The 56,864-nt window shown below is 71.6% G+C and carries 50 protein-coding genes and 1 pseudogene (2 of these 51 cut by a window edge); 34 read left to right on the top strand and 17 right to left on the bottom strand.

What is annotated here, in order from left to right; all coding sequences use genetic code 11:
• Nucleotides 1–656: the 5' portion of an SRPBCC family protein gene (locus QSK30_RS01155; RefSeq protein WP_285498838.1), read on the bottom strand. Its footprint begins 292 nt before the window's first position; only the first 656 of its 948 coding nucleotides appear in the window; its start codon is at nt 654–656; the stop codon falls past the left edge of the window.
• A 203-nt stretch (nt 657–859) separates the two neighbouring features.
• Here QSK30_RS01155 and QSK30_RS01150 point away from each other — a divergent pair, with 203 nt between their 5' ends.
• Nucleotides 860–1,306 (top strand): nuclear transport factor 2 family protein, encoded by a 447-nt coding sequence (locus QSK30_RS01150; RefSeq protein WP_285498837.1) that lies wholly within the window; start codon nt 860–862, stop codon nt 1,304–1,306.
• Nucleotides 1,307–1,369: 63 nt separating this feature from the next.
• Here the strand turns inward: QSK30_RS01150 and QSK30_RS01145 are convergent, their stop codons facing one another.
• From QSK30_RS01145 to QSK30_RS01135, 3 genes are all read right to left on the bottom strand, one after another.
• Complete coding sequence (locus tag QSK30_RS01145; RefSeq protein WP_285498836.1) at nt 1,370–2,143, bottom strand: cyclase family protein; 774 nt, start codon at nt 2,141–2,143, stop codon at nt 1,370–1,372.
• 20 nt (nt 2,144–2,163) lie between these two features.
• Nucleotides 2,164–3,663, bottom strand: a complete 1,500-nt coding sequence (locus QSK30_RS01140; RefSeq protein ID WP_285498835.1) for an NF041680 family putative transposase — start codon at nt 3,661–3,663, stop codon at nt 2,164–2,166.
• 76 nt (nt 3,664–3,739) lie between these two features.
• Nucleotides 3,740–5,383, bottom strand: a complete 1,644-nt coding sequence (locus tag QSK30_RS01135) for an FAD-dependent oxidoreductase (RefSeq protein WP_285498834.1) — start codon at nt 5,381–5,383, stop codon at nt 3,740–3,742.
• A 120-nt stretch (nt 5,384–5,503) separates the two neighbouring features.
• Between QSK30_RS01135 and QSK30_RS01130 the strand changes: the two genes are divergently transcribed.
• From QSK30_RS01130 to QSK30_RS01110, 6 genes are all read left to right on the top strand, one after another.
• The gene (locus QSK30_RS01130; RefSeq protein ID WP_285498833.1) at nt 5,504–7,120 is read left to right on the top strand and encodes a class I adenylate-forming enzyme family protein; all 1,617 of its coding nucleotides are present in this window, start codon (nt 5,504–5,506) and stop codon (nt 7,118–7,120) included.
• A 31-nt stretch (nt 7,121–7,151) separates the two neighbouring features.
• Nucleotides 7,152–7,451 (top strand): antibiotic biosynthesis monooxygenase family protein, encoded by a 300-nt coding sequence (locus QSK30_RS01125; RefSeq protein WP_285498832.1) that lies wholly within the window; start codon nt 7,152–7,154, stop codon nt 7,449–7,451.
• 17 nt (nt 7,452–7,468) lie between these two features.
• Nucleotides 7,469–8,992 (top strand): acyl-CoA carboxylase subunit beta, encoded by a 1,524-nt coding sequence (locus QSK30_RS01120; RefSeq protein WP_285498867.1) that lies wholly within the window; start codon nt 7,469–7,471, stop codon nt 8,990–8,992.
• Nucleotides 8,989–9,162 carry an acyl-CoA carboxylase subunit epsilon gene (locus tag QSK30_RS36720; RefSeq protein ID WP_352231534.1) on the top strand — a complete coding sequence of 58 codons (174 nt, stop codon included), beginning with the start codon at nt 8,989–8,991 and terminating at the stop codon, nt 9,160–9,162. Before QSK30_RS01120 ends, QSK30_RS36720 begins: the two co-directional genes overlap by 4 nt.
• A 183-nt stretch (nt 9,163–9,345) precedes the next feature.
• A complete protein-coding gene (locus QSK30_RS01115) occupies nt 9,346–10,191 on the top strand; it encodes an alpha/beta hydrolase (RefSeq protein ID WP_285498831.1) in 846 nt (281 codons plus the stop codon).
• Nucleotides 10,192–10,398: 207 nt separating this feature from the next.
• Complete coding sequence (locus QSK30_RS01110; protein ID WP_285498830.1) at nt 10,399–12,288, top strand: helix-turn-helix domain-containing protein; 1,890 nt, start codon at nt 10,399–10,401, stop codon at nt 12,286–12,288.
• Nucleotides 12,289–12,301: 13 nt separating this feature from the next.
• Here QSK30_RS01110 and QSK30_RS01105 read toward each other — a convergent pair.
• Nucleotides 12,302–13,309, bottom strand: a pseudogene (locus tag QSK30_RS01105) (IS481 family transposase).
• Between the two features lie 127 nt (nt 13,310–13,436).
• Nucleotides 13,437–14,606, bottom strand: a complete 1,170-nt coding sequence (locus tag QSK30_RS01100; RefSeq protein ID WP_285498829.1) for an IS701 family transposase — start codon at nt 14,604–14,606, stop codon at nt 13,437–13,439.
• A gap of 459 nt (nt 14,607–15,065) precedes the next feature.
• On the opposite strand from QSK30_RS01100, the gene QSK30_RS01095 reads away from it, so the two are divergent.
• The 5 genes from QSK30_RS01095 to QSK30_RS01075 all read left to right on the top strand — a co-directional run bounded on the left by QSK30_RS01095 (nt 15,066) and on the right by QSK30_RS01075 (nt 20,914).
• Nucleotides 15,066–16,229, top strand: a complete 1,164-nt coding sequence (locus tag QSK30_RS01095) for a 3-deoxy-7-phosphoheptulonate synthase (RefSeq protein ID WP_285498828.1) — start codon at nt 15,066–15,068, stop codon at nt 16,227–16,229.
• Complete coding sequence (locus QSK30_RS01090) at nt 16,226–17,023, top strand: 2,3-dihydro-2,3-dihydroxybenzoate dehydrogenase (protein WP_285498866.1); 798 nt, start codon at nt 16,226–16,228, stop codon at nt 17,021–17,023. Before QSK30_RS01095 ends, QSK30_RS01090 begins: the two co-directional genes overlap by 4 nt.
• 94 nt (nt 17,024–17,117) lie before the next feature.
• Nucleotides 17,118–17,771, top strand: a complete 654-nt coding sequence (locus QSK30_RS01085) for an isochorismatase family protein (protein ID WP_285498827.1) — start codon at nt 17,118–17,120, stop codon at nt 17,769–17,771.
• A complete protein-coding gene (locus QSK30_RS01080) occupies nt 17,768–19,648 on the top strand; it encodes an anthranilate synthase family protein (protein WP_285498826.1) in 1,881 nt (626 codons plus the stop codon). Before QSK30_RS01085 ends, QSK30_RS01080 begins: the two co-directional genes overlap by 4 nt.
• A gap of 75 nt (nt 19,649–19,723) precedes the next feature.
• Nucleotides 19,724–20,914 carry a 3-hydroxybenzoate 6-monooxygenase gene (locus QSK30_RS01075; protein ID WP_285498825.1) on the top strand — a complete coding sequence of 397 codons (1,191 nt, stop codon included), beginning with the start codon at nt 19,724–19,726 and terminating at the stop codon, nt 20,912–20,914.
• A 71-nt stretch (nt 20,915–20,985) separates the two neighbouring features.
• Here the strand turns inward: QSK30_RS01075 and QSK30_RS01070 are convergent, their stop codons facing one another.
• Genes QSK30_RS01070 through QSK30_RS01060 form a run of 3 tightly spaced genes read right to left on the bottom strand, consistent with a single transcriptional unit; the run spans nt 20,986 to nt 24,427 of the window.
• A complete protein-coding gene (locus QSK30_RS01070; RefSeq protein WP_285498824.1) occupies nt 20,986–22,362 on the bottom strand; it encodes an aldehyde dehydrogenase family protein in 1,377 nt (458 codons plus the stop codon).
• Entirely contained in the window at nt 22,362–23,459 is a 1,098-nt protein-coding gene (locus QSK30_RS01065) for a phenazine antibiotic biosynthesis protein (protein WP_285498823.1), read from the bottom strand. The genes QSK30_RS01070 and QSK30_RS01065 overlap by 1 nt, the downstream gene beginning before the upstream one ends.
• Before the next feature lie 26 nt (nt 23,460–23,485).
• Complete coding sequence (locus QSK30_RS01060) at nt 23,486–24,427, bottom strand: oxidoreductase (RefSeq protein ID WP_285498822.1); 942 nt, start codon at nt 24,425–24,427, stop codon at nt 23,486–23,488.
• A gap of 201 nt (nt 24,428–24,628) precedes the next feature.
• Here QSK30_RS01060 and QSK30_RS01055 point away from each other — a divergent pair, with 201 nt between their 5' ends.
• Together QSK30_RS01055 and QSK30_RS01050 are read left to right on the top strand one after the other, a co-directional pair.
• Nucleotides 24,629–25,120, top strand: coding sequence for a cupin domain-containing protein (locus QSK30_RS01055; RefSeq protein ID WP_285498821.1), 492 nt, complete (start codon nt 24,629–24,631; stop codon nt 25,118–25,120).
• A 39-nt stretch (nt 25,121–25,159) separates the two neighbouring features.
• Entirely contained in the window at nt 25,160–26,824 is a 1,665-nt protein-coding gene (locus QSK30_RS01050; protein ID WP_285498820.1) for an FAD-binding oxidoreductase, read from the top strand.
• Nucleotides 26,825–26,868: 44 nt separating this feature from the next.
• Here QSK30_RS01050 and QSK30_RS01045 read toward each other — a convergent pair whose 3' ends face one another.
• The gene (locus QSK30_RS01045) at nt 26,869–28,407 is read right to left on the bottom strand and encodes an FAD-dependent monooxygenase (RefSeq protein ID WP_285498819.1); all 1,539 of its coding nucleotides are present in this window, start codon (nt 28,405–28,407) and stop codon (nt 26,869–26,871) included.
• A 58-nt stretch (nt 28,408–28,465) separates the two neighbouring features.
• Complete coding sequence (locus QSK30_RS01040) at nt 28,466–29,962, bottom strand: MFS transporter (RefSeq protein WP_285498818.1); 1,497 nt, start codon at nt 29,960–29,962, stop codon at nt 28,466–28,468.
• Nucleotides 29,963–30,102: 140 nt separating this feature from the next.
• On the opposite strand from QSK30_RS01040, the gene QSK30_RS01035 reads away from it, so the two are divergent.
• The 3 genes from QSK30_RS01035 (at nt 30,103) to QSK30_RS01025 (ending at nt 32,436) form a co-directional block, all read left to right on the top strand.
• Nucleotides 30,103–30,432, top strand: a complete 330-nt coding sequence (locus QSK30_RS01035; protein WP_285498817.1) for an ArsR/SmtB family transcription factor — start codon at nt 30,103–30,105, stop codon at nt 30,430–30,432.
• A gap of 96 nt (nt 30,433–30,528) precedes the next feature.
• Complete coding sequence (locus QSK30_RS01030) at nt 30,529–31,860, top strand: SNIPE associated domain-containing protein (protein ID WP_285498816.1); 1,332 nt, start codon at nt 30,529–30,531, stop codon at nt 31,858–31,860.
• A gap of 3 nt (nt 31,861–31,863) precedes the next feature.
• On the top strand, nt 31,864–32,436 hold the full coding sequence (locus QSK30_RS01025) for a DUF2510 domain-containing protein (protein WP_285498815.1): 573 nt from the start codon (nt 31,864–31,866) through the stop codon (nt 32,434–32,436).
• Between the two features lie 62 nt (nt 32,437–32,498).
• On the opposite strand, the gene QSK30_RS01020 is transcribed toward QSK30_RS01025, so the two are convergent.
• Nucleotides 32,499–32,996 (bottom strand): pyridoxamine 5'-phosphate oxidase family protein, encoded by a 498-nt coding sequence (locus QSK30_RS01020; protein WP_285498814.1) that lies wholly within the window; start codon nt 32,994–32,996, stop codon nt 32,499–32,501.
• A 70-nt stretch (nt 32,997–33,066) separates the two neighbouring features.
• Nucleotides 33,067–33,756, bottom strand: coding sequence for an RraA family protein (locus QSK30_RS01015; RefSeq protein WP_285498813.1), 690 nt, complete (start codon nt 33,754–33,756; stop codon nt 33,067–33,069).
• Between the two features lie 51 nt (nt 33,757–33,807).
• Here QSK30_RS01015 and QSK30_RS01010 point away from each other — a divergent pair, with 51 nt between their 5' ends.
• From QSK30_RS01010 to QSK30_RS00980, 7 genes are all read left to right on the top strand, one after another.
• Nucleotides 33,808–34,809: a GlxA family transcriptional regulator gene (locus QSK30_RS01010; protein WP_285498812.1), complete on the top strand. Its 1,002-nt coding sequence runs from the start codon at nt 33,808–33,810 to the stop codon at nt 34,807–34,809.
• Nucleotides 34,810–34,851: 42 nt separating this feature from the next.
• Nucleotides 34,852–35,136, top strand: coding sequence for a hypothetical protein (locus QSK30_RS01005; protein ID WP_285498811.1), 285 nt, complete (start codon nt 34,852–34,854; stop codon nt 35,134–35,136).
• Nucleotides 35,137–35,328: 192 nt separating this feature from the next.
• Nucleotides 35,329–36,018 carry a hypothetical protein gene (locus QSK30_RS01000; protein ID WP_285498810.1) on the top strand — a complete coding sequence of 230 codons (690 nt, stop codon included), beginning with the start codon at nt 35,329–35,331 and terminating at the stop codon, nt 36,016–36,018.
• 8 nt (nt 36,019–36,026) lie between these two features.
• Entirely contained in the window at nt 36,027–39,299 is a 3,273-nt protein-coding gene (locus QSK30_RS00995) for a helicase HerA domain-containing protein (RefSeq protein ID WP_285498809.1), read from the top strand.
• A 430-nt stretch (nt 39,300–39,729) separates the two neighbouring features.
• Complete coding sequence (locus tag QSK30_RS00990) at nt 39,730–40,581, top strand: ArsR/SmtB family transcription factor (protein WP_285498808.1); 852 nt, start codon at nt 39,730–39,732, stop codon at nt 40,579–40,581.
• A gap of 553 nt (nt 40,582–41,134) precedes the next feature.
• Nucleotides 41,135–42,151: a pyridoxal-phosphate dependent enzyme gene (locus tag QSK30_RS00985; protein ID WP_285498807.1), complete on the top strand. Its 1,017-nt coding sequence runs from the start codon at nt 41,135–41,137 to the stop codon at nt 42,149–42,151.
• A gap of 134 nt (nt 42,152–42,285) precedes the next feature.
• The gene (locus QSK30_RS00980; protein ID WP_285498806.1) at nt 42,286–44,244 is read left to right on the top strand and encodes an NACHT domain-containing protein; all 1,959 of its coding nucleotides are present in this window, start codon (nt 42,286–42,288) and stop codon (nt 44,242–44,244) included.
• An 80-nt stretch (nt 44,245–44,324) separates the two neighbouring features.
• On the opposite strand, the gene QSK30_RS00975 is transcribed toward QSK30_RS00980, so the two are convergent.
• Complete coding sequence (locus QSK30_RS00975; RefSeq protein ID WP_285498805.1) at nt 44,325–44,591, bottom strand: hypothetical protein; 267 nt, start codon at nt 44,589–44,591, stop codon at nt 44,325–44,327.
• Between the two features lie 161 nt (nt 44,592–44,752).
• Between QSK30_RS00975 and QSK30_RS00970 the strand changes: the two genes are divergently transcribed.
• The 5 genes from QSK30_RS00970 (at nt 44,753) to QSK30_RS00950 (ending at nt 49,061) form a co-directional block, all read left to right on the top strand.
• The gene (locus tag QSK30_RS00970; protein WP_285498804.1) at nt 44,753–45,880 is read left to right on the top strand and encodes a sensor histidine kinase; all 1,128 of its coding nucleotides are present in this window, start codon (nt 44,753–44,755) and stop codon (nt 45,878–45,880) included.
• Entirely contained in the window at nt 45,868–46,983 is a 1,116-nt protein-coding gene (locus QSK30_RS00965) for a hypothetical protein (protein ID WP_285498803.1), read from the top strand. Before QSK30_RS00970 ends, QSK30_RS00965 begins: the two co-directional genes overlap by 13 nt.
• Entirely contained in the window at nt 46,953–47,654 is a 702-nt protein-coding gene (locus tag QSK30_RS00960; RefSeq protein ID WP_285498802.1) for a response regulator transcription factor, read from the top strand. The genes QSK30_RS00965 and QSK30_RS00960 overlap by 31 nt, the downstream gene beginning before the upstream one ends.
• A gap of 169 nt (nt 47,655–47,823) precedes the next feature.
• Nucleotides 47,824–48,435, top strand: a complete 612-nt coding sequence (locus tag QSK30_RS00955; protein WP_285498801.1) for a hypothetical protein — start codon at nt 47,824–47,826, stop codon at nt 48,433–48,435.
• Nucleotides 48,436–48,737: 302 nt separating this feature from the next.
• On the top strand, nt 48,738–49,061 hold the full coding sequence (locus tag QSK30_RS00950) for a hypothetical protein (protein WP_285498800.1): 324 nt from the start codon (nt 48,738–48,740) through the stop codon (nt 49,059–49,061).
• On the opposite strand, the gene QSK30_RS00945 is transcribed toward QSK30_RS00950, so the two are convergent.
• On the bottom strand, nt 49,058–49,585 hold the full coding sequence (locus tag QSK30_RS00945) for an EF-hand domain-containing protein (RefSeq protein WP_285498799.1): 528 nt from the start codon (nt 49,583–49,585) through the stop codon (nt 49,058–49,060). The genes QSK30_RS00950 and QSK30_RS00945 overlap by 4 nt on opposite strands.
• A gap of 232 nt (nt 49,586–49,817) precedes the next feature.
• Between QSK30_RS00945 and modA the strand changes: the two genes are divergently transcribed.
• The 5 genes from modA to QSK30_RS00920 all read left to right on the top strand — a co-directional run bounded on the left by modA (nt 49,818) and on the right by QSK30_RS00920 (nt 55,250).
• Nucleotides 49,818–50,600, top strand: coding sequence for a molybdate ABC transporter substrate-binding protein (modA, locus tag QSK30_RS00940; RefSeq protein WP_285498798.1), 783 nt, complete (start codon nt 49,818–49,820; stop codon nt 50,598–50,600).
• Between the two features lie 1,103 nt (nt 50,601–51,703).
• The gene (modB, locus tag QSK30_RS00935) at nt 51,704–52,504 is read left to right on the top strand and encodes a molybdate ABC transporter permease subunit (RefSeq protein WP_285498797.1); all 801 of its coding nucleotides are present in this window, start codon (nt 51,704–51,706) and stop codon (nt 52,502–52,504) included.
• A gap of 1 nt (nt 52,505) precedes the next feature.
• The gene (locus QSK30_RS00930) at nt 52,506–53,564 is read left to right on the top strand and encodes an ABC transporter ATP-binding protein (RefSeq protein ID WP_285498796.1); all 1,059 of its coding nucleotides are present in this window, start codon (nt 52,506–52,508) and stop codon (nt 53,562–53,564) included.
• 56 nt (nt 53,565–53,620) lie between these two features.
• A complete protein-coding gene (locus tag QSK30_RS00925) occupies nt 53,621–54,844 on the top strand; it encodes a helix-turn-helix domain-containing protein (RefSeq protein ID WP_285498795.1) in 1,224 nt (407 codons plus the stop codon).
• A 166-nt stretch (nt 54,845–55,010) separates the two neighbouring features.
• Nucleotides 55,011–55,250, top strand: a complete 240-nt coding sequence (locus QSK30_RS00920) for a hypothetical protein (protein WP_285498794.1) — start codon at nt 55,011–55,013, stop codon at nt 55,248–55,250.
• 39 nt (nt 55,251–55,289) lie between these two features.
• Here the strand turns inward: QSK30_RS00920 and QSK30_RS00915 are convergent, their stop codons facing one another.
• Nucleotides 55,290–56,729, bottom strand: coding sequence for a sensor histidine kinase (locus QSK30_RS00915; RefSeq protein ID WP_285498793.1), 1,440 nt, complete (start codon nt 56,727–56,729; stop codon nt 55,290–55,292).
• Nucleotides 56,726–56,864, bottom strand: partial view of a response regulator transcription factor gene (locus QSK30_RS00910; protein ID WP_285498792.1) — the end only. Its footprint extends 551 nt past the window's final position; the window shows 139 of its 690 coding nt (coding positions 552–690); its start codon lies beyond the right edge, outside the window; its stop codon occupies nt 56,726–56,728. The genes QSK30_RS00915 and QSK30_RS00910 overlap by 4 nt, the downstream gene beginning before the upstream one ends.

Raw genomic sequence — 56,864 nt, 5'->3', positions numbered from 1 at the left:
GTGTGCTCGGAGCCGTCGGCCGACCTGGTGTCCATGTCGAAGAACTGGATGTTGGGCATGCTCTCCTCCAGGTCCAAGCGGAGGACGTGCGGGATGCGCTCTGGCCACTTGTCGGCCTCGTAGAGGTAGGTGTAGGCGTCGGCCACCGAACCCGCGACGAACAGCGGGTCCTCGAAGGTGATCGTCCGCAGCCGCAGGTCCTCGGCGTTCTCAGCGGCGAACCTCAGTGTCTCCAGGTACTCCTGGCTGCCGCGACGCATCGAGTCCGACCGCCGCGCGGCGACGGTGTCGTCGTCCCGCAGCAGGATGAACTCGTGGTACATGCGCACAAGGGTGCCGCCGTCGGGCTGCTCCTCGAACTCGAAGCCGCCCGCCACGCTCGCGAACGGCTCGTCGGCGGGCTCGTGCGCGAAGCGGACCTCCCCCGACTCGGTCACCCTGCGGCGCGAGGTCCACGTGCGCGCCGTGCTGTCGTCCATGATGGACCAGTGCTGGATGAGGTCACCGTTGTCGTCGCTGGAAAGGATCTCCGCGTGCACCGCGGGCCGGTGCACCTGCGGCCACGCCTCGACATCCACCACGATGTCACGCACGGTCGCCACCGGCGCCGCGATGAGCGCCTTCTCCTCCACCCGACGGGTCTTCGCTGCTGCCACGGAAGGGTCCTCCGGTCCACTCTCGTCGGTCACTGTGCCTGAACCTTGCCGGGCGATCTTGGAGACGGTCTGGAGCACCCGTCGACTTCCCTACCCGCTGTCACCCCGTTCCGGCTCGACGGGCGTTCGAACGCGCTCGGGGAGGGTGCGGCTGACATGTCCCGGCCGCGGCAGTGCCGCGTGGACGACGACAAGGGAGACCCGTGACCACCCAGCAGCAGACCCAGACCCAGGCCGTGACCGCCGAGACCCGCGCGGAGGTGCAGCAGTTCTACGCGGTGCACATGCAGCTACTCGACAACGGCGCCATCGACGCGTGGGCCGACACCTTCACACCCGACGCCACGTTCTCCGTGCCGACGCTGCCGGAACCGATGCGCGGCCGCGCGGAACTCGCCGAGTCGCTGCGCCGGACCACGGTCGAGCTGGCCGCCGAGGGGGTGCGGCGCAGGCACTGGCACGGCATGGTGGCGATCTTCCCGGAGCCCGACGGCTCGCTGCGGGTGCGCTGCTATGCCTTGGTTTTCTCCACCAAGCTGGGTGGCGAGCCCGGCCTGCACCGCGTGTGCGTCTGTGAGGACCTGCTGGTGCGGGAAGGCGGTTCTCTCCTGGTGCACCGCCGTCACGTCACCCGCGACGACCTTCCGTAGTACGCAGAACAGCGGCCGGCACACCTCAGAGGGTGCGCCAGCCGCTGTTGTGTCTCGATCGGACTATTCGTCGGGGACGAACGCCACCGCCCGCGCCCAGCCTGCACCGCCGTTGACCAGCTTCACCGGCAGGCACGACACTGTGAACCCGGTCCGGCCCGGCAGCAGGTCCAGGTTCGCGAGCCGTTCGATCTGGCAGTATTCCCTTTCCCTGCCGACGAAGTGCGCCGGCCACAGCACACAGCGATCCCCGGCCCGCTGGAACTCATCTATCATGTGGGTGAATGGCGCGTCCAGGCTGAACGCGTCCGTTCCGATCACCCGCACCCCGAGGTCGAGCAGCAGGTTGGTGGCGGCGTCCAGACCCACGAACTTCGCGAAGTACGCGGGCGTGCCGGCGATCCGGTCCGCGCCGGTGTTCAGCATGACGATCTCCATCGGCTCCGATTCGCGGCCGACGCGGTCGAACTCGCGCCGCAGCACGTCCGCCCCGGCCGCGCCGACCGGCTGGTCGGTGAGGTCGAGGACCATGCCGGGTCGCACGAACCAGTCGAGCGGCATCCGGTCGATGTGCTGCGGCTCGCCGTAGGCGGCGCGCGAACCGTAGTGCGACGGCGCGTCGACGTGGGTCCCGGTGTGCGTGGTGAGCTTGACGGTGTCGAGCGAGAGCAGTTCGCCGTCCGGGAGTTCGGCCGGGTCGAACTCCAGCCCGTACCGCTCCCGCATGCCCTCGGCCATGTGCCTGCCACCCTCAGCGGGTGACACCACCTCGTGCTTGACGGGGTTGGGCTCCCACACCGAGGCGTCGATCGGGGTGGGTAGGTCGATGATCCGCATGACGGTTCCTAGCTTGAGTTTTAACCTGTTCGGCGGGGTCGTGGGTTGCTCGATTTGGTGTTTCTGCTGTGGTTGGGTTTTCGGGTGTTTGTGCTGGTGACGGTGTGGACGTCGTGGCGTGACGTGGGTCGTTGATTGGGTGTGCCGGTGGGACGGCCGGGGCCGGGGCCGGAGGGTTTCGGGACACCGGCCGGACAGACAAGTTGTGGGCGCAGGTTCCGAAATCCTCGGCGGATCCTGGCTGGGGTGAGTCGCTGGGCTGGTCGGGGTTTCTCCCAGGGGCGGCGCAGATCGGTGGTGAGGTCGCGGGCGAGGCGGAGCTGGGTGCAAGCGGTGAGAAGTAGCCAGGTCCAGCGGTCGGCCGCTTCGGGTGAGCGGAGTTTCGGGGTGGTCCGGCCGAGGGTTTGCTTGAGCATGCGGAAGGTGTGTTCGATGTCGAACCGGCGCAGGAAAGCCTGCCAGGCCAGGTCGACCTCGGTGTGGCTCAGGTCGGTGCGGGAGTGCCAGAGCCACACGGGTTTCGGGATCGCGCCGGAGGGCAGGCGCTGGACTTCGAGCCGGATCACGGTGCCCTCGATGATCGGCAGGGCACCGTCGTGGCCGGCCCAGGCGATGCGGTGGGTCAGCCGTGGGTGCAGCCGGTCCCAGGCTCGGATCAGCGCTGGGCCGTGGAGCCGGGTCGTGGTGTCGATGGTGACATCCGGCTCGCCCCAGGTATTCGGGTCACCGAAAGCGAACTCGTCGCCGTGGCGGCGTGGCCTGCCCAGCGTGCCGGGCGGCTGCGGCGGGACCGGACGGCGCAGGACCCGATCGGTGCGCATCCGCCCCAGCACGGTGATCGGAAGATCGGCCAGCACGTGGGCCAGCCGAGGGCCGTCGTAGCCGGCGTCGGCGACCAGCAGGATATCCGGGTCTCCCGGCCGCCAGTGCCCCGCCGCGATCAGACGGTCCACCACGCCGCGGATCTGCCGGGCAGTCACGTTCGCGGCGTTGTCGCCGGGGGTGAGCCGGACCGCGTCCAGCGGCGCGGTCCACGAATGGCGTCCTGTTTCCAGGGCGACGACGACGGAGTAGGGCCAGCCCGGCACCATGACGTGCTGGCCTTTGCCACGGCCGTAGGTGTGGCACAGGATCCGTTGCGGGCTGGTGTGTGCTTCCGGACGAAGCCAGCAGGTCACATCGACTGCCAGTACCAGCCGCCCGTCCGCGGCCCGTGGGATCGACGCCGCGCTCAGCGCAGTCTGCAGTCGCGGTATGTCCATCGTGCCGCGCGCGAGTGCGGCATATCCGCTGCCATGCCCTCGGCGATGCTCACCTACCAGCGACAACTCCGCGATCGACCGCACCGGCCCGTCGGCGCACAACACCGCCTCGGCCAGCTCGAACAACGCGTCCGCTCGCCGGTTCAGAGACTCATGGACCTGCCGCCGGAACTTCGACAGCTCCCCGTTGGCACGCCTGTCACTGGCGTCAGGCACACTGATCACCGCAGCCCTTGTTCGATCTTCCAACTGTCGCAAGAAGGAATGATCGACCAAGGGCTGCGTTCATGATCGACAGGGGGCGGCAAGCACCACCCGAAGGTTAAAACTCAAGCTAGGTCGACAGCAGGTGGACGCGGCGCAGCAGGTCGTCCACACCGGACCCGTCACCGAGCCGGGCGGTCGCGGCGAGGTAGCCGTCCGGGCGGACCAGGGCGCAGCTCGGTCCGGCGTTCCCGGCGATGGCCCGCCGCACCAGGCCACCCGGGTCGGCCAGGGCGCCGTCGCCGTCCGCCGACTCACGCACGATCCGGACCACGACCGCGTCCCCGTACGCCTCGCGGACCTCGTTCACCGCCTCGGGCACGGGACCGGGCCCGGCGAAGACCAGCAGCTTCCAGCGGACGTCGGCCAGGTCCTCGCAGACCGCCCGCCAACCCGGGCCCCGGTCCAGGTCCTCGACCGAACACGACACCCGGTCCCCCGGCATGATCCTCGGCCCGCTGTCGGAGTCGTCCGAGGCGGGCACGGTGAGCGGGCTGGCCCGGTAGTGCAGCGCCAGCCCCGACATGCCGCGCAGGATCTTGCGCTCCACCTTGTGCTTGATCGGCCGCAGCAGGTTGAGCAGGCCCAGGCCCACCGGCAGCAGCACCGGCGCGGCGGCGTTGCGCAGGGCGATCAGCCTCGTGGCGACCCTGGTCGACCCGAGCAGGACCTCGCCGACCGGGACCCGCTCGGCGCTGTAGGAGTCCAGCAGGCCGTCGGCCGCCTGGCCCTTGATCACGGCGGCGAGCTTCCACGCCAGGTTGTAGCCGTCCTGGATACCGGTGTTCATGCCCTGGCCCGAGGCGGGGCTGTGCACGTGGGCGGCGTCGCCCGCGATGAAGCAGCGACCGGACCGCATGGTCTCGACCATGCGCTGGCGGATCGTGAACACCGACATCCAGGTCAGCTCGTCGACCGCGACCGGCTTGCCGAGCCCCTCGGACATCTTCGCCTCGAACCGGGCCCGCACGACGTCCGCGGGCTCGCCCTCCCGCACGTCGTCGGTGTCCAGCAGGCGCCACTTGCCCGGCTCCGGGAACGGCACCATGAGGATCGTGCCGCTGGACAGGTGCATCCAGTGCAGGCTGTCCCGGGGAAGATCGATCTCGATCCGGGCGTCGGCCACCATCCACTTCTCGGAGGACTCCCCGAGCAGGTCGATGCCCAACTGCTTGCGCACCGTGCTGTGCGCGCCGTCGGCGCCGACCAGCCAGCGGGCGACGCACTCCTCGGACTCGCCGCCCGAGGAGTGCACCGCCCGCAGCGACGCGGCGACCCCGTCCGCCTCCTGGGTGAGCGACTCCAGCGCGACGCCCCACTCGACCTTGACGCCCGCCTCGCTCAGCCGGTCCCGCAGCACCTCCTCGGTGATGACCTGGTCGACCTGGAGCGTGAACGGGAACCGGGTCGGCAGCTCCGAGTAGTCCGTGCCGAGCCTCGTCATCACCCGCCCCCGCCGGTGCATGGTGAAGTTGTCCACCTTCTGGCCCCTGGCCAGCAGCTCGGCCAGGATGCCCATCTGGTGGTAGATCTCCAGGGTGCGGGCGTGCGTCGCCGTCGCCCTGCTCGTCGTCGCCGGTCCCGCCGCCCGGTCCACGACCCGCACCGCGACCCCGCGCCGCACCAGCTCGTAGGCGGCCGTCAGCCCCACCGGCCCGGCGCCCGCGACCAGCACGTCGACGTCGTAGGCCCGGCCACTTGCTCTCGCGCTCATCGCCCCTCCGCTCAGTCAGCATCCGGGGCACTGTGTCCGGCCCGTTTGGAACCTCACTGGAGGACCGGCGCTCCGCCCCGCGTCCAGCGGCCTTCGAAGCCGGTCGCCCACAGTGCGGTCATGGCCATCCCCGCGCACACCAGCCCGACGGCCCCCGGGGGCCCCACCTCGGCGATGGCGGGCCCGCCGCTGGACACCATCGCCCACCTGATCGCGGGCCCACGGGTGGACCACGTCCTGCGGCGCGCCGCAGGACGCCGACCGGACGGTCTCGCGGTGCGCTCGCCCTCCGGGGACATCACCTACGCGGAGCTGGACACGCGGACCGACGCCATCGCCTCCGGGTTGCGCGCGTTGACCGGGGAACCCGGTTCGGTCATCGCGCTCGCCGCCGTGCTCGACCCGGTGTTCCCGGGGGCGTTCTTCGGGATCTCCCGGTCGGGGAACATCAGCGCGCTGGTCAACCCGTTGCTGCCGGAGGAGCGGATCACCCATGTGCTGCGGGTGTGCGGGGCCCGGGTCGCGATCATCAGTCCCGCGATGTTCCCGGTGCTCGCGGCGGTGCGAGACCGGTTGGAAGGGCTCGAACACGTCGTGTTGACGCATCGTTCGCCGGACCTGCCGCCCGACGCCGGGCCGACGCTCGCCGACATCGCGGCAGGCGCGCCCGCGTTCGTGGAGGCACCCGACGCCGACGCCGACTCGGTCGCCTGCCTGCAGTTCACCAGCGGCACAACCGGCGCTCCCAAGGCCGCGCGGCTCTCGCACCGCAACCTGACCGTGAACGCCGCGCAGACCGCGTACATGCACCAGGTCGACGAAACGTCAGTGTTGTTCAACCACCTGCCGACGCTGCACCTGATGCATGTCACGGTGTCCGCCGCCGTCGCGGCCACGCATGTGCTCTGGCCGGGCGCGGACGTGGCGGAAGCGGTGACCGCGGCCTCGGCCTACCGCGCGACGCACTACTACAGCCTGCCGATGCGCCTGGCCAAGCTGGCCGCCGATCCCCGGCTGCACGACCTGGAGGCCCCGTCGCTGCGGGCGGTCCTGTCGGGCGGGTCGGCGCTGGCCCCGGACGCGGCGAGTGTGCTCAGCCAGCATCTCGGCATCCCGGTCGTGCAGGGGTACGGACTCGCCGAGACCTCACCGAGCGTCCACCTGTCCGATCTGGACCGTCCGCGCGGCGGTTCGTCGGGGGTCCTGGTGCCCGGCGCGGAAAGCCGGGTGGTCGACGTGGCGAGCCAGGTCACGCTGCCGGTGCGGGAGCGGGGCGAGATCCAGGTGCGTGGCCCGCAGCTGATGCTCGGCTACCTCGGGCGGGACCTGTCGCACGATGTCGACGCCGACGGGTGGTTCTCGACCGGCGACATCGGCTGGATCGACGCGGACGGCAGCCTGTACGTGGTCGACCGGCTCAAGGACGCCTTCAAGTGCGACAACTGGCTGGTGTCGCCCACGGAGGTCGAGCGTGTCCTGTTGCGACACCCCGCCGTCGCCGACTGCGTCGTGGTGGACGTCCCGCACGAGCTGAGCGGTGCCGTCGCCCACGCCTTGGTGGTGCCCGCGAACCAGGGGTGCGTGCCGCGGGACGTCATCGACTTCGTCAACGACAAGGTGGCGTACTACGAGCACCTGCACCACGTGGAGCTTGTCGAGCGGATCGCCCGGTCCGCCACCGGCAAGGTGCAGCGCCGCGAACTGCGGGAACAGCACCTCCGGAACCTGGAAGTCTGAGTCCGTCCTATCCCGACAGGAGTTTTCCGCCGTGCACCACTTCATCAACCGCTACACCGTGACCGGGGACGTCGAGGAGTTCCGCAGGCTCCTGGGCAGGCTGTCGGCGTACATGCGCGCACAGCCCGGTTTCGCCGCGCACCGGCTGTACCGCTCGGCGCGGGACGAACGCGTCTTCGTGGAGGTCGCCGTGTGGAACGACCCCGTGGCGCACCGCGCGGCGCTGGCGGGTGAGGGTTTCCAGGTCCCGGTGTCGGAGCTGCGCAAGCACGCCACCGCCGACCCGGCGCCGTTCGAGCTGCTGTCCGAGTACACCGCGCCCCGGCCGTGACGGACCCGGTCGACCGGCTGCGGCGGCTGAAGGAGCTGGCCTATCACGGGCCCGACCCCGAGGCGACCGCCCGGCAGCACGCGAAGGGCAGGCTGACCGTCCGCGAACGGCTCGACCTCCTGTTGGACAAGGGCAGCTTCACCGAGGTGGAGGCGTTGCGCAGGCACCGGGCCACCGCGTTCGGCCTGGACGCCCACCGCCCCTACACCGACGGTGTCGTCACGGGCTGGGGCACGGTCGACGGCCGCCAGGTGTTCGTGTACGCCCACGACTTCCGCCTGTTCGGCGGAACCCTCGGCGAGGCCCACGCCCAGAAGATCCACAAGATCATGGACCTGGCCGTCGCGGCGGGCTCCCCGCTTGTCTCCCTGAACGACGGCGCGGGCGCCCGCATCCAGGAGGGCGTCATGGCGATGGCGGGCTACGGGGGTGTTTTCCGCCGCAACACCAAGGCCTCCGGTGTCATCCCGCAGATCTCGGTGATCCTGGGTTCCTGCGCGGGCGGCGCAGCCTACTCACCCGGCCTGACCGATTTCGTCTTCGCGGTGCGCGACACCTCGCAGATGTTCATCACCGGCCCGGATGTGATCCGGGCGGTGACGGGCGCGTCGGTCACCAGCGACGAATTGGGCGGCGCCGACCTCCACGCCTGCGTCTCCGGTGTCGCCCAGTTCGTGTACGACGACGAGGAGACGACCCTCGCCGAGGTCCGCGCCCTGCTGTCCCTGCTGCCAGCCAACAACCGCGAGCTGCCGCCGGTGGTCGCCTGCGCGGACCCGGCGGACCGCACCAGCGACGCGCTGCTCGACCTAGTCCCCGCCGACGGGAACCGCGCCTACGACATCCGCCGGGTGATCGAGGAGATCGTCGACGACGGCGACTTCCTTGAGGTCCACGCCCGCTGGGCCACCAACGTGGTGTGCGGCCTGGCCAGGCTCGACGGCCACACCGTCGGCATCGTCGCCAACCAGCCCACCGTCCTGGCGGGCGCCCTGGACATCCACGCCAGTGAGAAGGCCGCCCGCTTCGTCCGCTTCTGCGACGCCTTCAACATCCCCTTGGTCACCCTGGTGGACGTCCCCGGTTTCCTCCCCGGCGTCGACCAGGAACACAACGGCATCATCCGCCACGGCGCCAAACTCCTCTACGCCTACTGCGACGCCACCGTCCCCCGCGTCTCCCTCGTCCTCCGCAAGGCATACGGCGGCGCCTACCTCGTCATGGACTCCCGCCCGGTCGGCACCGATCTGGCCCTCGCCTGGCCCACCAACGAAATAGCCATCATGGGCGCCGAAGGCGCCACCGAGGTCATCCACCGCCGCGAACTGGCCACCTCGACAAACCCCAACGCCCTCCGCCGCACCCGCGCAACCGAATACCGCCGCGAACTCCTCCACCCCTACCACGCCGCCGAACTGGGCCTCATCGACGACGTCATCGATCCCTGCGAAACCCGCCCCACCCTGATCTCCGCCCTGAGAATGCTCCACGCCAAACATGAAGACCTCCCCCACCGCAAACACGGCAACCCCCCGCTATGACACCCCCGACGATCCGGGTCACGAAGGGAAACCCGACCCCGGAGGAACTGGCCGCCCTGCTGACGGTCCTGCTGTCCCCTCCCGCCCCCGCACCCGCACCGACCGGCCGGGCCCTGTGGACCGACACGGGCCGAACATGGGCCAGCGCTCGCAGCTGGCAGACACCCTGACCAGTTCGCCCTGACCCAACCGACCATCAGTGGCCTCGCCGCCACTTGCCCTCGGTCTCCACAAGGGTGGATTGCCCCAGTCCACGGGAAACTTGTGCAATTGCCCACGAACCTCACTCACACCCTTCAGGCCACTGTCCGAGAACCTTCCAGCACCTCAGTCATGGGCGTGAGCTGCGGGCCATGGTGATCGACTCGAACCTCGATCACGGGGTGGACGCGTGGGGCTTCAACGAGGGCACGGCGATCGCCGCCGAGGACTCGTTTCGGGAGTTTGTGAGGTGGTGTGGTGCGAACGCCGGGTGTGCGTTGCACGGTCAGGACGTTGGGACGTTCTGGGACGACCTGATTGCCCGGGCCGACCGCGGTGAGATCTCCGAGCCGGGTGACCCTGGGCGGCCGGTGTCCGCGAGTCAGATCGTTGACTACGCGTTGCTGTCGTTCTACGACCCGAGTTGGACGCAGCTTGCCCAGTGGCTCGTGGACCGGGCGCGAACTGGGCCCGCGACGAGCCGGGTGGCGGGGCTGGGTGCGGAGACCGTCGCCTTCCCGTTCGTCCCGGCGTTCTGCCAGGACTGGCAGATCCGGCCGCGCTCGCTGCGCGAGTACACCGCCCTGCTCAGGCGCGCGGGGGAGCTCGCGCCGCACATGTCGCGAGCCTTCCTCGGGCACCAGGTCGTGCACAGCTGCGTCGGGCTGCCCGACGCCACCAACCCGCAGCGGCAGCCGGACCTCGGTGGGGCGCCGAAGGTCCTGATGCTGAACAACGTGCACGATCCGTCGACCGGTTACGGGTGGGCGAGGTCCCTGCATCGGCGAACCCGGGGCACGACCGTCCTGCTCACCTACGAGGGGTGGGGTCACGGCTCGTACATCCGCACCGACTGCGTGCGCGACGCGGCCGACCGCTACCTGGTCACGCTGCGCGCGCCCGCCGACGGCACCCGGTGCGCGCCCGCCGAATCCCCCGAGCTGCCCATCCCGGCCGCGGTGGCGCGACCGGCGCGCCTTTCCGCTTACTCGCGGTGACGTCCGGTGTCGAATTCGATTCGATTTCGCTCTCCATTCCCGCCGGGTAGCGGAAAGCGGTCGGCATTCGGCCGATAGGCCCCGATTGCGGTTCTGCACCCACGAATAGACGCGCGTTCCCGTGGTATCTTTTCCCCATTTCCCCGTCGACGGTGGCCGTCTGGGACGAGGACGAAGCGCGTGCCATTTCGGGGGAGGACGATCGCGATGCCGACCGAGTTCGTGCGGGGGGACGCCGCCTGGGCGGTGCTCGAGTCGCTGGTCGACGAGGCGCCGCTGGACGTGCTGGACCGGTTGGTTGAGCAGGCGGAGGCCGCGGGCGCGTCCACTGAGGCGTTGGCCGAGCTGACCCGAGGCAGGCAGCTGGCCCGGGACATGCGCGGGCTGCTCGACGAGCGCAGGCGGCACGTGGCCGGGTTGACCGCGCTGGTCGACCTCAGCCGGGAGCTCGCGCTGACCGGCGACCTGGACGCGCTGCTGGCGCTGGTCACCCGCCGGGCCAGGGCGTTGGTCGGCACGGACATCGCGCACATCGACATCCACGACCAGGTGACCGGCACCGGCCTGGCCTACAGCTGCGACGGCCTGACCGTCACCCAGGTCGAGGCGGACTCGCCGCCGGGGTTCGCCGCCGGGGAGCCCGAGGCGGTGTGGACGGCCGACCACACCGCGGGCAGCTGGCTGCCGGTGCGGCCGGCGATCGAGGAAGCCCTTGCCGCCCAGGGCTTGCGCGGCTGGATCGCCATACCACTGCGCGACGGCGGCAGCTTCCGCGGCGAGATCTACCTCGCCGACCGCGGCGTCCGCCACTTCACGCCGGACGAGCTCTCGCTGATCACCTCGCTGGGCGCGCTGGCCGAGATCGCCATCGGCAAGGCGCTGCGGCTGGGTCGCGACCGGGCCGAGGCCGACCGGCTCCGGGAGCGGGCGGCCCGCGCGGCCGACACCGCCGCCGCGCTGGACCTGGTGCGGGAGGCGCAGAGCGAGCTGCTGGACCTGGTGCTCGGCGGCGGCGACCGGACCGCGGTGACCGCCGCCGCGGCCGAGGTCCTCGACGGCACGCTGGTCGTGGTCGACCCGGCGGGCCGGGTCTTGACCGCGACCGGGGAGATCCCCGGCCTCGAGCACCTCGGGGCGTGGTCCGCGCTGCTGGAGGCCCGCGGCGGGGCCGCCCCGCTGGAGCTCACCCAGGACACCTGGATCACCCCGATCGGCCTGCCCGACCGGGGTCTGGGCGCGCTGCTGCTGCACCGCGCCGCCCCGCTGCGGGAGATCGACCGGCGCGCGGTCCTCGCGGTGGCGCAGGGCATCGCGGTCACGCTGCTGATCGAGTGCAGCGCGCACACCGCGGAGGGCCAGGTGCGCGTCCAGTTCCTCGACGACCTGCTGGTCGCCCACCAGCGCCCGTGCGGCCCGCTCGCCGACCGCGCCCGCAGGCTGGGCATGGACCTGACCGCGCCGCACGTGGTCGTGGTCGCCCGGCCGGAGGGCGGCTCGCTGGGCCGGGCGATCGTCTGGGCGGCGGCGTACGCGCACCGGACCGGCGGGCTGGCCAAGGAGTCGGGCGGGCGCATCGTGCTGCTCGTCCCCGGCGCGCACGGGGGCGTCGCGGCGGGCGCGGAGCTGGCGGCGCTGCTGGGCCACCCGGTGACGACCGGCGCGTCGGACCCGATCGTCGACCTGGGCGAGGTCCCCCGCGCGCACAAGGAGGCCCTGCGCTGCCTCGACGCGCTGACGCTGCTGAACGCGACTGGTCAGACCGCGTCGTCGCGCGACCTGGGTTTCCTCGGCATGCTGCTCTCCGACAACCACGACGTCGACGGGTTCATCAACGCCACCCTCGGCGTGCTGGTCGACTACGACCGGATGCACCACACGGAGCTGACCGCGACGGTGGAGGTCTACTTCGAGGCCGGGGCCAGTCCGACCTACGCGGCCGAGGCCCTCTACGTGCACCCGAACACGGTGTCGCGCAGGCTGTCGCGGATCGCCGCCCTGCTCGGCCCCGACTGGCAGACACCGGCCAAGGCCATGGAGATCCAACTGGCCCTTCGACTGCGCCGCACGCGCAAGAGCCTGCTGCGGACGCCCGTCTAGGTGTACTTGGCCATCAGGTTGGTGTCAGCCGACTGGTGGGCGGGTGGCCTCCGAGTGCACCGCGGCGGCGTTGGGTGTTGTAGTGCTCGGTCCAGGGTGCCAGTGCTTGGGTGCGTTCGGTGTTGCCCGGTGTGGTTCTGCCGGTAGGCCCACTCGGTTTGCCGGGTGCGGTTGAGGCGTTCGACTTTGCCGTTCTGCCAGGGGCAGTGAGGTTTGATGAACTTCTGGGTGATGCCGTGCTCGGCGCAGACCTGGCGCAGGGACCATGTGCAGGCCAGGCGTTGTCGGTCATCAGTCGCTCGATGCGGGTGATGCCGTGTCCGGCGGAGTAGGCGATGGCCCTGGTCAGGAATCCGGCGCGGGTGGGGCCCTGCTCGTCGGGGAGGACTTCGGAGTAGGCTGGCCAGGAGTGGTCGTCGACCAGTGAATGCACGTGGTCGAACCCGGTCTTCGTGTTCCGGTTGCGGCTTGTGTGGGCCCGGCCGTGGGCGCGCCAGCCGCCGCCGTCGGGGATGCGGCCGAGTTTCTTCACGTCCATGTGGACCAGTTCCCCGGGGCGGCCGCGCTCATAGCGGACCGCGGTGGTCTTCGACGCCCGGATGACGTGGCCGGTGGTTGGGTCCAACGCCGCCAACCGGGGGACCTGGTGGCGGCGTTGGACCCGGGAGACCGTGCGTGTCGGGACCCTGGTCTCGGCGCTCAACCAGTCCGGGCCGCGGCGTTCACGCCGTCGCGGCTAAACGATCCGGGCCTCGACCTCGGCCGGGGTGCGCCGCGGTGAGGTGTGCGGGCGCGAGGACCTGTCGGAGAGACCGGCCTCACCCTCGGTGGCGTGCCGGTCGAGCCAGGTGCGCACGCATTTGCGGGAGATCCCCATCGCCGCGGCGATGTGCGCCTGCGGCCACCCGGCCCGATGCCGGTCGACGATGAACTGCCTGCCGTGCACGGTCGTGCGGGCACGGAGACCTCGAGGCCGGTGGGTGAGGTCGCAATCACCACCGCACCCGGAGGTCTCCCCCAATTTCAAACACCCACCACCGGCGTGTCACCAACCTCCCGGCCAAGTCCTAGGCGCTGTCCGGCAAGTCCGTGCGTGTGAGCCGCTCGTCGGCCGCAGGTGGGCGTACCGACCTACCGGACGACGCCGGTCACGAGATCGCGCTCAGTGACGTGTTCCCGCCCAGGCCCTGGGAGGTCGAGGCCACCACCGCGTGTGCGGCGGAGGCCAGCGTGACGTGCCGGTGCCAGCCCGCGAACGAGCGACCGCTGAAGTCGCGCATGCCGACGTTCTCGGCGATGTCGAGGGCGTCGCGGTCGACCCGCTCGACCAGTTTGCTCAGCCGCAGCAGGGTGGCGGCCGGGGCGCCGATGTCGGTCAGCCACAGCTGGGCGGGCCAGGACTGGCCGACCTGCCCGGTGCCGACCACGCGCAGGTCGGGCTCCGCGCCGCCCGGCAGGCGCGCGGGCACGGCGGCGGCGAGGTCGGTGCGGGTGGTGTGCACCGGCTCGTGGTCGACCCAGTTGACCAGCCGCCGGGCCGTGCGGGCCGCCGCGACGACCTGGTAGGCGGGCACGGTGGCCCGGTCGCGGCCGGGGAACCCGCGCTCGGCGGTGCTCAGCCGCAGGTTGGAGCCGATCCGGATCAGCCACGGCAGACCGGCCGCGCGCAGCGTGCGGACCACCGCGGGCACGTCCAGGCAGCGCGCGTCGAAGACGACGGGGCGGGCCGGAACCCCTTGTCGGGAAACGACTTCCAGGTAGGCGGCGAGCAGGCAGTCGGTCATCGTCTCCTGGGCGGTGCCCGCCGGGATCGACGCGCGGCGGCGCTTGCGCTTGTCGTCCAACCACGCGTGCGGCAGGTGCAACCGCCAGTTGACCGGGCTGCTGGTGTCCTCCGAGGCCGCCCACACCCCGATCGCGTGCTGGGCGTTGAGGGCCTGGCCCATCGACGGGAAGAACCGCTTGCCGACGCCGACCGAGTCGTTGCCCGCCTTCGGGATCACCAGCGGGCGCAGCACCCACGCCCGCGGCGGGGCGGCGGCCAGCAGGTAGTCGGTGAGCGCGGCCCGGACCGGCTCCCAGTCCCAGGTCGAGTCGCTGATGAAGTGGTGCATGCTCTGCTCGGTAGCGGGCGCGTCGACCGCTGCCGCGACGTTGCGCATCGATTTGCGCCCAGTCGCCAACAGCAGACCGCGCAGGTAGGACATCCCACTGCGGCGTTGGTCGCTGCGGGTCAACGAGGCGAACAGGCTCACGCATAACTCGTCGAGCACGTCATCGTGGAAACCGGGCCCGCCGTGCGGGGACCGCGGCGCCATTGGGATAGGTGTCCCGGCGAGAGGTGTCACTGGGACAGGTGCCAATGGGAGAACAGTGCGCACTTTCCACTCCTCGGTCGGTTCGGTGGCGCATGTCCTCGCCCTCTTCCGACTCTGCCACCCGAGGACCCCGCTCACCAGGTGGCGGGGGCACCGACCTGGTGGGCGGAAATGTCAGCGGACCCCCGGTCGATCCGCCGACCTGCGTGTACCGGTCACGTCACGACACAATGGACACTTCTGTTCTGTGAAATGCCACACGGCTTTTTCGGAATCAGCGCACAGGCTACACCCCGCGGGCCAACCGGGCCAGCTGAATGAAATGCCGGAACCTGATGTATTCCAGGCGACCCGATGTAGCCGGGTGTGCTGTCTTCTCGGCAGTGCGCGCCCTTTCACATACTTGGCGAAGATCCGAGCACATTCACGCACAGCCAAGACAACATTATGGGGAATCCGATGGACAACGCGCGGCTCGACACGATCGCCCGGCAACAGCCCGCTTGGCCAGACCCGGCGCACACCGCTCGGGTCCGGCGGGACCTCGCTGCCCGGCCCGCGCTGGTCAGCGCCGAGGACGTCGGCGTGCTGCGCACCCTGCTGACCCGGGTCGCCGCGGGCGAGGCGCACGTGATTCAGGCGGGGGACTGCGCCGAGGACCCGGCCGAGTGCACCGCGGGCTACATCGCCCGCAAGTCCGCCCTGCTCGACCTGCTCGCCGGGACGATGAAGCTCAACACGCACAAGCCGGTGCTGCGGGTGGGCCGGTTCGCGGGCCAGTTCGCCAAGCCCCGATCCAGCCCGACCGAGGTGGTCGGCGGCGTGGAGATGCCGGTCTACCGCGGGCACATGGTCAACAGCCCCGAGCCCGACGTCGAGTGCAGGCGGCCGGACCCGACCAGGCTGGTCACCGGCTACCTCGCCGCGCGCGAGGCGATGGCCAACCTCGGCTGGCCCGCGCACGGCGGCGGACCCGCGATCGAGCCGCCGGTCTGGACCAGCCACGAGGCGCTGCTGCTGGACTACGAGCTCCCGATGGTGCGCCGGGACGGGACCGGCCGGTCGCTGCTGTCCTCCACGCACTGGCCGTGGGTGGGCGAGCGGACCCGGGGCCTCGACAGCGCGCACGTCGAACTGCTGGCCGGGGTGCTCAACCCGGTCGGGTGCAAGGTCGGCCCCGCGACCGCGGCGGCGGACCTGCTGGCGGTGTGCGACCGGCTCGACCCGGACCGCGAGCCGGGCAGGCTGACCCTGATCGCCCGGATGGGCGCCGACGCCGTCGGCGACCGCCTGCCCGGGCTGGTGCGGGCGGTGCGCGCCGCGGGCCACCCGGCGATCTGGCTCTGCGACCCCATGCACGGCAACACGGTGCAGACCCCGTCCGGTCTCAAGACGCGCTACCTCGAGACGATCGTGCGGGAGGTGCGCGGCGCGCAGGAGGCCATCGCCGAGGCGGGCGGGGTCGCGGGCGGACTGCACCTGGAGACCACCCCGGACGAGGTCACCGAGTGCGCCGGGGACCGCAGCGGGGCCGACCGGGTCGGCGAGAAGTACACGAGCTTCTGCGACCCCCGGCTCAACCCCGGCCAGGCCGTCGCCGTGGTCTCGGCGTGGACGGGATGACCGGGGTGACCGCCGGGACTGACAAGTCCGACGGGATCGCCCTGGTCACCGGAGCGGCGGGCGGGATCGGCGCGGCAGTGGTGCGCGCGCTGTGCGAGCGCGGGGCGTTCGTGGCCGCGGTCGACCGCGACGCCGAGGGCCTGGCCGAGATGGCCGACAAGGCGCGGGCGGACGGGGCGCGGGTCGCCGCGTTCGCCGCGGACATCACCGACCGCGCCGCCGTCGAGGCGCTGGTGGACGAGGTGGAGCGCGAGATCGGCCCGATCGACCACCTGGTCAACGCGGCGGGCGTGCTGCGCCTCGGCGCGGCGCGGTCGTTGACCGACCAGGACTGGGCGGACACCTTCGCGGTCAACACCACTGGTGTGTTCACCATGTCCTCGACCGTCGTCGACCGGATGGTCGCTCGTCGCGCGGGCGCCATCGTCACGATCACCTCCAACGCCGCGGGCACCGCGCGGGTCGGCATGGCCGCCTACGCGGCGTCGAAGGCCGCGGCGTCGATGTACACCAAGTGCCTCGGTCTGGAGGTCGCCCAGTTCGGTGTGCGCTGCAACCTGGTCGCCCCCGGCTCGACCGAGACCGCGATGCTCACCTCGATGTGGCGGGACGAGTCCGGGCGCGCGGCCACCGTCGACGGCGACCCGACGGCCTTCAAGGTCGGGATCCCGCTCGGTCGGGTCGCCGATCCGGCCGACATCGCCGACGCCGTGGCGTTCCTGCTCTCCCCGCGGGCCCGGCACATCACCATGCACGACCTGACCGTCGACGGCGGCGCGACCCTCGGGGTCTGACGCCGACCAGCCGCGCACGAAGACCACAACCCACGAAGACCAGCCGCGCACGAGAAACGGCAGTCCACGAGAACGGTTGCCCACAGGAGGAACCATGGCGGGGATACCGTCGATCGAGCCCTACCCGATGCCGCGCCCGGAGTCGCTGCCGGAGAACACCGCGGCCTGGACCGCGGACCCCGAGCGCACCGTGCTGCTCGTGCACGACATGCAGCGGTTCTTCCTGCGCCCCTTCGACGTCATGCCCGAGTTCCGCGACGAACTGGTAGGCAACGTGGCTCTGCTGCTCGCCCACGCCCGCGCGCTGGACGTCCCGGTGGCCTACACCGCCCAGCCCGGGGACATGACCGCGGCGCAGCGGGGACTGCTGGCGGACTTCTGGGGGCCGGGGATGCGGGTGTCGCCGCAGGACCGGGAGATCGTCGCGCCGCTGGCCCCGCGACCGCGGGACTGGCTGCTGACCAAGTGGCGCTACAGCGCGTTCTTCCAGTCCGACCTGCTCGCGCGGATGCGCGCGTCCGGTCGTGACCAGCTGGTCCTGTGCGGGGTCTACGCCCACGTCGGCGTGCAGGCCACCGCGGTGGACGCGTTCACCAACGACGTGCGCGTCTTCCTCGTCTCCGACGCGGTCGGCGACTTCTCCGAGCGCGACCACCGGCAGACGTTGGAGTACTCCGCGCTGAACTGCGCCGTGGTGACCACCACCGCCGCCGTGACCGCGCCCGCACCGGAAGGAGCTCGGCGATGACCGGCAACGGAACCCGGCTGCTCGACCTCGTGCTCGGGGCGTCGCCGCCGCCGTTCGCGCTGCTGCACCGCCCGGAGGCGACCGGCGCGGACACGATGGAGGTGCTGGTCGGCGCGGTGTCCACTCCGGACACCCTGGCGGCGGTCGAGCTGCGCGCGGACGACGCGCCGGGCCACGACGTGCTGCTGATGGTGCCCTACCGGCAGATCGTCGAACGCGGGTTCGCCGTGGTCGACGACGGCGAGCCGCTGATCGCGCTCACCGTCGCCGATCAGGCGACCCTACCCGTCGCGGCCGCCCTCGACAGGCTGCCCGATGTCCCGGTCCTGTTGACCGACAAACACTTCGACATCGGTGACGACGCCTACGCCGACCTGGTCCGCAAGGTCATCACCGAGGAGATCGGCACCGGCGAGGGGTCGAACTTCGTGATCCGGCGCTCGTTCGTCGCCGAGGTGGCCGACTACTCGCTCGCGAGCGCGCTGTCGTTCTTCCGCAGGCTGGTGCAGCGGGAGTCAGGCGCGTACTGGACCTTCATCGTGCACACCGGCGACCGCACCTTCGTCGGCGCCAGCCCGGAGCGCCACATCAGCCTCGCGGGCGGCACCGCGGTGATGAACCCGATGAGCGGGACCTACCGCTACCCGGCCTCGGGGCCGTCACTGCCCGGGGTGCTGCGGTTCCTGGCCGACCGCAAGGAGTCCGACGAGCTGTACATGGTCGTCGACGAGGAACTGAAGATGATGGCGGGGCTCTGCGGCGCGGGCGGGCGGGTGGTGGGGCCGCGGCTCAAGGAGATGGGTCGGCTAGCGCACACCGAGTACCTCATCGAGGGCGAGACCGGGATGGACCCACGGGACATCCTGCGGGCCACCATGTTCGCCCCGACGGTGACCGGGAGCCCGCTGGAGAACGCCTTCCGGGTCATCGCGCGCACCGAGCCGCTGGGCCGCGGCTACTACAGCGGGGTCGTCGCGCTGCTCGGGCGAGACCGGACCGGAACGGCCACAGTGGACTCCGCGATCCTGATCCGCACCGCGGACATCGACCGGGGCGGTCGGGTGCGGATCGGCACCGGCGCCACCCTGGTGCGCCACTCCGTCCCCGCGGACGAGGTCGCCGAGACGAAGGCCAAGGTGGCCGGGCTGCTGGCGGCGCTGGAGTCCGACGGGGCGCCCGGCTTCGGCGGGCACCCCAGCGTCCGCGCGGCCCTGGAACTGCGCAACACCTCGATCGCGGGGTTCTGGCTCGCCGAGACCGGCGAGCGGGACGCGCGGGTGCCGGAACTGGCGGGCGTGCGGGTGCTGGTGGTGGACTCCGAGGACACCTTCACCGCCATGCTGGCGCACATCCTGCGGTCGCTGGGCACGGTGGTCACCGTGCGCCGGTTCGACGAGGACTACACCTTCGACGGCCACGACCTCGTCGTCCTGGGCCCGGGACCGGGCGACCCGCGGGCGGACGAGCACCCCAAGATCGCGCACCTGGCCGCCGCCGTGGACACCCTGCTCGCCGAGCGCAGGCCGTTCGTGGCGGTGTGCCTGAGCCACCAGGTGCTCGCCCGGCGGCTCGGCCTCCCGCTGACCCGCCTGGCGACACCGAACCAGGGGGTGCAACGGGAGATCTCGCTGTTCGGCACCGGTGAGCACGTCGGCTTCTACAACACCTTCGCCGCGAGCAGCGCGCACGAGAAGGCCGAGTGCCTCGGCGTCGGCGTGGTCGAGGTGTGCCGCGAGGGCCCCATCGGTGTCCCCGGCGAGGTGCACGCGTTGCGCGGCCCGCACTTCACCTCGATGCAGTTCCACGCCGAGTCCCTGCTCACCAGGGAGGGCGAGCGCATCATCGGCGACCGGCTGCGCGAGGCACTCGGCAGATGAGCCCGCTCGCGCTGGGGCCACCGAACTGGGGCCACCGAACGACGTCAGGGAGGACGACATGGCAAGGAGGACGACATGGCAAGGATTCTCATCGCGGGCGGCGGCATCGGCGGCCTGGCCACGGCGCTGAGCACCGCGGCGCGCGGCCACCAGGTGACCGTCCTAGAGCGCCGCGCGGAGTTCACCGAACTCGGCGCGGGCATCCAGTTGGCGCCCAACGCCTTCCACGCGCTCGACACCCTCGGCGTGGGCCAAGCCGTGCGCGACCGCGCGGTGTTCGTCGACGCGCTGCGCGTCATGGACGGGACCACCGACCGCACGCTCACCACGATGCGGCTCACCGAGGACTACCGGTCGCAGTTCGGCAACCCGTACGCGGTCGTGCACCGGTCCGACCTGTACCAGCCACTCCTGGACGCCTGCCGCGACAAGCCCTCGGTGGAGTTGCGAGTGGACAGTCCGGTCATGCGGTACGACCAGGACGAGCACGGGGTGACCGCGGTCCTCGGCTCCGGCGAACGGGTCGACGGTGACGTCCTCGTCGCCGCGGACGGGATCCGGTCGACCGTGCGCGGGCAGCTCGTCGGCGACGGCGAGCCCAGGGTGTCCGGGCACACGATCTACCGGTCGGTCATCCCGATGGACCGGGTGCCGCCCGCGCTGCGGTCGAACACCGTAACGCTGTGGGCGGGCCCGAAGTGGCACTTCGTGCACTACCCCATCGGTGGCGGCAGGCAGCTGAACCTGGCGGCCACCCGCGACGACGGCGCCACCGAGGCTCTGGTCGGCGTCCCGGCGCGGCGGGACCACGTGCTGGGCCAGTTCATCCACTTGGGACACCGGGCGCGCAGGCTGCTCGAGCTGGGCGAGCAGTGGCGCAGCTGGGTGCTCTGCGACCGCGACCCGGTCCGCGAGTGGGTGGACGGGCGGGTCGTGCTGCTCGGCGACGCCGCGCACCCCATGCTGCAGTACGCGGCCCAGGGCGCGTGCATGGCACTGGAGGACGCGGTGCTGCTCGGCACCCTCCTCGACCACGACGCAGACCTACCACCGCGACTGGCGCGCTTCCGCGACGAGCGGCGAGACCGCACGGCCAAGGCACAGCGGGTGTCCAGGGCCATCGGCAACAGCGTCTACCACCCACGAGGCGAAGCAGCCGCGGCGCGCAACGCGCTGCTGACCGGAATGTCGCAAGTGGACCTGCGCGATGAGGTCGCCTGGCTGCACGGCGCCCGCCGGTTCGACGCCGCGGTGCCGCTCCCGTGATCGACTGACACTGGACGGGAAGCGGGGCAGGAGCCGGAATCCGGCGCCTGCCCCGCTTCGCTCGGTGGGGATCACCCGCGGATGACCGTCTTGCCGCGCATCAGGAACTCCCCCAGGTACCCGTCGTGCGGGACGCCGGGTTCGAGCCAGTGGGTGGGGTGATCTCCCAGGTAGACGTTGCTGATCGACGGTTCGACGAGCAAGCGGTCGACCAAGCTCTCGTCGTCGGTGAGGACCGTCAGCACCAACGTCTCGCGCAACGGGGCCAGACCGTCGGCCGGCGACCACGGCGCCACCCAGACGCACGGGAAGGGCAGTTCGACGCCGCGGCCGCCCCTCGGGGCCGCGTCGAGCTGGTACACCGAGGGCCGCAGCACCGCGCTGCCGTCGCCGAGCTCGTCGACGATCCCGGCACCACCGAGCCACGCCTTGCCCTCGCCCGCTTGCGCGCGCAGGTACCGCTCGAGGGCTTCGGCCGCCTCCGCCGTGGTGACCGGCAGGACTGCCCGGTCGTCCTGCGGCGGCAGGCTGGGCAGTGCCGCCAGCCGTTCGGCGATGGCCGCGGCCAGTGGCCCGGGGTCGCCCTGTACCAGCACAGTCGTGGTGTTGAGGCAGGCCACCCCGGCGTGCGCGGCGACCGAGTCGACGATCAGGTCGAGGTGGTCGCGCCAGTCCGCCGACGCGGTGACCAGGATCTTCGACCGGCCCGGTCCCTGGGTGCGCACGGTGGTGTCACCCGCGTACTTGGCGACGACCTCGTCGCCGCCGTAGACCAGGCCGAGGTCGGCTCCGGCCAGGATCACGTCGGCCCCGCCGTGGTCGGTCGGCAGCAGGACCACCCGGTCGTCGCCGAACCCGGCCGCGCGCAGGGCGCTGACCAGTCGGTACGGAGTGAACGGCTCCCGGCGCGATGGGCGCACCGCCACCCGGTAGCCCAGGGCCAGGGCTTCCAGCCACAGCGCGTGCGGAGCGGGGTGGTTGCCCGCAGCGTGCACCGCGAAGACCTCGCCGCGGCGGGTCCAGACCCCGCGTCCCGCCAGGGTGGCCGTATCGCGCCAGTCGGCGGCGGCACCGACGGGCCGGGCGCCGTACGCGCTCGACTCCGCCTTGACCGCGGCGTTGGCGATCTCCGCCCCAGCCCGGCGCACGACCGACACGGGCACTCCGGAGACCCTGCTCACCGCGCCCGCGTAGTCCTCAAAGGACATTCCAGACACATTGTCGTGCAGGAAGACCCGCGAAGCCTCGGTCAATGCAGCCACCCGAGCGGGCAGCGGCATCGCCGGCGCGGAACGCAGCGCGGCCAGCGCCCGGTCGACGAACAACCGGGGCGCCATGCTCAGCTCCGCGAACGGCGCCCCGGTCACGTCGGGGACGACCCGCCGGTTGTAGGCCCGGTAGGGACCGGACGGCCCCAACGCGGGCAGGTCGATCAGCTCGCCGTGCATCAGTACACCCCTTCGATGACCACTTCGTCCTCGAAGACCTTCACCGGGGAGATGTCCGCGACCGAGTCGCCCACCTGCCCCGGTAGCGGCCGGATGCGCGTGCCGTAGTCGCGTTCGAGGTTGTTCGGCAGGAACATGCTCTTGCTGACGTGGTGCATGACCAGCCTGCCGCGCTCGCCGTACTCGACCGTCCTCTTGGTATCTGCGTCGACTACCCCGAAGGACATGTAGGGCGAGAACGGGTCGTAGACGCACGGCTCGCCGTCGGCCAGCCCCGGCCGCTCGCAGGTGTGCCCGAGCAGCATCGTGTTGCCGAAGCCGCTCACCATGACCGTGTCCGGGAAGACCTCGGTGCGGTAGAGGTGCCGGGTGTCGGCGTCCATCTGGGTGCCGACCCACATGATCGCCTTGACCTTCTTGCGCACCAGCGCGACCAGGTCCTCGCGGCGGGCCAGCCGTTCGAGCACCGGCGGGGTCAGCAGCAGCGCGCCGATGTCCTGGGACTCCAGCGGGTGCGCGAGCTGGTCGACCAGGTGGTCGGTGTAGGCGCCGGCCTCCGCGGAGCGGCCCTCGGCGATGAGTCGCTTGACCCAACGGGGATCCACGTCGACGGTGAACGGCAGCCCACCGCGGCGGATGGTCTGGCGGGTGAACGTCTCGCCCACCATGTGCGGCCCGGAAGGCACCACCTGCAACCAGTTCAGCCCGGTGGGCACCCCGTGCCGGTCGAGCTGCGCGCTGCTCCAGTCGAGCATCCGGTCGGTCCAGTCGTTGAGCAGCGCGACGCGCTTGGGGGCGCCGGTGGTGCCGCCGCTGTCGTAGATCCCGACGATGCCCGGCGACGCGCCGTAGCCGCGGGGCACGAGGTCGCGCGCGGGGACCTCGCGCAGCGCGTTGGCCAGGTTCGGGAACCGGGTGAGGTCGTCGAAGGAGGTGATGTCCTCGACCGGGTCGAAGTCGAGCTCACGGGCCCTGTCCAACCAGAACGGCGAACCGGTGGCGGGCGAGAAGTGCCAGCGCAGCGCGGCCCGCAGGAACTCTGTCGGGTCGGGGTGGACGTCGAAGGGCAGGTCCAGGACGGGGTCGTTGTGGGCCAAGGGAACTCCTCGGGTGCGGGCGGTGCTCAGCCGCGGGCGGGGGCGGTGGCCAGGTCGTGCTGGTCGGCCGCGGTGAGCCGGATGGCCGCCGCGGCGATGTTCTGCTCCAGGTGCGCGATCGAGGAGGTGCCCGGGATGCACGCGATGGCGGGCGAACGGGCCAGCAGCCAGGCCAGCGCGACCTGGTGGGCGGTGGCGCCGTGGCGGCGCGCGATGTCGTCCACCGCGTCGTCGCGCAGCGGGGAGCTCTGCGGGACCTTGGTGTCCGCGCCCGTCGCGCTGTCGTGCTGCAGGGTGAACGAGCCCAGCGGGAAGAACGGCATGAACGCGATGCCCTCCCGCGCACAGGTGTCGACCAGTGCGTCGTCCCGCCTGCGCAGCACGTTGTACTCGTTCTGCACGCACGCGATCGGGGTGATCGACCGGGCCTGCTCGACCTGCTCGACGCTGACGTTGCTGAGCCCGATGTGCCGCAGGAGGCCCTGCTCGCGCAGCTCGGCCAACGCCTGCACCTGGGTGGCGATGGAGTCCGACGGGGAGAGCCCGCCGCCCTCGGCCACGATCCGCAGGTTGACCACGTCGAGCCGGTCGAGCCTGAGCCTGCCCAGGTTGTCGTGCACCGCCCGGCGCAGCTCGTCCGGCGAGAGCGCGGCGGGCCAGCCCTGGTCGGGGGTGCGCCGCGCGCCGACCTTGGTGACGATCACCAGGTCCTCGGGGTAGGGGTGCAGCGCCTCGGCGATCAGCTCGTTGACCACGTGCGGGCCGTAGTAGTCGCTGGTGTCGATGTGGTTCACGCCGAGCTCGACGGCCCGGCGCAGCAGCGCGATCGCGGCGCCCGGGTCGGCGGGCGGTCCCCACACCCCGGGGCCCGCGAGCTGCATGGCGCCGTACCCCATCCGGCGGACCCGGAGGTCGCCGCCGATGGTCAGCTCGCCCGCGGCGGCCGCGGGCAGTTCGGTGGTGGTCATGTGGCGCCTTCCCGGCAAGTCGTGGTTTCTCGGCTATTTCCGAGCCAAGCCGGTCGGGAACGCCGTCGCAACGCGGCGAGCGCGAATCCGTCACGTGTGGCGGTGGACTCGACATATTCCACTCGCCCCGCTGTCGACCGGACCGAAAACCGTGTTACCCATCAGGTGACCGAGCAGTATCGGCGATTCGGAGGTGACGAGATGAGTTTCCTGGGACAGAACGACAACCGGGTGGTGCACGTGCCGCCGGGCGAGGGGCCGAGCCGGTGGGCCTTCGGCGACAAGTACACGATCAAAGCGGGCGAGCACAACGCGGGCAAGGCCTTCTACCTCATGGAGGCCGTCGTGCCAGCGGGCGGCGGACCGCCGCCGCACATCCACCACTGGGAGGAAGAGGCCTTCTACGTGCTGGAGGGCGAGGTCGAGGTGCGCGACGGCGGCGGACCGACGACGGTGGCCGCGGGCGGGTTCATCTTCGTCCCGCGCGGGACCACGCACAGTTTCACCAATGTGGCGGTCGAGCCGTGCAAAATGCTCATCCTGGTCACCCCCGGCGGCAAGGACAGATTCTTCGGGCAGGCGGGGGTATCCGCCGCCGACGGGGCTCCGCAACCGCCGGAGAGCCAGCGGATCGCCGATGTCGAGCTGGGTTTGCGCATCGGACCGGAGTTCGGTGACGAATACCTCATCTGACCCATTTGCCACTTCGAAGAGAAGGGTTCACACCCGACGATGAACGACGTGAACACCAATTTATCCAGGCGGCGGCTGCTGGTCGCGACCGGCGCGGTGGGGGTCACCGCGGCGGTCGCCGCGGCACCCAGGCACGCGGCGGCGCAGACCACGCCCGCGGTGCGGGGGCCGGTGACTGTCGGGCCGTCCGACCCGAGGTACGCCGATCTCGTGGCCGGCCTCGAGCGGCGCTGGGTGGCGACCCCGGACTCGGTGCGGGTCGTGTTCACCCCCGCCCAGGCCGCCGCCGTGGTCCAGGAGGCGGTCACCACCGGGAAGCGGCTGACCGTGCGCGGCGGCGGGCACTGCTACGAGGACTTCGTGTTCAACGCCGAGGTCGACATCGTGCTGGACCTGTCGGAGATGACCTCGGTCGAGCACGACCCGGCGCACAACGCCATCGCCGTCCAAGCGGGGGCGACCCTGCTCGACGTCTACGACCTGCTCTACAAGGCTTGGGGGATAACGCTTCCCGCTGGCCAGTGCTACTCGGTCGGCGTCGGTGGGCACGTACCCGGTGGCGGCTGGGGGCTGCTCTGCCGCCGGGAGGGCCTGGTGGTCGACCACCTCTACGCCGTGGAGGTGGTGGTCGTCGACGCGAACGGCCGGGCCCGCACAGTGCTGGCCACCCGCGAGCGCGACGACCCGAACCGCGACCTGTGGTGGGCGCACACCGGCGGCGGTGGCGGCACCTTCGGCGTGGTCACCCGGTACCTGTTCCGCTCGCCCGGCGTCACCTCCACCGACCCGGCCACCCTGCTCCCCCGCCCGCCCGCCGAGGTCGTGCTCAGCGCGATCGCCTGGTCGTGGGACACCCTCACCGAGGCGGCGTTCAGCACCCTGGTCCGCAACTTCGGCGACTGGCACGCGGCCAACTCCGCGCCCGGCGGCGCCTACGGCGGCCTCTGCGCGTTCCTCAACCTCAACCACCGGGCCACGGGCGAGATCAGCCTGTTCACCAAGATGGACGGCGACCGCCCCGACAGCGACCAACTGCTGGCCCGGTTCACCGCCGCGATCACCAACGGCGTCACCGCCCCGCACACCGCGGTGACCCAGCCCTCCGCCGAGCACGGACCGATGGCGGAACTGGCCACCCCCAAGCGGTGGAGCTGGCTCACCGCCACCCGCTACCTGGGCACCATCCACCCGCGGTTGCTGGACCCCACCTTGCGTGGAGACCACAAATCCGCTTACCACCACAAGGGTTTCACCGCCGCGCAGATCGCGATCATCTTCGATCGGCTCTCCCGCAATGGTTTCGCCAACCCGCTCGCCCAGGTCACACTCAGTTCCTATGGTGGACAGGTGAACGCCGTCGGCCGGACCGACACCGCCCTGGTGCACCGCGACAGCGCGTTCAAGGTCCTCTTCCAGACGAGCTGGACCGAGGCCGCCGACGACACCGCGAACGTGGCTTGGCTGCGCGAGCTGTACGAGCAGGTCTACGTCCGCACCGGCAAGGTCCCGGTGGCGAACGAGCAGACCTCGGGGTGCTTCGTGAACTACTGCGACACCGACATCAGCGAGCAGGCGCACAACACCTCCGGCGTGCCGTGGCACACGCTCTACTGGGGCGAGAACTACCCGCGCCTGCAGCAGACCAAGGCCCGCTGGGACCCCGCGGACTTCTTCCGGCACCGCCAGTCCGTCCGGCTGCCCTGACCGTGGAACCGGTGACGTCCCTGGGGACGTCACCGGTTTCGCGATCACGCTTTCGGACAGCCGAACCAGGCCCGCAGCGCGACGTCGAGCGTGTGCCGGTCGGAGTCCAGACCCCGGCCGCTCCAGGCGATGTAGCCGTCCGGGCGGACCAGCAGGGCGGGTGCGGCCACGACCTCCTCGCAGGTCGCGACGACCACGTCGACCCGGTCGGCCCAACCCGCGGCGAGCTCGCCCAGCGGCGAGGGCCCGGCGAAGTCGAACAGGACCGGCCTGCCCGCGCGCAGCAGCTCGGCCACGCTCACCAGCTCGCTGCCCACCTTGAGCCGCAGGTCCGGCGCGAGCAGGCCGACCAGCGGGTCGGCGCGGTCACCGGTGTCGTACCGGACGTCCTGGCCGCTGATCATCCGGCTGAGGAAGTCGTTGACCTGCGGCAGGTGCATCAGCTCGGCGAACAGTTCCCGCAGCGGGTCGACCCGGTGGTCCGGGAGCATCAACCCGACCTGCGCGCGCACGTTGTAGAGCACCCGCGCGGCGACCGGGGCGCGTTCGCCGTGGTAGGTGTCGAGCAGTTCCGGCGGTGCCCAGCCCGCGACCTCGCCGGCGAGCTTCCAGCCGAGGTTGACCGCGTCCTGCAGGCCCAGGTTGACGCCCTGGCCGCCCATCGGGAAGTGCACGTGCGCGGCGTCGCCCGCGAGCAGCACCCGGCCGCGCCGGTACGGCTCGGCCAGCAGCGCCGCGTCGGAGAAGCGGGTGAGCCACCGCGGTGAGTCCATCGGCACCGGCACCCCGGCGATCCGCTCGATCTCCCCGCGCAGCTCGGCGAGGGTCACCGGCGCGCCGCGGTCCGGGTGCGGCGCGGTGAAGTCGTAGGAGCACACCCGGCTGTGGCCGCCGGGGTTGGTCCAGAACAGCGTCCAGCCGCGCTCGTTGCGCTGCCAGCCGTGCGGTGCGGAGTAGGGGTCCAGCAGCCGGACGTCGCCCATCAACGCGGAGATCGTGGCGGGGGTGCCGACGAACGGGATGCCCGCCAGCTTGCGCACCGCGCTGCGGGCGCCGTCGCAGCCCACGCACCACCCGGCGGTCACCCGCCGGGTGGTGCCGGTCGACGACCGGACCTCGAGCTCGACCCCGTCGCCGCGCTCGGTCAGGCCCACGACCTCGCTGTCGCGCTCGATCCGGGCGCCCAGCGCCACGGCGCGGTCGGCGAACACCTGCTCGGCGTAGGCCTGCGGGCTGCCGACGAGCACCGGGCCCTCGTCCACCACGCGGGCGAGGTCGAGCTCGAACATGCCCGCGAAGTGGAAGGGCACCGGACCCCGCGACCCGGCCGGGGCGGGCCGCCCCGGCTGGACCGCGGCCAGCAAACCCCGCCGGTGCAGCGTTTCCGCCGTCCGGGAGTGCAGGGTGCCCGCCTTCGACTCGCCGGTGGGCCGGGGCAACCGCTCCAGCACCAGCACACCGACGCCGTGCAGGGCCAACTCGCCCGCGAGGAGCATGCCGACCGGTCCGCCGCCGACAATGGCGACCTCGACCCGGTCCGCCGAACCCTGGCCGGTGGAGCCCTGGACGTCATCGGTGGTCATGGCTGCCTTCCTGGTCGGGGCTGGTCGATCCGATCGGGACCGCCGCGGGGCGCGGCGGTCACGCGCGGGGCGCGACGACATCCGGCACGACATCCGGCCGGACGTCGGTTGCCTGGTCGCTCTCGGTGGTCCGGACCTCGGGCTTGGGCCTCGGCAGGGTCATGGCGACCACGGCGCCGAGCACCGCCAGCACCCCCGCGATGTAGAAGGAGGTCTGGATGCCGTCGGAGACGGCGAACCGCAGCGCCTCGCCCGCGAGCCCGCGGGTGTCGGCGTTGGCGATGGCGACCAGGACGGCCAGCCCGATCGCGTAGCCGACCTGCTGGGTGGTCGAGGCCATGCCGGAGGCGATGCCCTGCTCGTCGTCGGAGACCCCGGAGGCCGCCGCGATCCACATGCCGGTCCAGGCGATGCCCTGGCCGACGCCCATCACGACCAGGCCGGGGACCAGGTACCAGTAGTTCCCGTCGGCCAGCACGCCCAGCGCCAGGACCGCGATCCCGACGCCGCCGACGGCGAAGCCGGTGATCACCGTGGACCTGGTGGTGCTCCGGGTGGCCATCCGCTCGCCGACCTGGGTGCCCACCGCGATGGCGACCGCCTGGGTGAGGAACGCGACCCCGGTGGTCATCGCCGAGTAGCCGGAGACGTCCTGGAAGAACACGGTGAGGAAGTAGGGCACGGTGCCGAAGGTGGCCATGAAGGTGAAGGTGATGGCCATCGCGGTCACCAGGCTGCGGTTGCGGAAGAGCCGCAGCGGCATCAGCGGGTCACCGGTGCGCGACTCGATCAGGAAGAACGCGGCCAGCAGCAGCACGCCGATGGCGGCGCTGAGCACGATGGGCGTGGACAGCCAGCCCGAGTCGGGCCCCTGGACCAGCACGAAGACGATCAGCGTGATGCCCGCGGTGACGGTGAGCGTGCCCGGCAGGTCGAACTTGCGGGCCGGGCCGGTGCGCGGACGGTCGGCGGGGATGAGCACCAGGGCGGCGATCGCGATCCCGACGGCCAGCGGCACGTTGACGAAGAAGACCGAGGCCCAGCCGAAGGCGCCGGTGAGCACACCGCCGAGCAGGGAGCCCAGGGTCAGGCCACTGGCACCGGCACCGCCCCAGACGGCCAACGCGCGGTTGCGCGAGCGGCCCTCCTCGAACATGGTGTTGACCAGCGAGAGCGTGGTGGGGAACAGCAGCGCGCCGCCCAGGCCCTGCACGGCCCGGACGATGATGATCATCGCTGGGTCGTTCGCGAAGCCGCCGACCAGCGACGACCCCGCGTAGAGACCGAGCGCCAGCAGGAACATCCGGCGTTTGCCGAACAGGTCCGCGGCCCGGCCGCCGAGCAGCAGGAAGCCGCCGAAGGCGACCGCGTAGGCGCTGACGACCCACTGCAGGTTCTGCGCGGTGAAGCCGAGCTTGTCACCCATCTCGGGCATGGCGACGAAGACGATGTAGATGTCCAGCGAGACGATCAGCTGGGCCAGGGCGAGCGGGACGACGGCCCAACCGAGCCTGCCACCGGCGCCACCGGCATAAGCGGGGGGAAGTTGTGACATGAAGGCTCGAGCCCCTTAGCTGGAAGTTGAAACGACTGTTCACGAATACTCGTACAATCGAACAGTTGTGTCAAGGGCACTCCCCCGGACGTGGCGCCGGACCGGCCGGACCAGCGAAACCCTCGGCTACTGTGGTTCCCATGGACGCACCACGGCACCCGTCGCGGGCCGAGATCCGCATCCAGGACGTGTTCGCCGCCCTGGCCAGCCCGATGCGCCTGGAGATGATCGGCATCCTGGCCACCGGCGGCGAACAGCGCTGCGGCGGCGTGCTCACCGAGGTCTCGAAGTCCACCCTGACCCACCACTGGCGGGTCCTGCGCGAGGGCGGCCTGATCCGGCAGCGCCCGGTCGGCCGGGAACTGCTGGTCTCCCTGCGCCAGGAAGACCTGGACGCCCGCTTCCCCGGCCTCCTCGACGTGGTGCTGACCGCCGTCCGGGACAGCCCGCCCGCCTCACTGGCCACCTGAGCCCCACCGCGACAGCGCGACCGCCGATGGTCCGTAACGGACAGTGCGGGTTGCGCGACTCACGGGCGTCGGGAGAAGTTGGCAGGAGGGGCGGAAGTGGCGCTGTTCGGCAACCGGGAAAGCGCGGGAGTGGCCGCGCTAGAGCAACAACTCGGGGCCGCCCAGGCCACGATCGCCGAGCTGCGCGGCTGGATGGGGCAGTTGCGCGGAGCGGAGACAGCCGCGCTGGAGGGTGAGCTCCGGGCGCTGCGCTCGGCCGTGGCGGACGCGAAGCGCGAGCACACCGAGGTCCACAGTGGACTCCAGCAGACCCGGGACGAGGTCGAGCGGTGGCGCGGTCGGCTCGTCGAGACGCGGGAACTGGCGCTGCTGCAGGAAGTCGGTGTCTACGACTACGCCCACCCGATGGACGACGCGGTCGCGTACAAGGACGCGCTGGCCGAGCTGCGGACCGCGATCAAGGCGATGGCCAAGGGCGAGGCGGTGACCTGCCAGGTGGACTGGGCGGTCAACGGATCGGTCAAGGAGGGGCAGAAGCTCGGCCGCGACATGGCCAAGCTGATGCTGCGCGCGTACAACGCCGAGGCCGACAACGCCGTGCGTTCGGTCAAGCCGCACACCCGGGACGCGGTGAAGAAGCGGCTGGACACCACCCGGGAGACGATCGGCAAGCTCGGTGTGCTCATGCGCATCGCCATCGCCGCGGACTACCACCGGTTGCGGTTGCGCGAGATCGACCTGACCAGCGACTACCTGACCAAGGTCGAGTACGAGCGCGAACAGGCGCGCGCCGAGCGGGACCGGCTCCGCGAGGAGGCCAAGGTGATGAAGGAGATCGAGCGGGAGCGCGCCCGGCTCGCGAAGGAGCGCGCGCACATCGCCACCGTGGTGGCGAAGCTGACGGCCAACGGCGACACCGAGGCGCTGGTTCGCGCGCGTGAGCAGCTGGCGTCGGTGGACGACGCGATCACCGGTGTGGACGAGCGCGCCGCCAACGTGCGGTTGGGGTACGTCTACGTGATCTCCAACATCGGCGCGTTCGGGCCGGACATGGTCAAGATCGGGATGACCCGGCGGCTGGACCCGATGGACCGGGTGCGCGAACTGGGCGACGCGTCGGTGCCGTTCCGGTTCGACACGCACGCCCTGTTCTTCTCCGAGGACGCCGTGGCGCTGGAAACCTCACTGCACCAACGGCTCTCGCACAAGCGGGTCAACATGGTCAACGCCCGGCGTGAGTTCTTCTACGCCACGCCCGCGGAGGTGCGGGAGCTGTTGACCGGTCTGGGTGACCACGTGCTCGAGTACACCGACACCGCCGAGGCCGTCGAGTGGCGGGCCTCCGACCCCGCCAGGCGCGGGCCCACCAGCGCCCCGGCGGGCACCGACACCGGTGCCGACGGCGACCTCTCCGATGACGGGGAGTGAGTCGTGACCCAGCCCGCACCGCCGATCCGGCCCGCCGCCTGGCTTCCGGATCCGCTCGATGACGCGCTGCTGCGCTATTGGGACAGTCGACAGTGGACTTTCCACACCGTCGACCGGCCCGTTGAGCAGCCCGCGACCCCGATCGCGGCAGCCGACGAGGTGGTCACGCCTGCTTTGCGCCCCGACGTGGCGGCTGCCCTGGACCTCGTGCGCGGCGGGCTGCTCGGGTCCATGAAGGAGGTGAACCTCCTGGGCAGCTACCTGCACCCCGAAGAGCGGGTACTGGCCCTCACCGGCGCACAGGGCGACGGTGTCGGTGTGCTCGCCTGCACTGACCGGCGGCTCGTCTTCCTCTTCGTGGGTCTCCTCCGGCGGCAGTTCCTCGAGGTCGACTGGAACCGCGCGCACACCGTCACCTACGACCAGGCGTCGCGCTACTTCGCTGTCTACACAACGAGAGTCACCAAGCGAACCGTGCCCGCGTTCGCCGTGCGGGTGGCGAACCTGCAGGACGCGCAGGCGGTCGCCCACGCGGCCCAGCAGGCCTCGGCCGCGCCTCGGCTGGACATCGTCTGACGCACAGGTTCAGTTGCCCGGGTCAACGCCCTACGCGGTCGGGGTCCTCAGGCGGCCGCGCCCTACGCCGGGGTCAGGTCGACGGTGTCGTGGTCGCCGCCGTCGTAGCGGTCGCCGGTTAGTTTGGCCTTGGCGAAGCTGATCGCCGAGGCGATCTTGCCGCCGGGGGTGTCCCAGTACTCCGCGGTGAGTGCGGAGACCTTGATGAGCACCACGGACGGGTCGTCTGGTCCCTGCGGGAGCCAGGCCTCGACCCAGGCGTTCCACAGGTCGTGGGCCTTGGCGCGGTCCTCCACCACGTGGGCGGCGCCGTAGATCGAGATCCAGGTGTCCGACGAGGTCAGCGTGACGTTCACCTCGGGCACGGCCTGGATGTGGGCGACCTTGCGCGAGTCGCGCTCGGCGAAGAACCACAGGTCGCCGTCGAACTCGACCTCCTGCTGGGCCATCGGGCGGCTGACCAGGTGGCCCAGTTCGTCGCAAGTGGTCAGCATGCCCACCCGGATGTCGCCCGCCATCTTGGCCAGGTGGCGGACTTGGTCGTCGTGGGACTCGGGCATCGGGGGCTCCTCGGTGTTCGGGGGTGTCGAACAGAGGTGCCCAGCCCGCGCCGGTTCATGCCTCGGCGGCTCACTCTTCGACGGCGCCGCCGACGGTCCGCAGGTGGGCGCGGAAGGTCAGGTCGGGTTCCGCGCGGCGCCGGGCGAGGTAGGTGTCGAAGCGGACCTGTTCACGCAGCGTGACACCGCCGGTGATGCGGGCGGCTTGGGCGCGCTCGGTGTCGCGGATCGACTCGGCGAGGGTGAACAGGTCCTCGACGCGGTCGGCGGGCAGGAACAGGACGCCGTCCTCGTCGGCGGCGACCACGTCGTCGCGGCCCACCTCCCACGGGCCGACCGTCGCGGTGGTCAGGGCGTCGGCGGGGCGGGGTTCGACGGCGAGCGGACCGGTCGGGATGGCGCCGAGGCTGAACACCGGCAGGCCGGTCGCCACGACGTCCACGGTGTCGCGGTGCAGCCCCCACACCACCACCCCGGCCAGGCCCGCCGCCTGCGCCTCCAGGACGACCAGGTCGCCGACGCACGCGTGGTCGAGCCTGCCGCCGTTGTCGACGACCAGCACGTCCCCCGGCCGCGCCTCGCCGATCGCCTCCAGGAACACGTCCACGCTCCCGGCGTGCCGGGCGGGCGCGACCCGGCCGATCACCCGACTGCCCGCGGCGACCGCCCGCAGGGACACGCAGCGGACGGGGACCCCGGTGCGGACACACGCGTCGGTGAGGTGGGCGTTGGTGAGCGCGGCGAAGCGGTCAGGCGTCATGGGGTCATCCTGTCCGGGACACCGGGCGGCGGCGAGTGCTAGGAATCGCACATGTCGCAAGATTTCGCGCACCGGGTCGCGCTGCTGGTCGAGGACGGCGCCAACCCGTTCGAGCTGGGGGTGGCCAGCGAGCTGTTCGGCCTGCGCCGCCCGGAGCTGCGCAGGCCCTGGTACGAGTTCACCCTGTGCGCGGCGACCCCGAGCGTGCGGATGCACCAGGGCCTGTTCACCGTCTCCGACATCGCCGACCTGTCCGCCGCCGACGCCGCGGACACCCTGATCGTGCCCAACCGGCCCGACCCCCGGGCGCCCGCGGCCGCGCCGGTGCGCGCGGCGATCGCCCGGGCCGCCGAGCGCGGTGCCCGGTTGGTGAGCTTCTGCACCGGCGCCTTCGCCCTGGCCGAGGCCGGTGTCCTCGACGGTCGGACCGCGACCACCCACTGGCGCTGGGCCGCCGCGTTCACCCGCAGGCACCCCCGGGTCCGGTTCGCCTCCGACGTCCTGTTCGTCGACGACGGCGGCATCCTCACCTCGGCGGGCAGCGCGGCCGCGCTCGACCTGGGCCTGCACCTGATCCAGTCCGACCACGGCGCCGAGGTGGCGAACGCGGTCAGCAGGCGGCTGATCTTCGCGGGCCCGCGCGACGGCGGCAGGCGCCAGTTCGTCGACCGGCCGGTGCCCGCGACCGCCGACACCTCACTGGCGCCCGTGCTGGACTGGGCCCGCGAACGGCTCGACCGCCCGCTCACCGTGGGCGCCCTCGCCGATCGCGCCGCCGCCAGCCAGGCCACCCTGTACCGCCGCTTCCGCGCCGAACTGGGCACCACTCCCCTGGCCTGGCTGACGACCGAGCGGATCACCCTGGCCCGCAGGCTGATCGAACGCGGCGACCTGCGCCTGGACCGGGTGGCGGCGGCCTGCGGGCTGGGCACGGCGGCGAACCTGCGGGCGCACCTGCGGCGGCACACGGGTTTGACACCGTCGGAGTACCGCCGCCGCCATGAACCCGTGGACCTCGGCGTGCGATCGGCCGGACGGCAGGCCGCGCGGTGACCGGGCGACCAAAACTGTTGCGGCACCGGTGAATCCGCCCGGGTGACCGGAACCCGCGAGTGGTCAGCTCGCCTAGGGCAGCGGGATCTTCTCGTCGCCACCCGGCAGCTGTGCGGCGCCGCCCGCGGGCATCGCGGCCAGGGCGTGCGCATCGCCGTCGATCGCCCGAGCGCGCGCACGCACCTCGCGGTCGCCGGGGCGGAGTTGGATGAGGAGTCGGCGGCCGCAACCGGCGCCCCGCGGCTGACCGGGCTGCGCCGGGAGTTGGCGAGGCTCAGCCGCGGCACGGCGGGCGACTCCGTCCCGCCGCTGCGGCCGCTCTGGTGAGCGTTACCACGATCCGCCGTCGGCGAACAAGATCGTGCGATATCGGTGCGGCGTGACCAACCCGAGACCACATGGCATGTTTTTGGCCAGTAACGGTTGCTCCACAAGGGGGATTTCCGTCCCCCGGCGGAAAAGGACGGCTAGGGTGGGGCGCGATCCACACCGGCCGACCGCACGGGAGAGAACCAACAGATGGCGAACGCCTCGCTCGGGATCGCGGACAAGTCGGCCCTGCTGGCGCTGATGTTGATCGTGGACGAAGCCGCCAACCCCGAGATCAGGGAGCGGTTCGGCTTCCCCATCGACAAACCGGTCCGCGAGCGGCTGGTCGGGGCGGGCATGATCACCGCGCGCAAGGACCCGGGGCGGCGCAACGCGATCGTCCACGAGCTGACCGAGACCGGCTGGAAGGGCGCCCGCGCGGCCCTCGCCGAGGACGTCCCACCCGGCGCGCACAAGGCATACCGCCTGCTCTACGCGGTGAACCAGGCGCTCAAGTCCACAATGGACAGGTTCGACCTGGCGATGGCCGATGTGTTCCAGCTGCCCACCGACCAGACTGAGCAGCCCGAGCGGACCGAGCACGTCGAACCGGTCGAGGACCCCGGCGCGGCCGAACGCGCCGGGGTGGACGCCCGGGTCCTGGCCGCCTACACCGACCTCGCGGGTGAGCCCGGCGCCTACGTCAGCCTCACCCGGCTGCGCGGCGCGCTGGCCGGGTTCCCGCGCGCCGAGGTCGACGCGGCGCTGACCCGGCTGGCCGCCCGGCCCGAGACCTTCCTGATCCCGGAGATCAACCAGAAGACGCTGACCAGCGAGGACCGGGCGGCGGCGCTGTTCCTCGGCGGCGAGGACAAGCACCTGCTGTCGATCGAACGCTGAGGTCGGCCGTGGACGACACCGAGCTCCGCGCGCTCGCCGCGCTCCGGTTCGACTGGGCGCCGACGCCCGAGGACGTGTGGACCCCCGCGGCCGCGCACGTCGCGGAGCTCAACGCGCCGGTCCTGCGGTCGGTCATGGCCGCGTTCGCCGACGCCGAGCGCAGCCGCGGACCGAGCCCGCTCGGGGTCGTGATCACCGGGCAGCAGGGCGCGGGCAAGACGCACATGCTCGGTGCCGTGCGGGCCGAGGTGCACCGCCAGGGCGGGTACTTCTTCCTGCTGAGCCTGTTGCACGAGAAGTCGTTCTGGCAGAACATCGTCCACGCGATCCGCACCGGGCTGCACAACCTCGGCCCGGACAAGCAGCGCCAGCTCACCGTGGTGCTGCACCGGCTCGCCGACCGGCTCTCCCTGCCGGCGGCGGCCCGCGCCCAGGTCGTCGGCGACGCCGAGATCACCAGGGCGACCCTCGACCGGGTCGTCGTGGGGCTGCGCGACGCGGATCCGACGCACGGGCAGGAGTGCAGGCACACCGCGCGGGCGCTGGTCCTGCTCGCCGCGCACGACCCGACCGTGCAGGAGATCGGCGAGTCCTACCTGACCTCGGCGAGCGAGGCGGTCGCGGGTGAGCGGTCCGAGTGGGGCATCCACCCCGACGCCAAGCCCGCCCAGCAGGTCGTCCGGGAGATCTCCCGGATCCTGGCGCTGACCGGGCCGAGCGTGCTGGCCGTCGACCAGATCGACACGCTGGTGTCGCAGTCCGGCCGCTCGACCGACCGGCAGCACGCGATGGGCGTCGGCCTGCCGCGCGAGCAGCTGCTGGAGCAGATCGGTTCCGGGCTGATGGACCTGCGCGAGTCGACCCACCGCACGGTCACCGTGGTGGCCTGCCAGCCGCCGGTGTGGGAGGGCATCCGCACCACCGCGATCGGCTCGGCCGCCGACCGGTTCCGCTCCGCCGCGCAGCTGCGGGCGGTGCCCTCGGCCGAGGTGGCCAGGGCGCTGGTGGCCACCCGGTTCGAGCCGCGGTTCGTCGAGTGCGGCTTCACCCCGGCGTACCCGACCTGGCCGGTGCGCCCGGACGCCTTCGAGGGTGCCGTGGCGTTCACCCCGCGCACGCTGTTCAAGGTGATCGACGAGCACATCAGGTCGTGTTTGGACAGTGGAGTGGTCACCGAGCTGCACCGGCTCGACGCCCGGGCCCTGCCGCGGCAGGTGCCCGACCCCATGCCGACCGGTGTCCCCGAGCTGTCCACAGTGGACGCCGAGTTCGCCGAACTGGTCCGCCGGGCCGACCCCCGGGCCGCGGTGGACAAGGACACCGAGGACATGAGCATGCCCGCGCTGCTCGCCGCGGGCCTCAACGCCTACGTCCAGGAACAGGGACCGGACCGGCTGCGCTACCGGGTGGAACCGCAGCGCGGCGCCAATCCCCCGCTGCACGCCCGGCTGTGCCGGACCCTGGACGAGGAGACCGAGGACGAGGTGCACTGGTCCTTCCGGGCCATCGCCGCACCGCACCCGCGCACGGTGCAGAACCGGATCGGCCGGGTGCAGGTCACCGCGGGCCTGGACCGCGACGTGCCCAAGCGCAAGGCGTACCTGCTGCGCACCGGGGGCTGGTCCACCGGGACCAAGCGGACCCAGGAGATGCTGGACGAGTTCCGCGCCCTGGGCGGCACGGTCATCGAGGAGGTCGACCTCGCCGACCTGAAGGTGTTCGCGGCGCTGGAGGTCCTGTGCGCCCGGCCGCGGCCGGAGGTGTCGAACTGGCTGCGGGCGCGCCGGCCTGCGGGCAGCACGGCGCTGTTCCGCGTGGTCTTCGGCGCACCGGAGGCCGGGCCGTCGGACCTCGCCCCACCACCGCCCACGCCGGTATGGACGGAGCCCGACGCGACGCCCGCCGAACCCGCACCGTCGCCGCGGGGCACCGAACCGGCCCCGGCCCGGGTCTGGATCGCGCCGGAGGACGTGCGCGAGACCACCGCCCCCGCCGAGTGGCCCGCCGACGACCCGGACACGCGGCTCGACGGCGCCGCCACCGCGGACCTGATCTCGCTCGGGACGAGCATCCGGACCGGCGAACCCCAGCGCGTGACGCTGGAATCGCTGCGCAAGCACACGGTGATCTTCGCCGGGTCCGGGTCCGGCAAGACCGTGCTGATCCGCAGGCTCGTCGAGGAGTGCGCGCTGCGCGGCGTCTCGGCGATCGTGCTCGACCCCAACAACGACCTGGCCCGACTCGGCGACCCGTGGCCGAGCCCGCCGGGGACCTGGGGCCCGGACGACGCGACGAAGGCCGCCGACTACCTCGAGCACACCGACGTCGTGGTGTGGACGCCGCGCCGCGAGTCGGGCAGGCCGATCAGCTTCCAGCCGCTGCCGGACCTGGCCGGGGTGGCCCACGACCCGGACGAGTTCGGCCTCGCGCTCGACATCGCCGTAGCCGCGCTCGCCCCGCGGGCCCGCGCCGACGGGACCACCGCGAAGGCCGAGCGCAGCCGCGCCGTGCTGCGCGAGGCGCTCTCGTCGTTCGCCCGGGCCGGACTGGCCGGGCTGCGCGACTTCCTGGACTACCTGGCCCAACTGCCCCCCGAGGTCACCTCGCTGGCCAACGCCCGCTCGATGGCCGTGGAGATGGCGCAGACCCTGATGGCCACGATGATCAACGACCCGCTCTTCGGCGGCGCGGGCGAGCCGCTCGACCCCGGGGTGCTGTTCACCCCGCCGCCGGGCAAGCGGGCCCGGGTGTCGGTGATCAGCATGATCGGCCTGCAGTCCGACGACCAGCGGCGCGGGTTCGTCAGCCAGCTGCAGATGGCCCTGTTCGCCTGGATCAAGCACCACCCGGCGGGCGACCGGCCGCTGGGCGGGCTGTTCGTGATGGACGAGGCGCAGACGCTGGCGCCGTCGGACCGGATGACCGCGTGCACGGCGAGCACGCTGGCGCTGGTGGCCCAGGCCCGCAAGTACGGGCTGGGCCTGGTGTTCGCGACCCAGGCGCCCAAGGGCATCCACAACCGGATCGTCGGCAACGCCGCGACCCAGTACTTCGGCTTCATCAACAGCCCGGCGCAGGTCGCCGCGGCCAAGGAGATGGCGGCGGCCAAGGCGAGTGCCGTGCTGGACATCTCCCGCCTGCGCGCGGGCGAGTTCTACGCGGTGGCCGAGGGCCTGGCGTTCGAGAAGGTGCGCTCGCCGATGTGCCTGAGCCACCACCCGTCGAGCGCGCTGACCCCCGAGGAGGTCCTGATCAGGGCCCAGGTGCCCGCCCCCGACTGACCACCGCCGCAGGTCCGGGCTCCCACCTGTTCGACGGACCGGTCGCGCCACCCCCGCCGAAATGAGCGGAAATCATTACCCCGACCGGGAGTGGACCGGTGTCGGCGATTCTAAATGCCTTCACGCAAACCTATTGAATACTTTACCGCAGGGCACCAGGCCGGGGTTGGCAAATTCACCCCTGGCTTAACTTCACAGCTCAGGGCCGGTCCACAGATGGCCGCAATGCGCCGGTGAGCCCATTCCGCGGGTGCTGTAACCTCAGTCACAGTCGCCTTCGGCGAGCGCGGGTGTGACGTCGGCGTCTATACTCGGCGGTACGCGCTACGGGGGTGGCGTCGAACACTGGGGATTCGACCGAGCCGAATGCAATTATGCGACCATAATCCTGGGGGGATTGGTGCGTCGATTTCATTTCTCACTCGCCGACTTGACCCGGATCAAGATCAAATCCGCCCGACTGCCCGCCCTGGAGACCGTGTTCGCCCTGGACCTGCTGGTCCGCGGCCGCGGCGGCGAACTGTTCACCGGCTGGCGAGCCCCGGTGCGCGCCCGACTGGGCGACCAGGTGCGCAGGCTCAAGGCGCTCAACCAGGCGGTGGCGACCCAGTCGCAGCTGTTCGCGCTGGAGGGCGACGAGCGACCGGAGGCCACCCTGCCACCGGAGGTGGCCACCGCCTACCACGAGTTCACCCAGGCCGCGATCACCCCGTACTGGCCCCGCATCCGCGACCACCTCGACGGCGATCGGGACACCCGAGCGGGCCACATCGCCACCGGCGGCGTAGAGCGGCTGTTGTCCACCCTGCACCCACAGGTCAGCTGGGAGTCACCGGTGCTGTCCACCCCGTTCCCCACCCCCCAGGACATCCAACTCGCAGGCCGCGGCCTGGTGCTGGTGCCCTCCCTGTTCCTGGTGGACCGGGTGACAGTCCTGCCCAGCCGCGCAACCGGCGAAATCGTGCTCGCCTACCCCGCACGACTCGACCCAGACTCCGCCGCAGCCATCTGGAACGTCGCCAACCACAACGAACGCGCCCTGGACGCCCTGGTCGGCCGCACCCGCGCAGCGGTCCTCAACGCACTGACCGACACCCCCAACACCGGCGAACTGGGCAGACGCCTCGGCATTTCCTCGGCCGCGGTCAGCCAACACACCTCGGTCCTGCGCAAGGCGGGCCTGATCACCACCCGACGACACCTGAACACCGCCATCCACTCCCTCACCCCCCTGGGCAAGATCCTCCTCAAGGGCCACCACGAGTCCATGACCCGGTCCTGACCACCACCCGAGCCCCCGGGCGAGCAAACGCTGGAGCGAGCACCGGCACCGACGCCGGCACGGACAAGCACCCAGCAAGCCAACGACCCAGCCCCCGCCCACCAACCGCAGCGGAGCGAAGCGAAGCGGCCGCCCCCCACCAGACCGCAGCGGAGAGGCCGCCCCATCACCAGACCACAGCGCAGCTCCCACCCCCACCAGACCGCAGCGGCAGGCCGACCCGGTGGTACCGCAGCCGAAGCCCGACCCCGCTGGTACCGCCTGCCCCGCTACGGATGCTCGATCTAGTGGACTCGCTTCGTGTGGGGGGAGAGCACCGCTAAACTTGACCAGGTGGTGGGGATGCCCTTCACCCCACGCTTTTTCACCACCGCGGTGCTCTAGGGGCCCCACACGAAGCGAGTTCACTAGATCGAGCCCACGCTTGTAACCCGGGCAACCCAGGGCCGCAAACCCATCGGACCGAGCCCCGGGCAACGAAGACGGCAACACCACAACGAGCCACCAGATCAAGCCCACGCTCGCAGCCCTCATGCATCACTAAGCTGCCCCCATGCGATGGCTGCACCAACCACACGCCCGCACCTGGCGGTGCGCACCCGCAGACCCGGCCGCCACCACCTTCCACCAGCACCTACCCAACTACCACCCAACCCCCTTGATCAACGCAGGCAACGCAGGCAACGGCACAAGACTCGTGTGCAAGGACGAGTCCGAACGCCTCGGCCTGCCCGCGTTCAAGATCCTCGGCGCCTCCTGGGCCGTGCACAAGCTGCTCAACCAGCGCGCAGACACCCAGGTGCTAGTCGCCGCCACCGACGGAAACCACGGTCGAGCGGTGGCCCGCGCCGCGGCAGAACACAAGCGTGGCTGCAAGGTTTTCGTGCCGAACGGCGTCCACCCGACCGCCATCGAAGCGATCGCGAGCGAAGGCGCGCAGGTGGTGCGCGTCGCCGGGTCGTACGACGAGGCCGTGCACAAGGCGGCCGAGGCGGCGGGCGCCGCGGGGCACGCCTTGGTGCAGGACACCGCACTGCCCGGGTACACCGACGTTCCACAGTGGATAGTCGACGGCTACGCCACGCTGTTCCGCGAGCTCGACGCCCAGCTGGCCGTCGCGCCCGACCTGGTGGTGGTGCCCGCCGGGGTCGGCTCGCTGGCGCAGGCCGCGGTGACCCACTACCGGTCCACCGGATCGGCCACCGCGGTGCTGACCGTCGAGCCGGTCGCGGCGGCGTGCGTGCTGGCCAGCCTGCGCGCCGGGGCGCTGACCACTGTGTCCACTTCGGACACGATCATGGCGGGCCTGAACTGCGGCACCCCCTCACCCGCGGCCTGGGAGCACCTGCGGCACGGGCTCGACGCCGCGATCGCGATCACCGACGCGGACAGCCGCGCGGCAGCGGTCGAACTGGCCGACGCGGGGATCGCCGCCGGGCCCTGCGGGGCAGCGGCGTTGGCGGGCGCGCGGGCCGCGCTGGCCACCGAGTTGGCCGGACTGCTGGGGATCGGCGCGACGGCCACCGTGGCGCTGATCAGCACCGAGGGCCCGGACGCGAACCCGCACTAGACCGCGTTCCACGAGTCCCACCAACCCAACCAGCCCCGGCGTCGCCACAACACCAGGCAGCGAGCCACTGAGTTTCCGAGACACGGCTTGGGCCTGCTCCGTAGACTCTGCGCTCGAGCTCTGCGGGAGGTGCGGTGGCACGGTGGCAGCGGTGGGCGCTCGCCGTCCTCCTCGGCACAGCCGTGTTCGCCGCGGCGTGGTGGTTCTGCGAGGCCGCGCTGGACAAGTCCAGCGGCGACGCGATCGGCATCGCGGCGATCCCCAGCGCGATGGCCGCGATGGTGGCCGCGTGGTGGGCCGGGCTGTCGAGCCCGGCGGATCGCGACCGAGCGGCCCGCACCTTCTGGGTCCGGCGGATCTTGACCGTCAACCGGGCCGAGCTCGACCAGGTGTTCGCGGTCGCGCCGCGACTGCCACTGGTGCTGCTCGGCAGGCCGGACGTGGCCAGTTTCGGCAAGACCGGGTTCGCCGCGCGGGAGTTCGCCGACGTCGGCGCGGCCTTCGACGGCGCGGGCCGGGCCATGCTGCTCCTCGGCGCGGGCGGCGGGGGCAAGAGCACTCTGCTCACCGAGCTGTGCGTGCGCTTGTGCGAGGCCGAGCAGGACCGGGACGGGCCGGTGGTCCCCGTCGTGGTCACCCCGGGCACGTGGACGGGGGGCAGGCTTGAGAACTGGCTGCCGGGGGCGGTGGCCGACTCCTACCCCGGCTTGTCCCCGGCGGTCGCGCGCAAGTGGGTGGCGGCGCGCGCCGTCGTGCTCCTGGTCGACGCGCTGGAGGACGCGGGCGCCCGCAAGGCCGATTTCCTCAAGGCACTGGACAAGTTCCTGGGCGCGGGCGCGTGTCCGGTGGTCGTGGCGTGCCGCGAGGAGGACTTCGAGGGCCTCGACGCGCCCGCGGCGATCGGGCTCGCGGTGCAGGTGCGCACGCCGAGTCGCGACGAGGCCGTGGCCTATCTGAGAGCGCTGGGCAACCCCGCGGCCGACTCTGTCGTCGCGGTGTCGGAGAAGGACTCGCAGTGGTGGTCGATGGTGCGCGAGCCGCTGATGTTGGGCGCGATCGCGACCCTGGCCGCGATCGCGCCCACGAAGCCCCTGCGGCTGGCCAGGCACAAGGATCGGCGCAGGCAGGTCCTGAACCTCTACGTCGACGCCCTGATCGCCCGAGGTGGCCGCCCACCGGGGGCGACGGGCGACGACGACGCGCGCCGGTGGCTGGCGTGGCTGGCGGCGTGGATGTCGGCGCACAGCGCGCGGGAGTTCCACGTCGACCGCGTTCCCGCCTCGTGGCTGCCCGCTGTGCTGGCGCCCCGGGACAACGCGAACCTGGTCAACCGCGCCAGCCGGGCGCTGACCGGCGCGGCGCTCGGCGTCCTGGTCGGGGGCGTGGTCGTGACCGCCAACGCCGCCGCCTTGCGCAGCCTGCCGCAACTGGTCCTGCACTCGTTCGTGGTCTTGTTCGCGACCTACCACAACCTCCGGGTGAACCACCTGGTCCCGGGCGAGCCGATCCGGCTGACGTGGCGGGTGCGGGGCCGCTGGCCGGTCGCGTTGGGGATCACCGGGCTCCTGGTCTACACGGGCTCCGTGCTGCTGGCGGCCGCGCAGGGCACGTCGCCGGTGTCCGTGCCGGTGGTCGCGACCACCGGGGCCGTCCTCGTCTACGCCACCCCGGTGGTGCTCGCCTTGACGGTGCGGTCGGTGGCCGAGTCCAACCGGGCCAGGACCGCGCCCGGGGTCCGCCTGCGGCGCTCGCTGGTGAACGCCTGGCGGGCCGCGCTGCTGATCGGCGTGCCGGTCACGGCGGTCCGGTTCGCCCTCACCGCGCCGGTGGCCGGGCTGGAGTACGCCGTGGTGTTCTGCCTGCCGCTGGCCGTCCTGAACATCGGCAGCAGCTGGCTCGTCTTCGGCGGGATGCCCGTCCTGCAGTACCACCTGCTGTTCCGGAAGATGGCCCGGCAGGGGCGTGGGCCCCGGCACTACGTCGAGTTCCTGCGGTGGGCCGTCGAGAACCGGCTGCTGCGCCCGGCGGGCAGCGCGGTGCGCTTCCCGCACCGGGAGATCCAGCGCCACCTGCAACTCACCTGGCGCGGGTGACCTCGGCAGGGGCAGGCGGGCCCGGGGCGTTGTCGCCGGTGCTCGCGGGCCACCGCAGGACCACCGGCTCCGGACGGGCACTAGGACATGGCGGCGGCCACCGCGGCGGCCGAGCTGAGGATCACCGCGTGCGGTTCGCCGGTCTCCACGGCGTCCAGCAGGCCCTCGAGGACGGCGAGCAGGCCGACCACCCCGGTGCTCGCGCGCAGCCCGGTGATCAGCCACCGCAGCGCGGCGGCCAACCCGGTAGCGTTCGCCACCAAGACGAAGTGTTCGGCGAGCACCGCGGCGGACACGTGGCCCGCGCGAACACCACCGCCCTTGATCGCGGCGGCGAGCTTGGTCACGATGAGGGGCTCTAAGCCGGTGGCCAAGGTCGGGTCCCCGGGACGAGGTGGGATTCCATGGTCCCAGTACAACCGCGGTCGGGTAGCCGGCGAACGACCGGTGTTCGACTGACAGCCGATCGGCGGTCACCGGGGACCGCGCGAGGGGAACGGGTGGGCCGATGACGGGCGAGCAGCCGGACACCGCCGCCGAGGCGGCGCTGAACCGGGTGACCGCGTGGTGCGCGGCGGCCACGCGGTTCGCGGTCGCGCTCACCGGCGGGATCGCCGCGGTCGCCGGGATGGGCGGGCCCGCAACCGCGGTGTGGGTGGTCCCCGCGGTGCTGCTCAGCGTGGTCTGGTCAGTCGCGTTCGGGTGGTGCGCGGTGACCCAGGGACTCCGCACGCCGCTGGTGACGGTGGACATCGTGCTCACGACCGCCCTCTGCCTGCTGCAGGCGCGCCTGGTGGCGCCGCCGCTGCTCTCCGGTGGGGCGAGCTGGATCGACGGGCTGGCCAGCATCACGATCGTGATCGCCAGCCTCGCCTGGCGACCGCGGGTCGCGGTGCCCACCGGCCTGCTGGTCGCCGGGGCGCACCTGGTGGGCGCCTGGCAGGCGGGTGACGGGATCGCCACCACCGGCATCCACCTCGTGCAGATCGCCGCGACCGCCGCGCTGATGACCCTGCTGCGCACCGGTGCGCGGCTGGCCGACGCCGTGCTGGCCGAGGGGCGCGAGACCGAGCGCGCGGCGGCGGTCATGCGCGCCCGGCGGGCCGACGAACGGGCGAACAACCTGGTGCTGCACGACACCGTGCTCGCCACCCTGACCACCATCGGCGCCAACTCGATCACCGCGACCTCGCCCGCGCTGCGCGCCCGGGCGGCGGCCGACCTGGCGCTGATCGAGAACCTCGGTCCGCCCGGCCTCTCCGGCACCGACGTCGACCTGCGCCACCAGCTCCGCGCGGTCGCCGACCGGGCCGAGGTGGCCGTGGACTGCGAACTCGTCCCCTGCCGGGTGCCGGTGCGGGTGGCGACGGCCTTCGCCGACGCCGCCGCCGAGGCGCTGGCCAACATCGCGCGGCACGCCGGGGTCGACACCGCCCGGCTGCGCCAGCACGGCGACTGCCACGCGGTGCGGATCGCGATCACCGACACCGGCCGCGGCTTCGACCCGGCGGCGGTGCCGCGGCACCGGTACGGGCTGCGCGAGGGCATCCTCGGGCGGATGCGCGCGGTCGAGGGTGACGCCGAGGTCGTCTCCGGCGCGGGCGGCACCAGGGTGGAGCTGCGGTGGCCGCACTGAAGTCCACATCGGACAGTGACCCGGCGGTGCTGGTCGCCCGCCGCTACGCCCGCGGCGCCACCGCGGCGGCGGTGGTGATCGCCGGGTTCTGGCACGTCGGGTTCGACCTGCCCGCCACGGCGGGGAACTGGACTGTCTACACACGACAGTGGGCGGCGGCGACCGGCTGGGTCCTCTACCTCGCGATCGGCGTCGCGGGCGCCTTCCTGCTGCGCCGGGAGCAGCCCTCGCGGTGGGCGTGGCCGCTGGCGGTGGCCGCGCTGGGCGTCGACGTCCTGCTGGTGGCCGCCGCGCCGGATGAGGGGTTGCTGCGGCCGGCGAACTGGGCGTGGGGCGCGGTGGGCTGGCTGGCGGTGATCCTGTTCTGGCGGCACCGGCTCGCGCACCTGGTGGCGTTCCTGGTCGCCAACACGGTGCTGCTCGGCGCGGCGATGGCGCTCGTCGGCGCGGTGGGTCGGTTCGAGCTGTCCCGGGCGATGATGGTGCTGCTGGGCGCGGCGACGCTGCAACTGGGCTACAGCCTCAGCGCGCACGGACTGGGCACCGCGGCCGGGTGGGCCGCGCGCAGTTCGGCCGCCCGGGCCCGGGTCACCGCCGAGCGGGCCGCGGCGGAGGCCGTCGCCGCCGCCCGGGCGCAGCGCTACCGGGCGCTGCACCGCAGCACCGCGGCGCTGCTGGCCGATCTCGCCGCCGGGGCCGACCCGGCCGACCCCGAGGTCCGGCACCGGTGTGCCACCGGCGCCGCCCAGCTGCGCAGGCTGCTCGCCGAGACCGACGACGTACCCGACCCGCTGCTGCACGAGCTGCGCGCGGGCGCCGACATCGCCGAGCGGCGCGGCGTGCTGGTGTCGCTCTCGGCGGTCGGGGAGATCCCGGACCTGCCGGTGGACACCCGGCGCGCGCTCACCGAGGCGCCGATCGTGGCGCTGAGCCAGGCGCGGACCATGGCCAGGGTGACCGTGGTGGCGCTGGCCGACGAGGTGACCGTCGCGGTGGTGGCGGACGCGCCCGACGTCGACGTGCGGGCGCACCCGGACATCCGACTGACGCGGACCAGGGAGGGAGACCGGCTGTGGCTGCAGGCGGAGTGGACCGGCCGGTGACGGTGGGGATCATCGAGGATCACCCGGTCGTCGTGGACGGGGTGACCGCGTGGATCGCCCGCGACCCGGAGTCGCGCGCGGTGGTGATCGGCAGCGGCGGCTCGATCGAGGAGGTGCTCGCCGGGCCGGCGGCGGAGGCCGACGTGCTGCTGCTCGACCTGAGGCTGGGCGAGGAGGTGGTCACCGACCGGGTCGCCGAGCTGTGCACCGCGGGCAGGCGGGTGGTGGTGTACTCGGCGCACGACGACCCGGAGACGATCTTGACGGTGCTGGAGGCGGGGGCCTCGGCGTTCCTGTCCAAGCACGAGACCAGCGACCACTGCGTGGACACGCTGGTGGCGGTGGCCACGGACCGGCCGTACGTGACGCCGTCGGTGGCGGGCGCCCTGCTCTCGGACGTCGAGCTGTCCGACGAGCGCGCGCCGCACCTGTCGGGGCGCGAGCGGACGGCGCTGCTGCTGTGGTTCCAGTCGATGTCGAAGGCGTCGGTGGCCAAGCGGATGAACCTGAGCGAGGCGACGGTGCGCCAGTACATCGACCGGGCGCGGGTGAAGTACGCGAAGCTCGGCAGACCCGCGCCGACCAAGACCGCGTTGCTGGCCCGGGCCATCGAGGACGGCCTCATCCGCGCCGACGAGATCCACGAGTACCGCTCACACGCCGCCGAGTGAACAATCCCCTTGTCCAACAGTAGGATTGTTCAACAATCCTACTGTTGGACAGTTCAACGTGTCACCGATGGGATTGTTCGCGCGTAGGATTGTTGAACAATTGGACGGGCCGAGGGTGGTGTCGGCATCTGGCGAGCTATGCCGGTCGTCCCGGTGGTGAGGTGGGGACATGTCGCCACTGCGGAACCGGGTCGCGCCGGACGGGGAGCTGATCGCCACGGCCGCGCATGGAGCCATGTTCGGCAACCGCGGCGTGTTGCACGATGCCTCCGGGGAGATCGTGCGGCAGGCCCAGGTCAAGCGGTGGCTGGTGTGCGAACTGTCGTTCCGGGAGCGGTGGCGACCCGCCATGACACCCAACCGGTACACCGGGCTCTTCTTCCTCGACGAGGCGGTCGCGCTAGCGGCGGGACACCGCCCTTGCGCGGAGTGCAGACACGCCGACTACCAGCGGTTCCGCGCATTCTGGGCCGAGACCAAGGGGCTTCCGGGACTGCCCCGAGCCGCGGACATCGACGCGGTCCTGGACGACGAGCGCAAGACGAACGACGGTCGCAGGCGCACGATCCCGACTCCAGCCAAGACCCTTCCTGACGGGGTGTTCGTCGAGCACGAAGGTCATCACTGGCTCGTCCACGCGAACACCCTGCACCGATGGACACCGGGCGGCTACTCCGACCGCCGGGAGCTGCCGACCGGGGAACTCCGACTGCTCACCCCACCATCCACAGCGGAAGTCATCAGCGCCGGCTTCCGCCCCCGACTATCCCTTGTGGACTAGACCGGTGGGATCGGGTTGGCGGCCAGCGCCTTGGCCACCGAGTGCAGGGTGTGCGCCATAGTCTTGGCCGTGTCGTGCGCCCACTGGTGGCCGTGGTCGATGTCGCCCGTCCTCGTTCCCGGTGACCACCACGCACGCCACCCGGTTGTAGGCGACCGGCGTGCCCGCGTCGCCGGTCTCGGAGATCATCGCGTCCATCCGCTCCAGGGCACGCTGCGCCAGCGACGACGGCCGCCCCACCCAGGTCGGTGACGCCACGATGAGGATCTCCGCCGCGAGCAAGTCCGCGCAGCCTGGTCCACGTGGAGTGCGCCATCGCCAATTGCGCGGTCGACCGCGGCTGGGTTCTCTTGCCTACCAACGACCAGGGCTACTGGCAACCATCCACACGCGACACCAATGACGTCGAGTTCCGGTTGCACGAGGGCGCCATGCTTGCCGGGACCCGTCAGTGGAGTCCGAACGCGGGTGCGGGCACGACAGCGGGCCGGGAGGACGTGCTGGAGCTCGTCGACCGGTATCGGTTGCGGTGGCGGGATTTCTCAGCTTTCCCGGGCACCGAGAACGGAGTCTTCCGGGTCTTGGCCGTGCCGGTGAGCGGGCGGGCCGCACCGGCGCGGGGCTAGGACCGGGGGAAGTGGCCGAAGACCCACGTGCCGGGCGCTTCGGGGTCGTCGCCCGCCCAGAACTGGATCCACAGCTCGGTGAACTCCGCCCGGGACAGGTGGCCGTCGCCGTCGAGGTCGAGCAGTGGGAAGTCGGTCGGGGTGGGCCTGCCGTTCCACGCCTCGACCAGCTGGGTGTGCTCCTGGGCGGAGATGCGGCCGTCGCCGTCCTGGTCGACGGCGTCGAACATGGCCTCGGCGGTGGCGGCCATCGCGGCGGGCACCTCGGGTAGGTGGTCGACGACGCGCAGGACGGCGGGCAACGGGACCTGCTCGGTGCCCGCCGCGGCGCGCAGGGTCTCCCACCAGCCGAGCATCACGTCGGTGAGGCGCTGGTGCTCGGGCGAGCCGAGGGCGCAGCCCCGCAGGCGCACCCACCGCTCGGCCAGCGCGATGAAGTCGAGTTCGGTGAGGACGCCGTCGCCGTCGTGGTCCATCGCGGCGAACACCGCGGCGACCTTGTCGCGCTGGAAACGACTCGCCATGCGTGGCTCCCGAGGTCCGTTGTAGAGACGCGGTTGTGGAAGTGCGCCGGTGGAAGCGCGGTGGCCAACACTGGCCCAGAACCCGACCGCCGAACAATGTCCACTCCGGTGGCGGATGGCCTCGAACGAGTGATAACGCACAGTGAGGAAGTCCTCGTCAAGCCATGACACCGGCGCATCCGCGTGCTTAGATTGCCTTTCCCGCCGAATCTGCGGTTCACCTGGAGGTCAGATGCGACGTCTGCTGGCGATGACGGCCCTCGCGGTCCTCACCCTGGCGGGGTGCGGCGACAAGGCGGCCGACACCGGCGCGAGCGGCACCAGCGCGCCCGCGTCCAGCGCGCAGGCGGTCACCGGGAAGATCACCGTGTTCGCCGCGGCCTCGCTCACCGAGTCGTTCACCAAGCTGGGCAAGGACTTCGAGGCGGCGCACCCCGGCGTCCAGGTGACCTTCAACTTCGCGGGCAGCTCGGCGCTGGCCCAGCAGATCAACCAGGGCGCGCCCGCCGACGTGTTCGCCTCGGCCGCGCCCGCGAACATGCAGCAGGTCACCGACGCGACCGGGCCGGTCACCTTCGTCAAGAACCAGCTGGAGATCGCGGTGCCCAAGGGCAACCCGGGCAAGATCACCGGCCTGAAGGACTTCACCGACGCCAACCGCAAGATCGCCCTGTGCGCCGAACAGGTCCCGTGCGGGGCGGCGGCCAAGAAGGTGTTCACCGCCGCGGGCCTCACCGCCGCGCCGGACACCCTCGAGCAGGACGTGAAGGCGGCGCTGACCAAGGTCCGCCTGGGCGAGGTGGACGCGGCACTGGTGTACCGGACCGACGTCAAGGCGGCCGGGGACGCGGTGGAGGGCATCGAGTTCCCGGAGTCGGACAAGGCGGTCAACGACTACCCGATCGCCGTACTCGGCAAGGCCCCCAACAGCGCGGGCGCCAAGGCCTTCGTCAAGTACGTACTGTCCGACAAGGGCCGCGCAGTCCTCACCGACGCCGGCTTCGCCACTCCCTAACCCCACTGCCCGCACGTCGGCGGCTGGCGGCTGCCGTTCCCAGCAGAGAATCCGGCCGGCGCAAACCACATACGACGCGCGCCGGTCCGGATCCGGTCGAACCACGCGCGGCCGGACGAAGACCGGCCAATGCCAGAATCCGGCGGACGACCCGGACGATCAGTGCGGGAGTCCCCAAACCGAACAACGCAAGCAGCCCAGCACTCGGGCACTCGGGCACTCGGGCACTCGGGCACTCGGGCACACCCAATCAACCCGGGCGGCCGGGCACCTCTACCAACCCCAAGCATCCCCAGCACCCTGCCAGCCAGACCAACCCGGCCAACTCGACGAACTCCGGCACCCTGACACCCTGCACCCCTGCACCCACCAATCCGAGCAGCCCGTCAGCCCGGCCAAACCAAGAGCCCTGCCAACCCGGCGGCCCGAGAGCCTCAGCAGCCCGACCAACCCCACGGCCCCGGCTGTCCCGGCAGCCCGACCAACCCAGCACCTCGGTAGCCCGGCACCCCGCCATCCCAACCAGCCCAGCTCCCTGCCATCCCAACCAGCCCGACCAGCTCCGGCACCCTGCCAGCCCGACCAACCTGAGTAACCCAGCCAACCGGAGCAGCCCAGCAGCTCGACCAAACCGAGCAGCCCGGCCAACTGAGAAACCCGGGCACCCTCACGACCCCGACCAACCCGCTAGGCCAAGCAACCCGACCCCCGAGAAAACCCCCACCGCCCAGACAACTCGACGAACTCCGGCACCCTGACAACACTGAGCAGCCCAACAGCCCCGGCCTACACGTGCAGCCCCAGCCAGACCTGGCAGGCCAGGCCAACCCGGCCTGACCCTGCCAACCTGGCCAGGTCTGGCCAGACCTGGCAGACCTGGCAGACCTGGCAGACCTGGCAGACCTGGCAGACCTGGCAGACCTGGAAAATCGGAGCACAGCGCGAGGGGGACCCCCGATGTCAATTCTTCCAGCGTGCACCGACAGTGGCGGCGCGGGCGGGCGGGTTGTCCACAGGCTGGCCTGCCTCGATCGGGTGATGCGAAGCGCCGGGGTATGAGGGGCGATCGGCGGGTGGTTCGGGTAGGGGCCAGGGTGGAGGGCATGGTGCGACGGGGGCGGGTGCGCGGGCGGATGCCGCTGGTGCTGGTGCTGCCCGCCGTGTTGGGGCTGGCGTTTCTGGTGGTCCCGCTGCTGGGCCTGCTGCTGCGGGCGCCGTGGGCGACGTTGCCGGAGCGGCTGTTCAGCGCGGAGGTTGGTCAGGCGCTGCGGTTGTCGGTGGTGTGCGCGAGCTTGGCGACGGTGATCTGCCTGGTCCTCGGGATCCCGCTGGCCTGGGTGTTGGCGCGCGGCGACGTCCCGGGGCGCGGGGTGCTGCGCGCGTTGGTGACCGTGCCGTTGGTGCTCCCGCCGGTGGTGGGTGGGGTGGCCCTGCTCCTGGTCCTCGGCAGGCGGGGGGTGGTCGGTCAGTGGTTGGACAGCTGGTTCGGGGTGTCGCTGCCGTTCACCACCGCCGGGGTGGTGGTGGCCGAGGCCTTCGTGGCGATGCCGTTCCTGGTGATCTCGGTCGAGGGCGCGCTCCGGGCCGCCGACCCGCGTTTCGAGGAGGCGGCGGCGACCCTCGGCGCGTCCCGGTGGCTCACGTTCCGGCGGGTGACCCTGCCGTCGGTCGCGCCGGGTGTGGTCGCCGGGACGGTGCTGTGCTGGGCGCGCGCCCTCGGCGAGTTCGGGGCGACGATCACCTTCGCGGGCAACTTCCCCGGTGAGACCACCACGATGCCGCTGGCGGTCTACCTCGCCCTGGAGTCCGACCCGGACGCCGCGATCGTGCTCAGCGTGGTGCTGCTGGCGGTGTCGGTGACGGTGCTGGCCTCGCTGCGCGACCGCTGGGTCGGCGGTTCCTGACATGACCGAGGCACTGGAAGCCCTCGTCCGCACCGGGCGCGGCGGATTCGACGTGGACGTGCCGTTGACGGTGGCTCCCGGCGAAGTAGTGGCACTACTGGGCCCGAACGGCGCGGGCAAGAGCACAGTGCTCCGCACACTGGCCGGCTTACTTCCCTTACAAGACGGCTACATTCGACTCGGAGCATCCACTTGGGACGAACCACCGAAGGCGTTCATCGTGGCAGAACAGCGACCGGTCGGGGTGGTCTTCCAGGACTACCTGCTGTTCGCGCACATGTCCGCACTGGAGAACGTCGCCTTCGGCCCCCGCGCTCGAGGGGTGCCGCGAGCGAAGGCCCGTGAACAGGCATTGGAATGGCTGACAACGGTAGGACTCGCCGAGCACGCACAGTCCCGCCCACGCACCTTGTCCGGCGGCCAAGCCCAACGCGTGGCACTGGCGCGAGCCTTGGTCACCCAGCCGGAACTGCTGCTGCTCGACGAACCACTGGCAGCCCTGGACGCGAGCACCCGACTGCGGGTGCGAACCGAACTGGGCAGGCACCTGCGCGCATACCCCGGCCGCACACTGCTCGTCACCCACGACCCCCTCGACGCCATGGTCTTGGCGGACCGCCTGGTGATCATCGAAGCCGGCCGAGTGGTACAGGCAGGCGTACCGACCGAGGTCGCACGCAGACCGAGGACCGACTACGTGGCACAGTTGGTCGGCTTGAACCTGTTGCGGGGTAATAGTTCTGAAACATCAGTGTCACTTGTGGATGGTGGAGAACTGATCACAGCCATGCCGTTCTCCGGACCGGTGCACGTCGCATTCCCACCATCGGCAGTGAGCCTGCACGTGGAGCGGCCGACCGGGAGTCCCCGGAACACGTGGCCGGTGGTGGTGGGCGGGCTGGAACAGCACGCACATGTCGTGCGGGTGGAACTGGTGGGAACACCGTCCGTGCTGGCGGATATCACACCGGCGGTGGTCGCGGAGCTGCGACTGGAGGCTGGGACGCGGTTGTGGGCCGCACTCAAGGCGACCGAGATCCAGGCTTACCCCGCCGACTGACGGGGAACCCGTACGGTGGGGTACCGGCTCCACCTCGCCCCGGAGGTGATCGACCCATGACAAGTGACCACCTGAGCCTCGGCGCCCGCGTCAAGCGGGCGCGGAAACGCCGTCAACTCACCCAGGAGCAGTTGGCCGAGAAGGCCGAGGTCAGCGTCGACCTGGTGCGCAAGCTGGAACAGGAGGTCCGGCACACCGCGAGCATGAGTTCGCTGACCCGGATCGCGCGAGCGCTGGACGTCGAGGCGGCGCAGTTGCTCGGACAAGCAGGCACCATCGAGGCGTCGATCGACGAGGAGGCCGTCGGCGTACTCGCCATCCGCGACGAGTTGAGCGCGTTGGACTATTTCCCCGGTTTGGGTGACGACAACATCTTCGACGACGCCCCACCGACCATCGAGCACATGCGCGGCGCAGTCCGGGAAGCTGAACGGATCCGCCGGCACGGCAACTTCGCCCAACTCGGCGCCATGCTGCCCGGTCTGGTGGCCGAGGCGAGAGCGGCGACGCACGTGCTGACCGGTCCGGGCCAGGTGGCGGCCTTCGGTGTGCTCTCCGAGGTCTTGCAGATCGCCGCCACCATGATGACCGGACTCGGCAAGCCGGACATCGGTTACCTGGGCCTGATCCGCGCCCAAGAGGCCGCCCAGAAGTCGAACGACGAACTACTGCACGCCATGAACGTCTCCGCGCTCTCCTGGGTCTTCTTCAAACAGGGCCGATTGGACGACGCGGAGACAGCCGCCCTGCGCCAAGCCGCGCTGATGCGGCCGGACTTCCTGCACGACGCACCGGAACGCCTTGCCGTGTGGGGCATTCTCATGCTGCGAGCGGGAAGTGCCGCGGTGCGGAACAAGCAGGTCGCACGCTGCGAAGACCACATGAGCCTGGCCCGGACCGCGGCCGCGCGAATAGGGCGGGACCGCACCATCTACGCCACGCCGTTCGGCCCGACCAATGTCGGTATCGCCGCGGTGAACGCGGCGGTCGAGAGCGAACGGTTCGACCAGGCACTCAGCTTGGCGGCCGAGGTTCCCGGCGACCCCCAGGTGTCGCCGACCTGGAAGTCCCGCTACCTGCTGGACCTGGCGATCGCGCACACCGAGCTGGACCACGACGACGCGGCCGCCGACCACCTGCTGGCCGCCGAACGCGTCGCACCGGAATGGCTGCGCTACCACACGCTCGGCAGGCAGACGGTGCGCGAGTTGGCCGAGCGAGCCAGAAGACGGCAGGCACCGATCCAACAGCTCGCCGACCGCTTGAGAATCGACGTGTGAATCGTTCACGGGCGGACTAGGACACGACGTCCTACTCCCTTCACTCGTTCGTGGCGGCTAGGAATCGCTGTCACTTCACTTCTCTGTGTGCGCAGGCAAGGTTGGTCGCGGGGATGCCGCGGCATCCAGACCAACCCACCCGCCACGCACCGAGGTGATTGACAGCATGACCGCAGTTCTGCCAACCACGACCCCCGATGCCGAGATCACTCGCGACCCGGTCTACGGCGACCTGGTGCAGGTCTCGCTATACGCCCGGGTCCTGTTCGAGGCCATCGCCGATGGCGAGCTCGACGCGGACGATCTCGGCGCGTTCGAGCAGGCTTGCCAAGACAGCCTGGTCCGGTGCCGTCAGCTGTTCGACGACCCGGCTGCGGCCCGGGCAATAGCCCTGGCCGGAACCTGACGGCAGGACCAGCGAAAGGTGTTGCGCGGGGGCGGGAGGCTACGGGCTTCCCGCCCCCGTGCTCGCCGGAGGGCTCAAGGGGAGGCGCACGGTGAATGTCGCGCCGCTTCCAGGTGTGGTCGTCAGGTGGACTTCGCCGCCGTGGGCGGCTATCAGCGCAGTCACGATGGCCAGGCCCAGGCCGGTGCCGTCGTGGGTTCTGGCCGGGTCCGCGCGGTAGAAGCGTTCGAAGACTCTGGTTGCCTGGTCCGGTGTCAGGCCGGGGCCGTGGTCGGCCACCTCGAAAACCGCCTGGTCCCCCTCGACCCGCAGGCGCACCTCGACGGCCGTTTCCGGTGGTGTGTGGCGCAATGCGTTGCCCACCAGGTTGGCGGCGACTTGCCGTAGGCGTTGTTCGTCGGCGATGACCAATGCCTGGGCGCCGCCAACGTCCAAGTGCAGGGTGATCGGACGGTCGGGTGCGACGACTCGGGCGTCGTGAACGGCGTCGACCGCGATGACCGCCAAGTCGACCGGGGTCAGTTCCAGGGGGCGTTGGCGGTCCAGGCTGGCCAGCAGGAGGAGGTCCTCGACCAGTGCGCTCATCCGCTCGGACTGGCCCTCGATCCGGGACATCACCTCGGCGACCTGGGTGGGGCTGGCGACGGCGCCTTGGCGGTAGAGCTCGGCGTAGCCGCGGATCGACGTGAGCGGGGTGCGTAGTTCGTGGCTGGCGTCGGCGACGAACTGGCGCATCCGGCCCTCCGACTCGCGCGCGGCCGCCTCCGAGCGGGCTCGGGCGTGGAAGGCCTGTTCGATCTGGCCGAGCATCGCGTTCAGCGACACCGCGAGCCTGCCGACCTCACTTCCCGGCCTGCGGACCGGGACGCGTTGGGACAGGGCGCCGGTGGCGATCACCTCCGCGGTGCGTTCGACCTCCTCCAGCGGTCGCAGGCTGCCGCGCACCAGGGCGTAGCCGGAGACCGCGAGCAGGACCAGTGCGCCCATGCTGATCAGCAGGAACGTTCGGCGCAAGTCCGCGACCGCGGCGTCGACCTCGGCCTGGCTGACGGCCACGACCACCTCGCCGTCGGCGACCTGCCGGGCGTATGCCCGCAGGCGGGGGTCGGTGTCGACGGTGACGTACTCCCCCGCGGGCAGCGACCCGTACGCGGGCAGTGCGGGACGTGTGGTGTTCTCCCCGCGCGGGGAGAGGTCGAGTACGAAACCGTCGGCGCGGCGGAACTGCACCACCTCCAGTTGCGTGGAGACGAACCCCCTCCCCGGGCGGGACAGGTCCAGGCCGTTGACCATCTGCCGTTCGGCTTGCGCGCTCATCCGGCTCAGCCGGGCGTCGACTTGGCCGAGCAGGTAGTCCTGCATGACCTTCGAGCCGATCACCCAGGTGCCCAGCAACCCGGCCGCCGCCAGGACCACCACCACGAGCACCAGGTGCACGCGCAGCGGCAGTCTGCGGAAGGCGCCGCGGACGCGGCTCACGGCGGGCGCAGGACGTAGCCGAAGCCGCGGACGGTGTGGATCAGCCGCGGTGCGCCGTCGTCGACCTTGCGGCGCAGGTAGGAGATGTAGGACTCCACCACGCCCGCCTCGCCGTTGAAGTCGTAGTTCCACACC

Source organism: Actinokineospora sp. NBRC 105648, assembly GCF_030269645.1.
Classification (GTDB): domain Bacteria; phylum Actinomycetota; class Actinomycetes; order Mycobacteriales; family Pseudonocardiaceae; genus Actinokineospora.
The sequence above is the reverse complement of the archived record's forward strand: the minus strand, read 5'-3'. Positions and strand labels throughout refer to the sequence as shown.

What these genes read in the sequence shown, in the direction of transcription:
- QSK30_RS01080 (WP_285498826.1), top strand. Translation starts at nt 17,768, where the DNA reads ATGACCGGCAACGGAACCCGGCTGCTCGACCTCGTGCTCGGGGCGTCG.
- QSK30_RS01110 (WP_285498830.1), top strand. Translation starts at nt 10,399, where the DNA reads ATGCCGACCGAGTTCGTGCGGGGGGACGCCGCCTGGGCGGTGCTCGAG.
- QSK30_RS00970 (WP_285498804.1), top strand. Translation starts at nt 44,753, where the DNA reads ATGACGGGCGAGCAGCCGGACACCGCCGCCGAGGCGGCGCTGAACCGG.
- QSK30_RS01075 (WP_285498825.1), top strand. Translation starts at nt 19,724, where the DNA reads ATGGCAAGGATTCTCATCGCGGGCGGCGGCATCGGCGGCCTGGCCACG.
- QSK30_RS01055 (WP_285498821.1), top strand. Translation starts at nt 24,629, where the DNA reads ATGAGTTTCCTGGGACAGAACGACAACCGGGTGGTGCACGTGCCGCCG.
- QSK30_RS01145 (WP_285498836.1), bottom strand. Translation starts at nt 2,143, where the DNA reads ATGCGGATCATCGACCTACCCACCCCGATCGACGCCTCGGTGTGGGAG.
- QSK30_RS01020 (WP_285498814.1), bottom strand. Translation starts at nt 32,996, where the DNA reads ATGCCCGAGTCCCACGACGACCAAGTCCGCCACCTGGCCAAGATGGCG.
- QSK30_RS01100 (WP_285498829.1), bottom strand. Translation starts at nt 14,606, where the DNA reads ATGGCGCCGCGGTCCCCGCACGGCGGGCCCGGTTTCCACGATGACGTG.
- modB (WP_285498797.1), top strand. Translation starts at nt 51,704, where the DNA reads ATGGTGCGACGGGGGCGGGTGCGCGGGCGGATGCCGCTGGTGCTGGTG.
- QSK30_RS01015 (WP_285498813.1), bottom strand. Translation starts at nt 33,756, where the DNA reads ATGACGCCTGACCGCTTCGCCGCGCTCACCAACGCCCACCTCACCGAC.
- QSK30_RS00920 (WP_285498794.1), top strand. Translation starts at nt 55,011, where the DNA reads ATGACCGCAGTTCTGCCAACCACGACCCCCGATGCCGAGATCACTCGC.
- QSK30_RS36720 (WP_352231534.1), top strand. Translation starts at nt 8,989, where the DNA reads ATGACACCCCCGACGATCCGGGTCACGAAGGGAAACCCGACCCCGGAG.
- QSK30_RS01115 (WP_285498831.1), top strand. Translation starts at nt 9,346, where the DNA reads ATGGTGATCGACTCGAACCTCGATCACGGGGTGGACGCGTGGGGCTTC.
- QSK30_RS00945 (WP_285498799.1), bottom strand. Translation starts at nt 49,585, where the DNA reads ATGGCGAGTCGTTTCCAGCGCGACAAGGTCGCCGCGGTGTTCGCCGCG.
- QSK30_RS01040 (WP_285498818.1), bottom strand. Translation starts at nt 29,962, where the DNA reads ATGTCACAACTTCCCCCCGCTTATGCCGGTGGCGCCGGTGGCAGGCTC.
- QSK30_RS01090 (WP_285498866.1), top strand. Translation starts at nt 16,226, where the DNA reads ATGACCGGGGTGACCGCCGGGACTGACAAGTCCGACGGGATCGCCCTG.
- QSK30_RS01035 (WP_285498817.1), top strand. Translation starts at nt 30,103, where the DNA reads ATGGACGCACCACGGCACCCGTCGCGGGCCGAGATCCGCATCCAGGAC.
- QSK30_RS00985 (WP_285498807.1), top strand. Translation starts at nt 41,135, where the DNA reads ATGCGATGGCTGCACCAACCACACGCCCGCACCTGGCGGTGCGCACCC.
- QSK30_RS01050 (WP_285498820.1), top strand. Translation starts at nt 25,160, where the DNA reads ATGAACGACGTGAACACCAATTTATCCAGGCGGCGGCTGCTGGTCGCG.
- QSK30_RS01010 (WP_285498812.1), top strand. Translation starts at nt 33,808, where the DNA reads ATGTCGCAAGATTTCGCGCACCGGGTCGCGCTGCTGGTCGAGGACGGC.
- QSK30_RS00955 (WP_285498801.1), top strand. Translation starts at nt 47,824, where the DNA reads ATGTCGCCACTGCGGAACCGGGTCGCGCCGGACGGGGAGCTGATCGCC.
- QSK30_RS01135 (WP_285498834.1), bottom strand. Translation starts at nt 5,383, where the DNA reads ATGAGCGCGAGAGCAAGTGGCCGGGCCTACGACGTCGACGTGCTGGTC.
- QSK30_RS01000 (WP_285498810.1), top strand. Translation starts at nt 35,329, where the DNA reads ATGGCGAACGCCTCGCTCGGGATCGCGGACAAGTCGGCCCTGCTGGCG.
- QSK30_RS01095 (WP_285498828.1), top strand. Translation starts at nt 15,066, where the DNA reads ATGGACAACGCGCGGCTCGACACGATCGCCCGGCAACAGCCCGCTTGG.
- QSK30_RS01070 (WP_285498824.1), bottom strand. Translation starts at nt 22,362, where the DNA reads ATGCACGGCGAGCTGATCGACCTGCCCGCGTTGGGGCCGTCCGGTCCC.
- QSK30_RS00925 (WP_285498795.1), top strand. Translation starts at nt 53,621, where the DNA reads ATGACAAGTGACCACCTGAGCCTCGGCGCCCGCGTCAAGCGGGCGCGG.
- QSK30_RS01085 (WP_285498827.1), top strand. Translation starts at nt 17,118, where the DNA reads ATGGCGGGGATACCGTCGATCGAGCCCTACCCGATGCCGCGCCCGGAG.
- QSK30_RS01130 (WP_285498833.1), top strand. Translation starts at nt 5,504, where the DNA reads ATGGCCATCCCCGCGCACACCAGCCCGACGGCCCCCGGGGGCCCCACC.
- QSK30_RS01045 (WP_285498819.1), bottom strand. Translation starts at nt 28,407, where the DNA reads ATGACCACCGATGACGTCCAGGGCTCCACCGGCCAGGGTTCGGCGGAC.
- modA (WP_285498798.1), top strand. Translation starts at nt 49,818, where the DNA reads ATGCGACGTCTGCTGGCGATGACGGCCCTCGCGGTCCTCACCCTGGCG.
- QSK30_RS01060 (WP_285498822.1), bottom strand. Translation starts at nt 24,427, where the DNA reads ATGACCACCACCGAACTGCCCGCGGCCGCCGCGGGCGAGCTGACCATC.
- QSK30_RS00930 (WP_285498796.1), top strand. Translation starts at nt 52,506, where the DNA reads ATGACCGAGGCACTGGAAGCCCTCGTCCGCACCGGGCGCGGCGGATTC.